Origin of the sequence: Rhodococcus sp. W8901, from assembly GCF_013348805.1 — a bacterium.
Classification (GTDB): domain Bacteria; phylum Actinomycetota; class Actinomycetes; order Mycobacteriales; family Mycobacteriaceae; genus Prescottella.
Genome location: NZ_CP054690.1, coordinates 2,340,987 through 2,396,185 on the forward strand (window position 1 = coordinate 2,340,987; position 55,199 = coordinate 2,396,185).

Sequence of the window (55,199 nt, forward strand, 5' to 3'; positions counted from 1 at the left end):
ATCGTCACGGCCATCTCGGTGAGCTGAGTAGGAGCCGAGTCGGTGATCCGACCGGCGGCTGGCAGAATCGGACCACGTGTCCAAGTCTCAAAAACCGTCCTCCGGCCTCGTCGGCGCCGGCCTGCTGATCGTCGACAAGGATGCGGGGATGACCAGCCACGACGTGGTCGCCCGGTGCCGGAAGCTGCTCAACACCCGCAAGGTGGGCCACGCCGGAACCCTCGACCCGATGGCGACCGGTGTGCTGATCCTCGGTGTGGAACGAGCGACCAAGCTGCTAGGACTGCTGGCATTGACCACCAAGTCGTACAGCGCGACGATCCGGCTGGGCCAGGCCACCACGACCGACGACGCGGAGGGGGAGGTCCTCTCGACCTCGGACGCGTCGGCCGTCACCGACGAGCAGATCGCGGCCGAGGTTGCCAAGCTCACCGGCGACATCCAGCAGGTGCCGGCGAGTGTGAGCGCCATCAAGGTCGACGGTCAGCGCGCTCACGCCCGGATCCGTGCGGGGGAGGAGGTCACGCTCGCGGCCCGTCCCGTGACGGTCTCCCGCTTCGAGGTGCTGGCGCGGCGCGACGTGCCGTCCGAGGACGGGGGATTCGTCGACCTCGACGTGGACGTCGACTGCTCGTCCGGCACTTACATCCGCGCACTCGCCCGGGATCTGGGTGCGACGCTCGGAGTCGGTGGCCATCTGACGGCGCTGCGACGCACCAGCGTCGGGCCGTTCACACTCGAGCATGCCCGCACCCTGGACCAGCTCGCGGACGATCCGGGCGTCAGCCTCGACATCGACCAGGCCGCACAGACGGCGTTCCCGCACCGGCAGATCACCGCCGAGGAGGCCGAATCGATCAGCCAGGGCCGGTGGCTCGAGCCGATCGGGTTGAAGGGCGTGTACGCGGCGATCGACCCGAACGGGCACACCATCGCCCTGCTGCAGGAGCGCGGCAAGCGGGCCAGTTCGGTGATGGTGGTGCGGCCGGCGACCCTCCAGTAGCGCAGGTGTTCAGCTGCCCGGAATGAACCCCGGGTAGACGAAATGCACCGGCCCGCCACCGGGCTCGTTCGACCCCATCGATCCGGGGTAGTCCATCGGCAGGTGGACCAGCTTGTGCGGATTTCCCTCGCGGTCGGCCTGCCAGCACTCGGACAGGACGCCGTGGAAGCCGGTGCACACGATGCGGGTGCTGGTGCCGAAGGGTGACGTCAGCCGGTTGCGGCTGACGAACGGATTCCAGTAGTCCGGGTCGGTGGGCGTCAGGAAGCCGTAGTACTCGGCGGGACCGGTGGCGCTGGGGTAGGGCGGGACCGGCGGCCATTCGTCCGCGGAGGCGATTCCGGCACCGGCGACGGCGACGGCACCGATGGCGGACACGGTCGCGGCCGATCGTGCGATCCGACGGACGACTGAGTTCATCACGGACCTCGTTCCGGTCGTGTGCCGCCCGACGTGGTGCGGTGAGCCGAGCCTAGACCAGCCAGATGGCCTGTGCGGCAGGGTTGCCGAGGTCGACGGTGTCCGGCCGCGCGTCGAGCCGGATCGACACGGTGCCGGCGAAGTCGCGACGTTCGACGACGGCGATCTCGGTGTCGAGTGCGATCCCGACCGAGTCGAAGTAGCGCAGCATCGCCGGATCGGCGTCGGAGATGCGGGCGACGCGCCCGGAATCGCCGTCCTGGAAGTCGCTGAGCTGGCGGGCCGGCGGCGTGGGCACCGAGCCGTCGGCGGCCGGAATGGGATCGCCGTGCGGATCGCGCTCGGGGAATCCGAGCTTGGCGTCCATCCGGTCGATCATGCGGTCCGAGACGGCGTGCTCGAGAACCTCCGCCTCGTCGTGCACCTCGTCCCAGCCGTACCCGAGTTCGTTGACGAGGAACGTCTCGATGAGCCGGTGCCGGCGCACCATCGACACGGCCGCGGACCGGCCGGCGTCGGTCAGCGCGATCGAACCGTACCGGGCATGGTCGACCAGACCCTGGTCGGACAGCTTGCGGATGGCCTCCGAGACGGTGGATGCCGAGACGCCGATCCGCTCGGCCAGCAGCTTGGTCGACACCCGCTCGCGCGACCATTCCTGGACCGTCCAGATCACCTTGAGGTAGTCCTGCGCCACCGACGACAAGGTCTCCGGGCGGGTCACCTCGCTCGGAGGGGTTACGTCTGACTTCTGCGTGGCCACGGTTACGAGCTTAGGCAACAGTCACCCGGGACACACATCAACATCCCGTCGGACACACCGCTGCCGTGCGCACAACGGACACCGGAGTCGCCGACCGGTTCGTTGATCGCGCAACATGATCAGCGGATTCGCACCGCAGAGTCGGTCCGAACGTGACCGGCGTCCGCAGTGGCCGTAGGCTGCCACCTGTGCAGAGATGGCGAGGTCTGGACGATGTGCCGGCGGACTGGGGGCGTTGTGTCCTGACGATCGGCGTTTTCGACGGCGTGCACCGTGGGCACGCGCAACTGATTTCCCGCGCGGTCGGCGCGGCTCGTGAGCGTGGAATTCCCAGTGTCCTCATGACATTCGATCCGCATCCGGCGGAGGTCGTGCGCCCGGGTAGTCACCCGGCGCAGCTGACGACGCTGCCGCGGCGGGCCGAGTTGGCCGAGGAGTTGGGAATCGACGTCTTCTGCGTCATGCCCTTCACGACGGAGTTCATGAAGCTCTCTCCCGAGCGGTACGTCCACGAGATCCTGGTCGAGCGTCTGCATGTCGCAGAGGTCGTCGTCGGCGAGAACTTCACGTTCGGTCGCAAGGCGGCCGGCAATGTCGACCTGCTCCGTGAGACGGGCGCGCGGTTCGGATTCGCCGTCGACGGTGTGAACCTGCTCGCCGAGCACGCCGTCACCTTCTCCTCGACCTACATCCGCTCGTGCGTCGACGCGGGAGACGTCGCGGCGGCCACGGAGGCGCTCGGACGCCCGCACCGCGTCGAAGGCGTCGTCGTGCACGGCGACGGTCGTGGGCGTGGGCTCGGCTTCCCGACCGCGAACATCGCACCGCCGATGTACTCGGCGATTCCCGCGGACGGCGTGTATGCGGCGTGGTTCACCGTCCTGGGCGCCGGCCCGGTCGAGGGCACGGTGGAGCCGGGACAGCGCTACCAGGCGGCTGTCTCGGTGGGTACCAACCCGACCTTCTCCGGCCGTACCCGCACCGTCGAGGCATTCGTGCTCGACCGGGAGGCCGACCTGTACGGCCAGCACGTCGCGGTCGACTTCGTCGAGCGCGTTCGAGGCATGGAGAAGTTCGACTCGGTGGACGCGCTGATCGAGGAGATGGGCCGCGACGCCGAGAAGGCCCGCAAGATCCTCACCGAGGCTGCCGAGCACTGACCGAGGCGCCGTACCTGGTAGGATTTCCCGCTGGTGTGTGCTGCGGTTCGCGGCGGCCGCACCCGTCGGGGGTCCGGTGCGAGCCGGAATCGCCGATTTCCATTCACGCGGACGTCAGTTACAGGAGTGCACCAAGTGGCATTGACCACCGAGCAGAAGAAGCAGATCCTCGGCGAGTACGGACTGCACGAGACCGACACCGGTTCGCCGGAGGCGCAGGTGGCCATGCTCACCAAGCGCATCGTCGATCTCACCGAGCACCTGAAGATGCACAAGCACGACCACCACTCCCGCCGCGGCCTGCTGCTGCTGGTCGGACGCCGTCGTCGTCTGCTCAAGTACGTCCAGAAGGTCGACATCGCCCGCTACCGTTCGCTCATCGAGCGTCTCGGCCTGCGCCGATAAGACGGTCACACGGCGAGTTGGCTCGCCGACCTCACCGATAGCCAGCGAGGCTTGCATGGTCGATGCTTAGACTGAGCCTCGTTGGCTATCGGTGTTTGCACCACCCCCGCCGCCCGCGCCTGCAGCCGTGGCGTCGGTCTTCGGTAGTGGCCCTCCGGATGCAATCCGGCAGGCTTCGATCGATGGCCGCCTCCGCACTGTGAGGGGTGCGCAGCCGCGACCAGGAGGGTCGCGGCGCCCATGCGGATACGGCAAAAGACGAGAGGGAAGAGAAGAAAAGAAATGACAGAGAATTCCGCGAATTCCGCAAATTCCGCAATCGAGGTCGAAGAGGGCGTGTTCGAGTCCTCCGCCGTCATCGACAACGGGAGCTACGGCACCCGCACCATTCGTTTCGAGACCGGTCGCCTTGCTCAGCAGGCCGCCGGCGCCGTCGTCGCCTACCTCGACGACGAGACCATGCTGCTGTCGGCCACCTCGGCCAGCAAGCAGCCCAAGGAGCACTTCGACTTCTTCCCCCTGACGGTGGACGTCGAGGAGCGCATGTACGCCGCGGGCCGCATCCCCGGCTCGTTCTTCCGTCGTGAGGGCCGTCCCTCCACCGACGCGATCCTGACCTGCCGTCTGATCGACCGGCCGCTGCGCCCGTCGTTCGTCGACGGCCTGCGCAACGAGATCCAGGTCGTCGTGACGGTCCTGAGCCTCGATCCCAAGGATCTGTACGACGTCGTCGCGATCAACGCCGCTTCCGCGTCCACTCAGATCGCCGGTCTGCCGTTCTCCGGTCCCGTCGGTGGCGTGCGTGTCGCGCTCATCACGTCTGAGGACAACAAGAAGGGCCAGTGGGTCGCGTTCCCGACGGTCGAGCAGCTCGAGACCGCCGTGTTCGACATGGTCGTCGCGGGCCGCGTCGTCTCCGGCTCCGGTGACGACGCCGACGTCGCGATCATGATGGTCGAGGCCGAGGCCACCGAGAACGTCATCGAGCTCATCGACGGCGGCGCGCAGGCGCCCACCGAGGCGATCGTGGCCGAGGGCCTCGAGGCCGCCAAGCCGTTCATCGCTCGCCTGTGCCAGGCCCAGCAGCAGCTGGCCGAGAAGGCTGCCAAGCCGACCGGTGAGTTCCCGCTGTTCCCGGCGTACCAGGACGACGTCTTCGCCGCCGTCGAGGCCGCCGCGACCGAGAAGCTCACGGCCGCGCTGTCCATCGCCGGCAAGCAGGAGCGCGACGACAAGACCGACGAGGTCAAGGTCGACGTGCTCGAGCAGGTCGCTCCGCAGTTCGAGGGCCGCGAGAAGGAGATCGGCGCTGCGTTCCGCTCGCTGACCAAGAAGCTTGTGCGCCAGCGCATCCTGCGCGACCAGTTCCGCATCGACGGCCGTGGCATCACCGACATCCGGTCGCTGTCCGCCGAGGTCGCCGTGATCCCGCGTGCGCACGGTTCCGCGCTGTTCGAGCGTGGCGAGACCCAGATCATGGGCGTCACCACCCTGGACATGGTCAAGATGGCTCAGCAGATCGACTCGCTGGGCCCCGAGACCAGCAAGCGCTACATGCACCACTACAACTTCCCGCCGTACTCCACCGGTGAGACGGGTCGCGTGGGCTCGCCGAAGCGTCGCGAGATCGGGCACGGCGCCCTCGCCGAGCGCGCGCTCATGCCGGTGCTGCCCAGCCAGGAAGAGTTCCCGTACGCCATCCGTCAGGTCTCGGAGGCACTGAGCTCCAACGGTTCCACCTCGATGGGCTCGGTCTGCGCCTCGACGCTGTCGCTGCTCAACGCCGGTGTGCCGCTGAAGGCTCCGGTCGCCGGTATCGCGATGGGCCTGGTCTCCGACGAGGTCGACGGCGAGACCCGCTACGTCGCGCTCACCGACATCCTCGGCGCCGAGGATGCCTTCGGCGACATGGACTTCAAGGTCGCGGGCACGAAGAACTTCGTCACCGCCCTGCAGCTCGACACGAAGCTCGACGGCATCCCCTCGAAGGTGCTGGCCGGCGCGCTGTCGCAGGCGCACGACGCCCGCACCACGATTCTCGAGGTCATGGCCGAGGCCATCGACACCCCGGACGAGATGAGCCCGTTCGCGCCGCGCATCACGACCATCAAGGTCCCCGTGGACAAGATCGGTGAGGTCATCGGCCCCAAGGGCAAGATGATCAACTCGATCACCGAGGAGACCGGCGCCAACATCTCGATCGAGGATGACGGCACGGTGTACGTCGGTGCCGCGGACGGCCCGTCCGCGCAGGCTGCGATCGACAAGATCAACGCCATCGCCAATCCGCAGCTGCCCAAGGTGGGCGAGCGTTTCCTCGGCACGGTCGTCAAGACCACCGCCTTCGGTGCGTTCGTCTCGCTGCTCCCAGGCCGCGACGGACTGGTGCACATCTCCAAGCTGGGCAACGGCAAGCGGATCGCCAAGGTCGAGGACGTCGTCAACGTGGGCTCCAAGCTCCGCGTCGAGATCGCCGACATCGACAACCGCGGCAAGATCTCGCTGATCCCCGTGGAGGATGCTGCGGACGACTCCGCTGCCCCCGCCGAGGGTGACGCCGCCGCCGAGTAGGTCGGCCACAGCAGTACCGGGTCCGGCCCCGCACGGTTCGTCCGTGCGGGGCCGGACCTTTACCCGGGTGTATCGTGGATCGACGTTCACCGCACCTTCCGAGGTTTTCGGGACATCGTCCGGACTTAAGGAAACACGAACCGCCACATGGCTCAATCCCTTCGCGCGAAGCCCCTGAAGGCCCGACCCGGCTCCGCTCTCGATCCGCATCCCCGCACCGGCGTGCAGCGCACGGAGCTGCCCGGTGGCCTCCGGGTGGTCACCGAACACGTCCCGGGTGTGCGTTCGGCGTCCATCGGCGTCTGGGTCGGCGTCGGATCACGCGACGAGCAGCCCACCGTGGCCGGCGCCGCGCACTTCCTCGAACACCTGCTGTTCAAGTCCACCCCCACCCGCTCGGCGCTCGACATCGCTCAGATGATGGACGGGGTCGGCGGCGAACTCAATGCGTTCACGTCCAAGGAGCACACCTGCTTCTACGCGCACGTCCTCGACGACGACCTGCCGCTCGCGGTGGATCTCGTGAGCGACGTCGTGCTGCGCGGACGGTGCCGGTCGGTCGACGTCGACGTCGAGCGTCAAGTGGTGCTCGAGGAGATCTCGATGCGCGACGACGACCCGGAGGATCTTCTCGGGGACGCGTTCCTGACCGCGCTGTTCGGTGACCACCCCGTGGGCCGGCCGGTGATCGGCAGCATCGAGTCGATCGAGTCGATGACCCGCACCCAGCTGCATTCGTTCCACGTCCGCCGCTACACGCCGGATCGCATGGTGGTCGCGGTCGCGGGCAACGTCGAACACGAGCACGTCGTGGAATTGGTGCGCCGGGCCTTCGCGGGGCACCTGGACCGGTCCGCATCACCCGCACCACGGCGCGAGGGTGCGATCCGGCTGCGGACCGCGCCGACGCTGAGCCTGACGAAACGCGACAGCGAGCAGGCACACCTGGCGCTGGGCGTGCGGGCGTTCGGTCGCCACGAGGGTCATCGCTGGCCCTTGTCGGTGCTCAACGCCGCCGTGGGCGGAGGTCTGAGTTCTCGCCTGTTCCAAGAGATCCGGGAGGAACGCGGGCTCGCCTACTCGGTGTACTCGGGGGTGGACACCTTCGCCGACACCGGCGCCTTCTCGGTGTACGCCGGCTGCCAGCCGGAGAACCTCGGCGAGGTGGCGACCCTGACCCGCGAGGTGCTCGCGAACGTCGCGTCCGACGGCATCACCGACGCCGAGTGCGCCCGCGCGAAGGGCTCGCTGCGGGGCTCGCTGGTGCTGGGGCTGGAGGATTCGGGTTCTCGGATGACCCGGATCGGCCGCAGCGAACTGAACTACGGCAACCACCAGTCGGTGTCGGAGACCCTCGCGCGCATCGACGAGGTCACCACCGACGAGGTGCGCGACGTCGCCCGGGTCCTGCTCCAGCGGCCGTTCGCGGCCGCGGTGGTGGGGCCGTACCGGCGCAAGCGGGACCTGCCCGCATCGGTTCGGGGGATCGTCCAGTAGTGGTCTGACATCCCGGTGACCGCCGGGGAAGGGGAGCGGAATGCGGATTCGTGGAGCGGTGCTCGAGGAGATCGCGCGGCCGCGGCCGTATGCCGTATCAGCCCCCATCGTGGTCACCGATCTCGACCTGGATCCGCCCGGACCGGGCGAGGTCCTGGTCCGCATCGAGGCCGCGGGACTGTGCCATTCCGACCTGTCCGTCGTCGACGGCAGTCGCGTGCGGCCCGTGCCGATGCTGCTCGGTCACGAGGCGGCCGGTCGGGTCGAGGCACTGGGCCGGGGCGTCGACGACCTGGTCGAAGGACAGCGGGTCGTCATGACCTTCCTGCCGCGGTGCGGCGAGTGCGCCGGATGTGCGACCGACGGCCGGATGCCGTGCACGGTGGGCGGTGCGGCGAACAACGCGGGCACGCTGCTCGGTGGTGAACGCCGCCTGCATCGCGGCGGCTCGATCGTGCACCATCACCTCGGCGTATCCGGGTTCGCCACCCATGCGGTGGTGAATCGCCACTCGGTGGTGCCCGTCGACGACGACGTCCCGCCGGAGATCGCCGCCGTCCTGGGCTGCGCGGTGCTCACCGGTGGCGGCGCGGTGCTCAACGCGGGACGTCCGCACGAAGGAGAGTCCGTCCTGGTGGTCGGCCTCGGGGGCGTCGGCATGGCCGCGATCCTCACGGCCGTCGCCTCCGGCGTCGGCGAGGTCATCGGGGTCGATGCGGTCGCGGAGAAGCTCTCTACCGCAGTCGAACTCGGTGCAACCCGGGTGCTCACCCCGCGAGAGCTGGCGGAGCAGGGGGTGGTTGCGGACGTCGTCGTCGAGGCTGCCGGCAACGCGCGGGCCTTCGAGGCCGCAGTGTCGGCGACGGCGCCCGGCGGCACGACGGTGACCGTGGGTCTGCCGGCGCCGGACGCGCGGGCGTCGATCTCGCCGCTGTCCCTCGTGGCGGGGGCACGCACGATCGTCGGCAGCTACCTCGGTTCGGCCGTGCCGGCCCGCGATATCCCCGTCTACGCCGATCTGTGGCGTCGGGGTCGTCTCCCGGTGGAGAGGCTCATCTCGTCGCGGATCGCCCTCGACGACATCAACGCGGGCATGGATGCGCTGGCCGACGGCACGGCGTTGCGTCAGGTGATCATGTTCGAGTGAGGCAGATCGTCGGGTTCGGCGCCCGGTCCGGCGCGTAGCATGGCGGCACGGGGGAACGATGTCGGCGGTGGTCGGGAATGGTTGTACTCGCCGGGATGGCGACCGCATTCGTGGTGGTGGGCCCGGGGCACCTGCCTGTTTACAGTCTTGTCGCGACCAGGGTCGGGTCGGCAATCCTGCTCCTGCTTCTGGTCGCAGTCGTGATCGGCGCGCTGGTGACGCGGTTCCGGAGGTGATGACCGCCGGTCTGGCCCGGGAGTAGCCTGGAGATCGAGTCGGTCCGGGCGGTCGGATTCATCCTGCCGTCGACGGCCGGCGGCATGGGCGGTGCCGGAAGGTGTTGCGCGGCAACCGTTCTTCCCGATTGTTCGCGGCCGCGATGAGGTGCCGTGGGGCCGGATGCGGCAGGCTTGCGACGATTCGGGCGGGAGGCCCCCCTCGCCCTCGATGCCGAGGTCGACGGCGATGGACGGGGCTGACGGAATATGAACGAACTGGCGGAATGGGACATCGTCACCGGCGTGGGGATCACGGCGCTCGGTGTCGCGGCGGGACGCGCGATGGAGACGCACCGCGAAGGCGGTCTGGTCTCGGACCCGTATGCGGAGGCGTTCGTGGAGGCGGCAGCGCCCCCGGTGCCGATGCCGACGCGACTGGATGCGGCCGAGGACCTCGGGATCCCGTGGGAATCGATGGCGAACTACATGGGTGTGCGATCGCGGTACTTCGACGAGTACTTCGCCGCCGCCGGTGAGGCCGGAATCGACCAGGTGGTGCTGCTGGCGGCCGGTCTCGACGTGCGGGCCTACCGCCTCGACTGGCGGCCGGGGACAGTTGTCTACGAGTTGGACGCGCCGAAGGTGCTCTCGTTCAAGGGTGAGGTTCTGACCGAGCAGGGCGCGACCCCGCGGTCCGATCGGCGGGTCGTCGCGGTGGATCTTCGGGAGCCATGGGTGGTTCCCTTGCGGGACAAGGGTTTCGATCGCACCCGACCGTCGGCGTGGCTCGCGGAGGGCCTGATGCCGTTCCTGCCGAATTTGGCGAAGGAGCAGTTGCTCGGATCGGTCACCGAGTTGTCGACGCCGGGTAGTCGGATCTGTATCGAGCACGTCGACGACGTCCGGGGCATGCTGCAGGAACCGCAGTTCCACGACATGAACAAGCGTTTCGGGATCGACATGGAGGCGCTGTGGCCGGACGAGCCGGACTTCGGCCCCGCCGAGTGGCTTTCGGGGCACGGGTGGGACGTCGAGGTGATCCGATCGGCCGACGTCGCGGAGCAGTGGGGCCGGACCCTGGAGAATCCCGACCAGGACCCCATGCGGTCCAGCCAGTTCATCACCGCTGTTCGCCGGTGACTGTTCCCGTCCCGGTGTCCGGCACCGGTCGGCGCACCGTAGGCTTTCCCCCAAGGAATCGACGGGATCGGACGGAGCGTGGAAGTGACTTCAGCAGCACCCATCAGGGTCGGTGTTCTCGGTGCGAAGGGCAAGGTGGGCCGCGCGATGTGCGAGGCCGTCGAGCAGGCCGACGACCTCGAACTGGTGGCCGGTGTCGATCAGGGGGAGCGGATCGAGCACCTCGTCGACGAGCGCGCACAGGTCGTCATCGACTTCACCCACCCCGACGTCGTCATGGACAACCTGCAGTTCCTGATCGCCAACGGCATTCACGCCGTGGTCGGCACCACCGGGTTCGACGACGCCCGCCTCGCGCAGGTGCGGTCATGGCTGGCCGAGAAGCCGGGCGTCGGTGTGCTGATCGCCCCGAACTTCGCGATCGGCGCGGTGCTGTCGATGCGGTTCGCGGCCGCCGCGGCACGCTTCTTCGACTCGGTCGAGGTCATCGAGCTGCACCACCCGAACAAGGCCGACGCGCCGTCGGGCACCGCGTACCGCACCGCCGCACTCATCGCCGAGGCGCGGGAGAAGGCCGGTCGCGGACCCAGCCCCGACGCCACCACCACCGAACTCGAGGGCGCCCGCGGTGCCGACGTGAACGGCGTGCGCGTCCACTCGGTACGCCTGGCCGGTCTGGTCGCGCACCAGGAGGTGCTGCTCGGCACGCAGGGCGAGACCCTGACGATCCGGCACGACTCGATCGACCGGAACTCGTTCGCCCCCGGCGTGCTGCTCGGCGTCCGCGAGATCGGGCAGCGTCCCGGCCTCACCGTCGGTATCGACCCCCTGCTCGACCTGTGAAGAACCAGTCCACCCGTGTGGTCGCCGCGATCGCGGCGATCGTCGTCGCCCTCGCGTTCTACTTCGTGCTGCTCGGGCAGCGTGGCATCGCGCTGATCCAGGACGGTCGTGCCGTCCCGGTCGTCCTCGGCATTGCCGTGCTCGTCCTGCCACTGCTCGGCGTGTGGATGGTCGTCGCGACCATCCGGTCCGGGCTCGCACACCAGCACCTGGCCCGTCGGATGCACGACGAGGGCCTCGAGCTCGACGTCGACGATCTGCCGCGCCGCCCGTCCGGCCGGATCGAACGTGACGCCGCCGACGCGTTGTTCGCACAGGTCAAGCAGGAGTGGGAAGCCGATCCCGACAACTGGCGCAACTCGTACCGCCTCGCGCGGGCCTACGACTACGCCGGCGACCGCGGCCGCGCGCGCGACACGATGCGACGCGCCGTGTCGCTCGAGAAGCTCGAGCGCGAGGGCTGACCGCGATGGCTGACGCGTCGCCGGGGCAGGCGGAGAAGACCCTACTGGTGGTGCACCACACGTCTTCCCCGGCGACGCGCGAGTTGCTCGAGGCGGTGCTCGCCGGTGCTCGCGACCCCGAGATCACCGGCGTCACGGTGCGCTCGGTGCCGGCGCTGCACGCGACCGCCGTCGACGTCCTCGGCGCCGACGGCTACGTGTTCGGGACGTCCGCGAACTTCGGTTACATGTCCGGGGCACTCAAGCACTTCTTCGACACCGTCTACTACCCGTGCCTCGATGCGGTGGCCGGGCGTCCGTACGGGCTGTGGGTGCACGGCAACAACGACACCGCCGGCGCGGTGAAGTCGGTGCAGAAGATCGTCACCGGGCTGGAACTGACGCAGGCCGCGCAGATCCTGGAGATCACGGGGCCGATCGACGCGCAGGTCCGCGAGCGCTGCTACGAGCTGGGCGCGACCGTCGCGGTCACCGTCGCCGGGGACCTCTGACGGCCTCAGTTCATCGGAACCGTGTCGGGCGACGACCGATCCGGCGGTCCGGCCTGGAACGGCGGAGGGTTGTCGACGTCGAACACGTCCGGCAGGGTTGAGCACGTCGCGCCCGGTTCCGGAAACGTGTTGCGGTTCAAGCGAAGTGCCTCGACGAAGTGATCGATCCGCGAGTCCGACGGGCCGTCGGCCACCAGTTGGTGGCCCCACGACTGCAACGAGATCGGGACCGACAGGCCCGGGTACGGCGACATCATCAGATACGGCTGCCCCTCGACGCGACCGACGAGCCGGGCGAGGTCCGTGCCGGTGACGAGTTTCGGGTCATACGTGATCCACACCGCGCCGTGCTCGAGTGAGTGGACCGCGTTCTCGCTGCGGATCGGTGTGTCGTAGACGGTTCCGGTGCAGTCCGCCCACACCGCGTCGTGCGGTCCGCCGAACGGGGGAGTCCGGTCGTACGCGACACGCTGCTGCGGCCGGACGTGGAGACCCACCGGGTACTCGATGACCGTGATCCCCTCGATCCCCAGTGAGGGGTCGGGGTTGTCGGTGGTCGGCGCGAACGGCTCGGCGACCGCGGTGCCGCGGACCGTGCTGCCGCAGCCGGCGGTCGCCGCGATCACGATCAGTGCAGTCGCCGCTGCCGCGACCCGGACGAAGGGGCCCACGTCGGTGCCCGGACTACTTGCCGTCGACGAACTTGGTGAGGCCCTTGCTGGCGGTGTCGAGCGCCATGTTCCGTGCCTTCTTCAGCATGAAGCCCGGCAGCGGGATCTTCGGGTCGACGGTGAGCTCGAACTTCACCAGCGTGCCGTCGCCCTTGGGGGTGAGGGTGTACGCGCCGTCCTGGCTGTTCTGCTGCGTGCTCTCGACCAGCGTCCAGGACATTCCGGTGTCGCCGTCCCACGAGTAGTCGACGACCTGTTCGTCGTTGATGCCCATGATCGACACGGTCATCCGCACGCGGTGCGCGCGGCCGTCCGGATGGGTGCTCTCGACGATGACCTTCTTGTGAGCGGACGACCATTCGGGAAGCCGGTCCACGGCCGCGATCGCTGCCATGACGTCGGCCGGTGCGGCCTTGACCTCGAACTCCTTGGCCCCGGAAACAGCCATGCTCTGCACTCCCTCTACCCCGTGAACGATGAGACGCAATTAGACCATTCTCGGGGCCGGGATCACCGCAGGTCGGCGCGCATGGAGGAGAAACGACTCAGGCGTCGTCGGGGCGACTGCGGCGCATCTGATCCCGGAGGGCGCCCTGAACCGCCTGGGAGACCCACGAATTGAGCGACATCCCGTCCTGCAGGGCGGCTTCCTCGGCCCGCGACTTGATCTGGTCGACCAATCGCAGTGTCACGCGGCTGATGTCGCCCGTGACATCTTCGATGGTGCGGTAGGTGTCGGAGGCGTCGCTCGGCGGTGTGTCGCCCGGTTCGGGGCGGCGCCGGGTCGCCGCGACCGCGACGTCCGTCCCGTCGAAACGAACGTGGAGGGTGCGGTCGCCGAGCTCGTCGGAAGCCTCGCGGGCGAGATCGGACAGCGCCGACACCAGCATCAGCTGTGCCGAGCGCTCCACCGCGCCTGCAAGGGCCTGGGCGATCCGCTGGGTGTCCTCGTCTCCGAGGGCCGCCGCCGCGGCGAGGTCGTCACGCAATCGGGCTGTGTACTCGGTGAGATCCATGAAGTCAGTGTGACGCCATTTTTGACGTCAGTCAATCGTCGAAATGGCGTCACACTGACGGTTGGTGATGTCAGGCGAGGAGTTTGGCCTTCAACGCCGCAATGTCGTTGTCGGTCAGGCCGAGACCCTGGCGCACGTAGTTGTCGAAGCTGCCGTACCTCTGCCCGGCGGTGGCGAACGCGGTGTCGAGCCACTCCTGCTTCACTCCGCCGCCGCCGAGCGAGGCGGTGATGCTCGAGCCGCTGTCGTCGACGTACTGGTTCGTCAGCATGTAGTCCGCGTTCACGGTTTCCCGGTCCACGCCGAGGATCGTCAGCAGCACTGCGGTGGTCCAGCCGGTCCGGTCCTTGCCGGCGCTGCAGTGGTACAGCACGGCGCCGTCGGTGTCGCGGATGTCGCGCAGCACTGCCGCGAACGCCTCGTCGGCGCCGGGGGCGTCGATGAATGCGACGTACGCCGACCCGAGGTCGACCATCGTCTCGATCGGCGCCTGGCCGAGCACGTCGTACCAGTTCGCCGTCGCGCCGGCGGGTAACCGGTCGGGCTGCAGAATCCGCTCGTACACCGTGCGCAGGTCGTCGACCACCTTGACGTCCAGGCCTTCGAGCGCGGCGAGGTCCGCCGGGGTCAGTTTGTCGAGCGCGTCCGTGCGGAACACCATGCCGGTCCGGACGGTCCTGCCGTCGACGGTGGTGTACCCGCCCACGTCGCGCGCGTTCGGCGCGCCTTCGAGGTGGAGCGAGTGGTCGATGTCGGCCGCGGCGACCGTCGTCGGTGCGGCCAGCGCGGCGCCGACCGGTCCGCCGACGAACAGTGCAGCACCGGCGGTGAGAGCGGCTGCCGCGCGAATCACGCGGACGCGGGTTGGGGTATGGACCACAGGACGCTCCTTCTCGAGATCGGATGCCGAGCCGCGACCGCGGCTGACACGGTGTGCACCCAGTTGATACACCGTCCAGGCACCTGCGGGGTGGCGTTTGAGCAGACTCACTCGACCCGCCGACGCGGCGGGGGCTAGGGTGCGGTTCTGTGGTTCCCGGTGGGGTCAGGACCGAGGAAGGGTGTGCGGTGCGGCAAGCGGTGTCCTTGAAGGTGCAGCTCATTGCGAAGACGGACTTCCTCCCGCCCGACGACATCCCCTGGGAGACCGACGCCGACGGCGGCGAGGCCCTCGCCGAGTTCGCCGGGCGAGCCTGCTACCAGAGTTGGTCCAAGCCCAACCCCCGCACCGCCACCAACGCCGGGTATTTGCGGCACCTGCTCGAGGTGGGCCACCTGTCGGTCCTCGAACACGGCAGCGTCAGCTTCTACATCACCGGGATCTCCCGGTCCTGCACGCACGAGTTGATCCGGCACCGGCACTTCTCCTACTCGCAACTGTCGCAGCGATTCGTGCGGGAGAACGACGCCAACGTGGTCGTCCCGCCCGCCATCGCCGGTGACGAGCGGCTCGAGGCGTTGTTCGCGAAGGCGACCGAGGCCAGCCGTGAGGCGTACACGGAACTGCTGGCGGCGCTCGAGGAGAAGCTCGCCGATGTGCCCAATGCGCCGGTACGCGGCAAGCAGGCGCGTCAGGCAGCGCGGTCGGTGTTGCCCAACGCCACCGAGACGCGCGTCGTGGTCACCGGGAACTACCGGGCGTGGCGACATTTCGTCGAGATGCGGGCCACCGAACACGCCGATGTCGAGATCCGCCGAGTCGCCGTCGAGTGTCTGCGTCAGCTCCGGAGTGCCGCGCCGAATGTGTTCGGAGACTTCGAAATCGTCACGCTGCCCGACGGTTCGGAGGTCGCGACGAGCGAGTTCGGTACGGTCGGCTGACGGACTCACCCCTCGAGGGTGCCGTGGTGTTCAAGTCTGTAACGCAGACCGGGTAGCCTTCTGACCATGACCTACGGTGATTCAGCTGCTTCCGTCGAGCGTCCGTTCGGCACCGTCCTCACGGCGATGGTGACCCCGTTCACCAAGGACGGCAAGCTGGACGTGGACGCCGGCGTACGGCTGGCCACCCACCTTGTCGACAACGGCTGCGACGGACTGGTACTGGCCGGAACCACCGGCGAATCGCCCACCACCACCGAGGACGAGAAGCTCGAGCTGCTGCGGGCCGTCATCGACGCCGTCGGCGACCGCGCCAAGATCGTCGCCGGTGCCGGCAGTAACGACACCGCGCACAGCGTCGAACTGGCTCGTGACGCCGCCCGCGCGGGCGCACACGGACTGCTCGTCGTCACGCCGTACTACTCGCGCCCGCCGCAGGCCGGCCTGTACGCCCACTTCACGGCCGTCGCCGATGCCACGGATCTGCCGGTGATGCTCTACGACATTCCACCCCGCTCCGTGGTGCCGATCGAGACGGAGACGATTCGCCGTCTCGCCGACCATCCGCGCATCCTCGCGGTGAAGGACGCCAAGGGTGATCTCAACGCCGGCGCCGAACTGATCGGCACCACCGACCTCGACTTCTTCTCGGGTGACGACCCGCTCAACCTGCCGTGGCTGTCCGTCGGCGCCGTCGGATTCGTGAGCGTCATCGGCCACCTGGTGCCCGAGCGCCTGCGCGCGCTGCACACCGCGTTCGGGGAGGGCGACATCGCCAAGGCCCAGGAGATCAATCTGAGCCTCGTCCCGGTGAACCGTTCCGTCGCGCGTCTCGGCGGCGTGAGCGCGTCGAAGGCGGGCCTGCGACTGATGGGTATCGACGTCGGCGAGCCGCGCCTGCCCCAGGTCGCGCCCACCACCGAGCAGATCGACATCCTGGCTGCCGACCTGCACGCTGCGGGGGTGCTCGCATGACCCGTCCCACACGTCGTCGTAGCGCCTCCCGTCAGGCCGGCCCGCCGACCCCGGCGGCCGAACAGACCGCCCCGGCTTCCGCGGCCGAGAAGCCCGCGCAGTCGGCGAAGTCGGTGAAGTCGGGGAGCGAGGCCGCCCCGAAGCGGTCCGCCCCCGAGCAGCCAGCTCCGAAGAAGGCTGCCGCCCGGAAGTCGCCGGCCAAGAAGGCTCAGCGGTCGAAGGCCCCCGCGCCCGTGGCGGCCGACCCGACCGATCGGCTCGGCCTCCCGCCGAAGGCGCCGAAGAACGGCCTGCGGGTCGTCGCCCTCGGTGGCATCGGCGAGATCGGTCGCAACATGACCGTCTTCGAGCACCAGGGCAAGCTGCTGATCGTGGACTGCGGCGTGCTGTTCCCCGAGGACCAGCAGCCCGGCGTCGACCTGATCCTCCCGGACTTCCGGTACATCGAGGACCGGATGGGTGACGTCGAGGCCGTCGTCCTCACGCACGGTCACGAGGACCACATCGGCGCGATTCCGTTCCTGCTGCGCCTGCGCCCCGACATCAAGATCGTCGGCTCCAAGTTCACCCTCGCGCTGGTGGCGGCCAAGTGCCGCGAGCACCGGCAGCGCCCCAACCTCATCGAGGTCACCGAGGGCGAGCGGACCACCCACGGCCCGTTCGAGTGCGAGTACTTCGCGGTCAACCACTCGATCCCGGACGCGATCGCGGTCGCGATCCGCACGTCGGCCGGTGTCGTGCTGCACACCGGTGACATCAAGCTCGATCAGTTGCCGCTCGACGGCCGCCTCACCGACCTGGCCGGTTTCTCCCGCCTCGGCGACGAGGGCGTCGACCTGTTCCTCGTCGACTCCACCAACGCCGAGGTGCCCGGCTTCGTCACGCCCGAACGCGAAATCGGCGGCGTGCTCGACAACGTCATCGGCAAGGCCACGCAGCGCGTGATCGTCGCGTCGTTCGCGAGTCACGTGCACCGCATCCAGCAGGTCGTCGACGTCGCCAAGCGGTACAACCGCCGCGTCGCGTTCGTCGGCCGCTCGATGGTCCGCAACATGCAGATCGCGCAGGACCTCGGCTACCTCTCGGTGCCGGACGGCCTGGTCGTCGACATCGACACCGCCGCGAACCTGCCCGACGACAAGCTCGTGCTCGTGTCCACGGGTTCGCAGGGCGAGCCGCTGTCGGCGCTGTCGCGGATGGCCCGCGGCGAGCACCGTCAGATCAACATCCGCGCCAACGACCTCGTCGTGCTCGCGTCGTCGCTGATCCCCGGCAACGAGAACTCGGTGTTCGCGGTCGTCAACGGCCTCGCCAAGCGCGGCGCGACCGTCGTGACGCAGCAGAGCGCCAAGGTGCACGTCTCGGGTCACGCGTCCGCCGGCGAGCTGCTGTACCTGTACAACGCGGTGCGCCCCACCAACGCCATGCCGGTGCACGGCGAGTGGCGCCACCTGCGCGCCAACGCCGCGCTGGCCAAGGCGACCGGTGTCCCGGAGGAGCGCATCGTGCTCGCCGAGGACGGCGTCGTGGTCGACATGGTCGACGGCCTCGCGGAGATCGTCGGACGAGTTCCCGTCGGTCACGTGTACGTCGACGGCAACTCGGTCGGCGACGTCGGTGACTCGACGCTGTCGGACCGACTGATCCTCGGCGAGGGCGGATTCATCTCCATCTCGCTCGCGGTGGACTCGGCGACGGGCCGCGCGGTCAGCACGCCCGAGGTGTCCGGTCGCGGTTTCTCCGACGATCCCGCGGCCCTCAAGGAAGCCGCCAAGCTGGTCGAGTCGGAGCTCGTGCGACTCGCGGGCGAGGGCATCACGGACACCCACCGGATCGCCCAGGCCGTGCGCCGGGTGGTGGGACGCTGGGTGGCGGACAAGTACCGCCGTCGTCCGATGATCGTGCCCACCGTCATCGGCGTGCCGTAGCCCGACGGCCGGGCTCGGCTGTACGCGACGAACGAGGAGGTTGTCGCGACCGTGACCGAGCGCAAGCCCCCGCGCACCACGTTCGAATCCTGGGTCGAGACGCAGATTCGGAACGCATACGAACGTGGCGACTTCGAGAACCTCGCGGGGGCGGGGAAACCCATTCCGTCGGGCGACGCCGACGACTGGGTTCGCGGATACCTTCGACGCCAAGGCCTTTCGGCGGACGACCTTCTGCCGGAGCCGTTGCGGCTACGCAAGGACATCGAGCGGTTGCCCGACACGGTGCGGGGCGCGCGCACCGAAAGCGAGGTGCGCGCCGAGGTCGCCCGACTCAACCGACGGATCGCGGAGTGGCTCCGCAACCCGTCCGGCCCGCAGGTGCCGATCCGGCGCGTCGACGTGGACGAGGTGCTCGCGCGGTGGCGGGCGGGACGCGGGGCGAGAACCGGCCCCGCCGGCGGGCCCGACCACGGGCGGCTCGACGAGGAGACGCGCCGGGCGCGGCGCGCCCTCGCGGCGGCCGCGCTCACCGAGGCCGGTTACGGCGAGATCCGACGCGCCGAGGTGCGCTTCGAACGCGCCCGGCGTCGCCGGTTCGGTCGCTTCTTCAGAAGGCTGCGCGCTGCGCGCTGACTCCCGTCACGACTCGAGCTTGCCGTAGTCGACGCTGAACCAGCGGTCCGGGCGCATCCGGATCAGGACCGCGCTGTCGTTGAACGATTCGCCGATGAACGCCTCCGCCTCCGCCTCCGGCAGGTACCGCTGCACGAGGGGCCGGACGTCGTCGGGGGTGACGGTGTCCTGGAAGGTGGCCGGGCCTTCCACACTGACGTAGCGGTACGGCGGCTGCTCGACCTGCGCGCACAGACTGAATCGTCCGCTGGCTCGGATCAGGCGCTCCTTGACGGTGCCGCGTTCGGTCCACACCATGACGTCTCCGCCGGGGGAGTAGTCGTACCAGATCGGTACCGCGAGCGGTGCCCGGCCGTCGCGTTCGGCCGCAATCACCCCGATATGCAGATCGGCGAGGAACTGCTCGCGTTCGTTCTCGGACATCGTGGTCTTCGACATGTGTCGCTCCTCTCGCACCGGGATCGGACACCTACCACGCTAGGGGTGCCCGCCGACGAGTTCGGGCGGTTCGGCAGATCTGCGGTTACCGTGTGGTGTGCCTTACGCCCGTGACGAACGCCACGCCCTGGTCGACACGATGCGCGCCGTCGGACCGGATGCGCCGACACTGTGCGGCGACTGGACCGCCCGCGACTTGGCCGCGCACCTGGTGCTGCGCGAACGCCGACTCGATGCCGCACCGGGCATCATGATCGGCCCACTGTCCGGCTACACCGAGCGCGTCCAGCACGGCATCGCCGGCCGCGACTGGAACACACTGCTCGACGACGTCCGGTCCGGGCCGCCGGTGTGGTCTCCGTTCCGCCTCGTCGACGAGAAGGCCAATCTCGGGGAGATGTTCGTCCACCACGAAGACGTCCGGCGTGCTCAGCCCGACTGGCAGCCGCGCACGTTGCCGTCCGGGTTGCGGGACAAGGTGTGGGCGCTCGCGACCCGGATCGGACGAGTCGGTTACCGCCGGTCTCCGGTGAGCGTGGTCCTCGAACGCCCCGACGGCGGCAGGGAGACCGTCCGCTCGGCAGGCGCGGCGACAGTCACCCTGCGTGCAGAGCCCGCCGAACTGCTGCTGCACGCGTTCGGGCGCAACGAGGTCCGCATCGAGTTCGACGGGACGCCCGGCGACGTCGCCGCTCTCGCGGCGCTGGATCGTAGTTTCTGAGTCGACCGGCGGCCGGCGTCCGCGGGTGGTGTGACGCATCTTCCCGCCTGGTGAACCGGTGTGGCGGGTGTTGCGGATGGTCCGGATGGGGCCGTAGCGACTAACCTGGCCGGTATGGCAGGGAAGACGAGCGCCCGCGGATCGAGTTCGACAGCGTCCACGACGCGGACGGGCGCGCGCTCATCGTCGTCCACCCGAGCCTCGTCCTCTCGAACCTCGTCCACGGGAACCCGCGCCTCCGGGCGCGCAACCGGTGCGTCGTCGTCGGCACGCAAGTCGTCCGCGCCTCGTAAGTCCGCGCCTCGCAAGTCGGCGCCGCGGAAGACCGCGGCCCCACGCGGTGGCGCGGGCACCCGTCGGCCCGCGGCGAAGTCGTCGGGCAGTGGCAGCGCTCTGTCCTCGGTCGGTCGCGGCATCGGTGCCGGCTGGTCAATGGTGGCCAAGGGCGTCGGAGCGACGACGCGCACGATGAGCAAGGCGACCGAGATCGAGCACGGCCACCGGCGTGACGGCATTGCGCTCGCGCTGATCGCGGTCAGCGTCGTGATCGCCGGTGGCATGTGGTTCTCCGCGGGCGGTCCGGTGGGGGAGTGGATCGAATCCGGCGTCCGAGCCGTGGTCGGCGCGGTCGCGGCGATTCTGCCGATCCTCGGTGTCGCGATCGCGGTCGTGCTCATGCGGACCGAACCCAAACCGGACATCCGGCCGCGACTGATCCTCGGATCGCTTCTCGTCGGGTTGCCGGCTGTGGGTCTGTGGCACATCGCTTCGGGTTCCCCGACCGCATCGGACGGTTGGTCGGCAGGCGCCGGCGTGGTCGGCTACATCGTCGCCGGACCGCTCACCAGTGGCGTGACCGCGTGGCTCTCCGTGCCGCTGCTCCTGCTGGCGATGTTCTTCGGTGTCCTGTTGCTCACCGGCACCACCGTCCGTGAGGTTCCGGAACGGTTCCGGGCGTACTTCGGCACGTCCTACCACGACGACTACGACGACGCCTACGACCACGCCGACGACCCTGATTTCCACGACGACTACGACGCCGGTTACGACGACGATGTGTCTCGTTTCGATGCTGACGGGTACCCCGTAGACGAGGCTGCCGACGCTGCCCGCGCCGCGGAAGCTGCGCGCCCGGCGCGCAGGACCCCGCGTCGTCGACCGACCACGCCGGAACAGAACTACCCGACCGACGAGGTCCACCCCGACGTGGAGACCGAGGTCCTCGGGCTGTGGGATCCGGGCGACCCGACGCCCGAGCCGCCGGCGCCCGAACCGGAGCCCGAGCCGACCGCAGCGCCGCCGCGCCCCAAGCCGCGCGCCAAGGTGACGCCCGCCCCCAAGCCGGAACCGGCGAAGGAGGAGATGGAGGCCCTCGTCCCGGATCGGGTCGTCGAGGGCGACTACGCGCTGCCGCCCACGTCCCTGCTGATCGAAGGCGATCCGCCCAAGCTCGGCAGCAAGGCCAACGATGCGATGATCGAGGCCATCACCGAGGTCCTCCAGCAGTTCAAGATCGATGCCGCGGTCACCGGCTACACGCGGGGGCCGACGGTCACCCGCTACGAGGTGGAACTCGGTCCGGGCGTCAAGGTCGAGAAGATCACCGCGCTCGCCCGCAACATCGCGTACGCGGTGGCTACCGACAACGTCCGACTGCTCGCGCCCATCCCCGGCAAGTCGGCCGTCGGCATCGAGGTGCCGAACTCGGACCGCGAGATGGTGCGCCTGGCCGACGTCCTGACCGCGCCGGCCACCCGCAAGGATCATCACCCGCTCGTCATCGGCCTCGGCAAGGACATCGAGGGCGACTTCGTGAGCGCGAACCTCGCGAAGATGCCGCACCTGCTGGTGGCGGGCTCCACCGGCTCCGGTAAGTCCAGCTTCGTCAACTCGATGCTGGTGTCGCTGCTCACCCGAGCCACCCCGGACGAGGTCCGGATGATCCTCATCGACCCCAAGATGGTGGAGCTGACGCCGTACGAGGGCATCCCGCACCTGATCACCCCGATCATCACCCAGCCGAAGAAGGCGGCGGCCGCGCTCGCGTGGCTGGTCGAGGAGATGGAGCAGCGCTACCAGGACATGCAGGCCAGCCGGGTGCGGCACATCGACGACTTCAACTCCAAGGTCAAGTCCGGTGAGATCACGGCGCCGCTGGGCAGCGAGCGGGTCTACCGCCCGTACCCGTACATCCTCGCGATCGTCGACGAGCTCGCCGACCTCATGATGACGGCGCCCCGCGACGTGGAGGAGGCGATCGTGCGCATCACGCAGAAGGCGCGCGCCGCCGGTATCCACCTGGTCCTCGCGACGCAGCGGCCGTCGGTCGACGTCGTGACCGGTCTGATCAAGACGAACGTGCCGTCCCGCCTGGCGTTCGCGACGTCGTCGCTCACCGACTCGCGGGTCATCCTCGACCAGCCGGGTGCCGAGAAGCTCATCGGCATGGGCGACGGGCTGTTCCTCCCGATGGGAGCGGGCAAGCCGATCCGCATGCAGGGCGCGTTCATCACCGACGAGGAGATCTCGGCGGTCGTCGACTTCGCCAAGAACCAGGCCGAACCCGAGTACACCGAGGGTGTCACCGCGGCAAAGGCAGGGGAGAAGAAGGACGTCGACCCCGACATCGGCGACGACATGGACGTGCTGCTGCAGGCCGTGGAGCTGGTCGTGTCGAGTCAGTTCGGTTCCACGTCGATGCTGCAGCGCAAGCTGCGCGTCGGGTTCGCGAAGGCCGGCCGCCTGATGGACCTGATGGAGACCCGTGGTGTCGTCGGCCCCAGCGAGGGGTCGAAGGCGCGTGAGGTGCTGATCAAGCCCGACGAACTGGAGGGGCTGCTGTGGTCGATCCGCGGCGGCGATCCGGAATCCTCGGACGACGGGAACTGACCGTTATGTCCGAGTTCGGCCGCGGCCGGGCCCGTGTGGTTCAATAGAAAGCACTTTGGAGGGGAGTATCCCCAATCCTGCGACAGACTCGTCAACACGATCGGCACCGTTGCCGGTCCGGTTCTGTCGGCGGATCCGCCCCGGTCGCCCGACCGGTGGGTTCGCGGGAGAGACCTCCGGTGGTGAAACGTACCTACCGGAGGGCTATCGCTGATGCACGTCTCCCCGCTCGTCTGGGTTATCACCTGCGTGGTGATCCTCGGACTCTTCGTCTTCGACTTCTTTGCGCACGTGCGCACCCCGCACGCCCCGAGTTTCCGCGAATCCGCGTTCTGGTCCGCGGTCTACATCGGCATCGCGATCATCTTCGGACTCGTCGTGATGTCGATATGGGGCACCACGTTCGGTGGCGAGTACTTCGCCGGCTACGTCACCGAGAAGGCGTTGTCCGTGGACAACCTCTTCGTGTTCGTGATCATCATGTCGACGTTCGCGGTGCCGCGGCAGTACCAGCAGAAGGTCCTGCTCATCGGCATCGTCATGGCGCTCGTGATGCGCGGCATCTTCATCGCCGTGGGTGCAGCGGCGATCAACACCTACAGCTGGGTGTTCTACCTGTTCGGCGCGTTCCTGATCTACACCGCGGCCAAACTCGTCAAGGATTCCGGTCACGAGGCCGAGTCCGAGCAGGAGCGGGAGAGCAAGGTCGTCTCCCTCGCGAAGCGGTTCCTGCCGACCACCGAGGAGTACGACGGCGACAAGCTCGTCACCAAGATCGACGGTAAGCGTGTCGCAACCCCGCTGCTGCTCGCGCTGGTCGTCATCGGCTTCACCGACGTCCTGTTCGCGCTCGACTCGATCCCCGCGATCTACGGCCTCACGCAGGAGCCGTATCTGGTGTTCACTGCCAACGCGTTCGCGCTGATGGGTCTACGTCAGCTGTTCTTCCTCATCGGCGGTCTGCTCGAGCGCCTGGTCTACCTGTCGTACGGCCTCTCGATCGTCCTCGCGTTCATCGGCGTCAAGCTGGTCCTGCACGCGCTGCACGAGAACACGCTGCCGTTCATCAACGGTGGTGAGCACGTGGCGGTGCCGGAGATCTCCACGGTGATGTCGCTGGGCGTCATCCTCGGTGTGCTCGCGGTGACCGCGGTGGCGAGCCTGATCAAGACCCGCAACCAGTCCGACGACACGCCGGTCCACAACTAGGCGGAACGCCGGCCGGGGAGACCCGGCCGGCACCGTCTCGGACTGCTCGACGGACTACTTGACGAAGACGCCGAAGACCGGGATCCATTCGCGTGCGACCCGTCGTTCCACCAGGTCGGCCTTCGCGAACGGATCCTGGTCGAAGAGGGACTCCACCTCGTCGGTGGACGACGCCTCGACCATCATCAGGGCGCCGCTGCCGTCCGCGAACGGGCCCGACGAGTGCACGATGCCGCGGCGGACCAGATCGGCCAGCCACGCCCGGTGATCGGTGCGGTGATCGTCGCGCTCCGCGGACTTCTCGTGCGCGTAGGTGTACTCGACGGCGAACAGTGGCATGATTCCTCGTTCCCGGGATCTGGAAGTGCGGGGTCCGGAGTGCTCAGAGCGTCAGCAGCATACGGGTATTACCCAGCGTATTCGGCTTGACGTAGCTCAGGTCCAGGAACTCCGCGACGCCGGTGTCGTACGACCGGCACATCTCCGCGTACACCTCCGCGGTAACCGGGGTGCCCTCGATCTCGGCGAACCCGTGCTTGGCGAAGAAGTTCACCTCGAACGTCAGCACGAACAGCCGCTCCAATTCGAGTTCGCGCGCCACCTCGATCAACTTCGCGACCACCAGATGGCCCGCGCCCCGGCCCTTCACCTGGGGGTCGACCGCGACAGTCCGGACCTCGCCCAGGTCGGACCACAGCACATGCATCGCACCGCACCCGACGACCGCGCCGGCCTGCTCGACGACCCAGAACTCCTGAACCGCCTCGAACAGCGTCACGAGATTCTTCTCGAGCAGGATCTTTCCTGCGTAGATGTCGATCAGCCTCTTGATCTCCGGTACGTCCGAGGTGCGCGCGCGGCGCACCAGCATCTCTTCAGCCTCGTTCGTTCCAGCCGTCGGAGTCCCAGATGTCATGTGGTGCACAGTAGTGGTAGCCGCAACAGATATTGTGAGCAGTGTGCCGCCCCGATCCATCGCCCCACACCACGTCCCGTTCGTCTCGGGTGTGCCTGGGCTGACCGTCGGATCGGCGCGGCCGTGAGTGCGCCGAAGAGCTCGCCGCGTCGAGACGTTGCCGCCGCCCCGGACGCGTTGCCCGCCGACGGCGTCGCCCCGCACGCCCCGGTTCCCCTGGTCAACATCGCCAATATCCTGACGGTGCTGCGTATCGTCCTGGTGCCGGTGTTCCTTGCCGCGCTGTTCGCCGACGGTGGTCATTCCACGGGTTGGCGAATCGCGGCGGCATCGATCTTCGCGGTGGCCGCCATCACGGATCGGATCGACGGGCAGTTGGCCCGCAAGCACGGTCTGGTCACCGATTTCGGCAAGATGGCCGACCCGATCGCCGACAAGGCTCTGATCGGCGCCGCGCTCGTCGGACTGTCGATGCTCGGGGACCTCTCGTGGTGGGTGACGGGCATCATCGCGGCACGCGAACTCGGGATCACGCTGATGCGCTTCGCGGTCCTGCGCCACGGCGTGATCCCCGCCGGGCGCGGCGGGAAACTGAAGACGCTGGTCCAAGCAGCGGCGATCGGCTTCTATCTCGTTCCTCTGCCGGACGGCTTCGCGCCGTTCAGCGCGGCGCTGATGGGCCTTGCAGTGGTGCTCACGGTCGCGACCGGCCTCGACTACGTGGTCCAGGCGGTGCGACTTCGCGCCGGCGCCGGGCGCGCATGACCGACCCGCTGACGGGTGCGGTGCCCGCCCGCGAACTGGTGGAGGCGCTGACCCGCCGCGGGCAGACCATCGCGACGGCGGAGTCGCTGACCGCGGGCCTGCTCGCGGCGACCCTGGCCGGTGTGCCGGGGGCGAGCAATGTGCTCCGGGGCGGGCTGATCGTGTACGCGACCGAGCTCAAGGGCGCGCTCGCCGGTGTCGACGCCGACGTCCTCAATCGTGACGGTCCGGTGGCACCGACCACCGCGGCGCAGCTCGCGGACGGCGCACGCGCGCGATGCGGCGCAGACTGGGGCGTCGGACTGACCGGGGTGGCCGGCCCGGACCCGCAGGACGGGCTCGGCCCGGGAACCGTCTTCCTCGCTGTGGCCGGACCCGACGGAACCGAGGTCACAGCCCTGGACCTGGACGGTGATCGGTGGGAAATTCGTCTCGGCAGCGTCCGCTCGGCGGTGTCGAGTTTGCTCGAACGTTTGTCGCGATAGGGTTTTGGGAACCAATCGCTTGCGCTCGTGCGTTTGTATTCACGAGTGGGGTGTCGGATGAAGGAGGAGCGAGATGGCGCTGCTATTGCGTGAGGCAATCGGTGACAGTCTTCGGCGCACACGCGTTTCGCAGAGCCGGACCCTGCGCGAGGTGTCGAACAGCGCTCGGGTCAGTCTCGGCTACCTGTCCGAGATCGAGCGGGGCCGGAAGGAGGCGTCGAGCGAGTTGCTCGCGGCCATCTGCGACGCCCTCGAGGTTCCACTCTCCGAGGTATTGGTCGACGTGAGCGAGACGCTTGCCGTCGCGCCGCGTGAGAACGTGGACCGCGGTGCCGTGGCGACCGACCCGCGGAAGGTCAGCGGTCGCATCGCACAGGACACGCGCGTCGTGATCCCGGCGCCCAGCGCGCGTGCGCTGGCGGCGGCGTAAGCGGTGCCGTCGAACCACGGAAACGGCTAGATTCACAAACAGAAGATCGAGGAATCACCGAGCGACTCCGGTCGGTGGCCTCCGATCGGACGAGCAGGTAGGGGCAGAGCCCGAGTTCGATGCGTGACGGTCGCGCATCGGGTCGCGCATCGCGCGGCGCAGCAGATGGAGGCAGGATCACACCCATGGCTAATCCTTTCGTCAAGGGATGGAAGTACCTGATGGCGCTCTTCAATTCCAAAATTGATGAGAAGGCCGACCCCAAGGTTCAGATTCAGCAGGCGATCGAGGACGCCCAGCGTCAGCACCAGGCACTGTCCCAGCAGGCTGCATCGGTGATCGGCAACCAGCGCCAGCTCGAGATGAAGCTCAGCCGCCAGCTCGACGAGGTGGAGAAGCTCAACGCCAACGCGCGTCAGGCCGTCACCCTCGCCGATCAGGCCGCCGCCGCCGGCGACATGGAGAAGGCCACGCAGTACACCAACGCTGCCGAGGCCTTCGCCGCCCAGTTGGTCACAGCGGAACAGGGCGTCGAGGACCTCAAGGCCCTGCACGACCAGTCGCTGCAGGCGGCCACCCAGGCCAAGAAGGCCGTCGAGCAGAACGCGATGACGCTGCAGGCGAAGGTCGCCGAGCGGACCAAGCTGCTCAGCCAGCTCGAACAGGCGAAGATGCAGGAGCGGGTCAGCGAGTCGCTGCGTTCGATGGACAGCACGCTGTCCGCCCCCGGCAACACCCCCAGCCTCGACGCTGTCCGGGACAAGATCGAGCGCCGCTACGCGGACGCCCTCGGCTCGGCCGAGCTGGCCCAGAACTCGGTGCAGGGTCGCATGATGGAGGTGCAGCAGGCCAGCGTGCAGATGGCCGGTCACAGCCGCCTCGAGCAGATCCGCGCATCGATGAAGGGCGACGCCCTGCCGTCCGGCGGCACCGCCGCCGCGCCGGCCAAGCCTGCCATCGCCCCCGAGCCGCCCACGGCATCCGCCAACGGCGAGACCCCCGCGCAGTAGAAGCCTGCGCGACGACAACGACATCGGTTCGATGAGCAACACACGAGGTGGCCGGTCCGGGCGCAAGTCCCGGCCGGCCACCTCTGCATTCGAAGAGAGCGCGGGTCTCGCGGCCAGTGCCGCCTCCGCCGTCACCAGTGCGGGGAGCGTGCTGCGCGAGGTCGGCGGAACCGTCGCCGACACGATGCGGCGTTGGTCGGACCCCAGGGAACGCATGCTGCGCAAGCGTCGACGTGCCCGCAAGCGGGCAACCAGGTTCGGAATCGCCTCGGGTGCGGGCGTCGTGGGTTCGGCATCGCTCGCCGCCGCGTCGGCCCCCGACTGGACGATCGTCGCGACCGGCGGCGCCGCAGCGCTGTTCGCCATTCCCGCAGTGGTCGCTGTCAGCACGTATCGGCACCTCACGTCGGTGCCGCTGCCACCCGCCACCGTCACGCGGCAACCGCTGCCACCCGTCGGATCGGCCGCCCGTGCCCCGATGGAACGACTCGCGAGCGCTGAGAGCGGCCTGCACCAACTGCTCGGCGTGCTGAGCCGATCTGCGATCGTCGACGCCGAGGAAATCGATCACACGGGAGAGACCGCGCGGTCGGCGTCGTCAGCGCTGCGGGCCGTCGCCGCGGATGTCGTCGCGATGGAGAGCGCCGGGCGCGGCACGGCCGCGGCCGCCGCACACCTCCAGCAGTCTGTCCGGGCCGCCGGAGAGCAACTCGACATCGGTGTCGCGCAGTACGAGGGGCTCGTCACCGCTGCCGCGAAGATGACCGCGCCCGCGCAGTCGCCGTCGTACACCTTGCTCGATCGGCAACGGGAAGAGCTGCTGTCGGCGTCGGATCGGCTCGAGGGCTGGGCCGAGGCCCTCGGCGAGGTCGACGAGATCGACCGCCGTTTCCGTCGCTGACCAGCCGACTGTCACATCAGTTGTCCACGACTGTCACATCAGTCGTCCACGACAATCACATCAGTCGTCCACTCCGCGCGCGGCGAGGGCATCGCCCATGGCCTCGGCGGTCATCAGCGCCGACACGACGGCCGGCACCGCCAGGGCGCGCAGCGAGAAGCCGAGCCCGCGGGCCTTCCGGGCGTCCGAGACCTGCTGCACGATGCCGGTGAGCAGCGGGATGCACCGCAGCGTCATCGCGAGCACCAGCCCGGCACGGTCGGGATTCACCCCGACCCGGCGCAGCGGCCGCAGGGCGCGGCTGACCGTCTCCAGCATGTCGGACACCCGCGTGGTCAGCGTGACCAGTGCCGCCAGCGCCACGGCCAGCACGATCGTTCCGCACACGACGACCGCGCGCTCCCAGCCGGTGAAGATCACCTGGAATGCGCCGATGAACAGCAGCGCCCACAGCAGCGGACGCAGCTGCGCGAGCGCGACCCGCAGCGGAACACGCGCCGCCGCGTACAGGGCCGCGACGACGGCGACCGCGGGGAGCAGGTGCCACGGCTGGCGCACCAGGACCGTCACGGCGACGATCAGGACCACCATCGCGATGAGTTTCGGACCGGGCGAGAGGCGGTGCAGCAGCGAGGTGCCGGGGGAGTAGAGGCCGAGCGTCGTCATCCGATCAGCTCGCGGTAGTGCGCGATGGCCTCTCCGGGTGTGCCGTCGGCTGCAACGCCGCCGCGGTCGATGACGATCACCCGGTCGAAGTCGTCGAGCAGGTCCAGATGGTGGGTCACGACGATCAACTGCTGGCGGAGACCCGCCAGCGTCGACCGCATCAGTCGCGCGTTGCGCAGGTCCAGCAGCGTCGTGGGTTCATCGGCGACCAGTACGTCGGGGTCGGTCACCATCACCGCCGCGAGCGCGAGCAGCTGTTTCTGCCCGCCCGACAACAGGTGCGTCGGATGGTCCGCGTGCCCGGACAGCCCGAAGTCGGCGAGGACCTGTGCCACCCGGTCGGCCCGCTCGGACTTGCTCAGCGAACTGCGGCGCAGCGAGAAGGCGATGTCCTCCGACACCGTCGGCATGATGATCTGATGGTCGGGGTCGGTGAAGACGAACCCCACCTTGCGGCGGACCTGACGCCCCTTGCGGGCGGTATCGAGCCCGTCGACGGACACCGTCCCGGATGCCGGCGACACCAGACCGTTGATCATCCGCGCCAGCGTGGACTTGCCGCTGCCGTTGGCGCCGATGATCCCGATCCGTGACTCGGTGAGCGCCAGATCGATTCCGTCGAGCACGGTGCGCTCACCGTAAGAGTGGTGAACGCCGTCGAATCGGATCTCGCTCATCGTGCAGCAGTCGATCTATGCGGCGTCGGCCCGCACCGGTGCTGCGGGGAAGGGGCGCGCGGCGAGCGCGGGGTACGCCCGGTGGACCTGCGCGGCGACGACCGCGGCGACGACCGCCTTGATCACGTCGCCCGGCAGGTAGGTGAGGTTCGCGGCGAACGCGCCGGAGACCGTGAGATCCGTCTTCAGGAGCATGCCGGGGATGCCGAATGCGTACAGCACCACGATGCCGCCGATCACGTTGACGGCGATGCCGCCGAAGACGTTGTACTTGGGCAGCATCTTGTAGCTGAGCCATCCGATGACGGCCGCCGCGGGCAGCCAGCCGATCAGGAAGCCCGCCGTGGGGCTGGCCAGGGAGACGAGCGTGGTCCGCCCACCGGCGAGGACCGGCAGCGCCAGACCGAGGACGATCACCGTGAGCACCGACAACGTGCCCTTGCGGGGGCCGAGGAGGGCGCCGGCGAGCATGACGCCGAGGGTTTGCAGTGTGATCGGTACCGCCGAGCCGCCGACGTTGATCGTGCCGGGCAGACCCAGCGCCACGATGAGGGCTGCGAAGACGGCGATCTGCGCCAGATCGCGGGCGGTGTTGCGGGGAGTGCCCGTGGGGGATGACGGCGACACGGCTATCGACTGCTCCTCGTGGTGTTCGCGAACGGGACGGATCGGGTCCAACCCGCCGAGCTTATGTCAACCCGCCGGTCACGACGTATCCCAGTCCGGTCGGCGGCCTCAGGGTGATCACCCATCTTTCCCTGAACTTGCCGCTGAGCTGCTGATTTCCGATTCGGCACGTGCAACCATCGAGGTGCCGCGCTCGTAGGATCGTAGGTAGAGAACCAAGCAGGAGGCACATCGTGTTCTGGAAGATTGTCGGCATCGTGGCGCTGGTGTGGATCGCGTTCATGTTGGTCGGTGCGCTGGTGAAGGGGCTGTTCTGGATCTTGGCGGTGAGCGCGATCGTGTTCGGGCTCTACATGCTGTTCAAGGCGATGTCGGGAACCTCCGGCAGCGATCGCAGCACCGACAAGACCCGGTTCTAGCGTCCGGCCAGGTGACGATCGACGAGGTCGGCGAATGCGCGGCCGGTCGGCGTCACCAGCGTCGGTTTCGAGATCATGTGCACCGTGCGGATCGGGGCGTCGGCGATCCGCAGCAGATGCAGTCCGGGGCGGGTGATCGCGTCGGACTCCGGTAGGAAGCCCACTCCGACGCCGGCCGCGGTGAGTGCGGCCACCAACGTCGCCGAACCGGCCTGCGCCACGACGGTGCGCGGCAGGCCCGCCATGGTGAACGCGTCGTCGCTCTGACGACGCGCCCCCGTTCCCTCCGGGAAGTCGATGGTCGGCACCCCGGCGAGGTCGAGCAGGGTGACCGCGGTGCGGGACGTCCACGGATGTTCCGGTCCGACGACGGCGACGAGCTGTTCGGTGCCGAGCACGCGGGCGGTCAGCCCGGCGCGGGGCCGGGTGTGCCACAGCCCGATGAATCCGAGGTCGAGGTCGCCGGCGTCGACCTGCTCGACGATCGATTCACTCATCGACGACACGACGTGCACGTCCACCCCGGGGTTCGCCTCCAGGAACGTTCGGACGAGTGCGGCGAGGTCGACCTGGGTGAGGGTCGTGATGGTGCCGATCCGAAGGGTGCCGCTGACGGTGCGTCCGGTGGCGGACACTTCGCCCCGGAGCCGTTCGGCCGCCGCGAGCACCTCCCGGGCGTGGAGCACGAAGGATTCACCGGCTTCGGTCAGTTCCACGCGGCGGCTCGTGCGGATGAAGAGCGGGGTCCCGAGTTCGTGCTCGAGCTGTTGCACCTGGTGGCTGAGGGCGGACTGGGCGACGTGGAGGCGCCCGGCGGCACGGGTGAAGTGCCTCTCCTCGGCGACCGCGATCGCGTATCGCAGCTGGCGCAGTTCCATCGCACTACCTCGATCTGGTTTGACGATCAATCCGATCTGATTCAGATGTTAGACAGATGATTGCTCGGGGTAAAGAATTGCTCGCGTGAGTGTCACCGAATCCCGAACCCCGACCCGTCCGGTGCTGTCGCCGGGACTGCTCCTCGTCATGGCCGTCGCCACCGGTCTGTGCGTGGGCGGCAACTACTTCAACCAGCCGCTGCTGGACTCGATCGCGTCGGCCCTGGACGTGGATCAGTCGACTGCCGCGGTGACCGTCACCGTGTCGCAGGTGTTCTACGGGCTCGGGCTGATGTTCCTGGTGCCGCTGGGGGACCTGTGGGACCGACGGGTGCTGAGCGTCGGGCTGATGCTGCTCGCCGCCGTCGGCCAGGCCGTCTGCGGGTTCGCGCCGTCGATCGGGTGGCTCATGGTGGGCACCGCGATGGCGGGCCTGTTCTCGGTGGCGGCGCAGGTGCTCGTGCCGTTTGCCGCCCAACTCGCCGAACCGGGGCGCTCCGCGACCGCGGTCGGCACCGTGATGAGCGGCCTCATGGTCGGGATCCTGCTGGCCCGCAGTGTCGCCGGACTGCTCACGCCCCTGGGGGGATGGCAGACCGTGTACCGCGTGAGTGCGGTCGCGATGCTGCTGATCGCCGCAGTGCTGTGGCGGGCGCTGCCGAGTTCGCGGGATCGGCACGGTCTGGGCTACGGCGCGATCCTCGCGTCCATGGGTGCGCTCCTGCGCGATCAGCCCCGCCTGCGCACGGCGACGGCCATGAGCGCGCTCAGCTTCGCGGCCGCGAGCACGGTCTTCGCGGCGATGGCGTTCGTGCTCGCGGCCGAACCGTTCGGCCTCGACGACGTCGCGATCGGACTCGTGGGGCTGGCCGGTGTCGCGGGTGCGGTGATGGCGAACGTGGCCGGACGTCTCGCTGATCGGGGGCTCGCGCAGGCGACCGCCGGCGTGGGGGCGGTGGTGCTGCTCGCGTCGTGGGTGCTGTTCGGACTCGGCGGCACCAGCCTGCTCGCGTTCGTACTCGCGGTCCTGATCTCGGATGTCGCGCTCAAGTGTGTGCACGTGAGCAATCAGGGTGTCATCTACGCGCTTGCGCCGCAGGCGCGCTCGCGCGTGACGGCGGTCTACATGACCGGGTACTTCGTAGGCGGCGCTGCCGGATCCGCGCTGGGGTCGCTGGTGTGGGCGACGCACGGGTGGGCCGGGGTGTGCTGGGCGGGCGCGGGCCTGTCGCTCGCCGTTCTCGCGGTGTGGTGGCTCGATCTGCGCGTTTCCGCGCGCGCGGTCGTCGCCGCGGAGGCATCCTGAGGACATGGAACCCATTCCCGAGGACTGGCAGCGCGGGTTGGTGATCGTCGCCCATCCCGACGACATCGAATACGGGGCCGCGGCGGCTGTCGCCCGATGGACGGACCAGGGCAAGGACATTCGGTACGTCCTGGTCACGAGTGGTGAGGCGGGGATCGCGGGCCTGCACCCCCAGCAGTCCGGGCCGCTGCGCGAGGACGAGGAGCGACGTTCGGCCGCGATCGTGGGTGTGTCGCAGGTGGAATTCCTCGGCTATCCCGATGGCCGGATCGAATACGGGCTGGATCTGCGCAGGGACCTGGCCCGGGTGATCCGGACGCACTGCCCCGAGATGGTCGTCACGATGAACCACCGCGAGACGTGGGGGCCGGGGTTCCTGAACAGCGCCGACCACCGGGCCGTCGGGCTCGGTGTCCTCGACGCCGTCGCCGACGCCGCGAACGAGTGGATCTTCCCCGAACTCACCGAACCGCCATGGGCGGGCGTGCGGTGGGCCGCCGTGAACACGATGGTCGGGACCACGCACGCGGTGGACGTCGCCGCGACGGTCGAGCGCGCCGTCGAATCGCTGTGCGAGCACCACGCGTACCTCGAGGCGCTCAGCGACGAACCGGTGTTGGACCAGGCGGCCCGGCAGATCGAGATGTCCACCGGGCCCAAGCCTGGATTCGACGCCGAACGGGCCGTCGGCTTCGAGTTGTACGTCTTCGGCGGCTGACCGCCTAGGAGAGCGGGGCGCCGACGATGACGCGTCCCGCACCCGGGACGGCCTCGACGTCGATCGGCAACTGCCCGACGAACTCGCCGTCGGCGTACGACGTGACGGGGATGCCGGTCTCCAGCCGCAGCTTTCGGGTCCGGAACGTCTGCACCTCGTCGAGGTCGACGTGCGTGCCCTTGTAGACGGTGGGGAACAGGCGCACCAGCTTGAACCGGCCACCCGATGCGACCACGGTGACGTCGAGGAGGCCGTCGTCGAGTTTCGCATTCGGTGTGATGAGCATGCCGCCGCCGTAGGAGGTGCCGTTGCCGACCGACACCATCGTCGCGTCGAGTTCGATGGTGCGGTCGTCGAGCACGATCCGGTAGGGGATCGGCTTCAGCCGCGCCAGTTCGACCACCATCGCGAGGTTGTAGCGCATCGGGCCCTTGGGCCACCGCATCCGGTTGGCGCGGTCGGTGACGAGGGCGTCGAATCCGCTCGACAGCACGGTGCCGAACCAGCGGTCGCCGGTCCGCGCCAGGTCGACGGTCGCGACGTCGCCCGCGGCGATGATGTCGGCGGCCGCCGCCGGGTCGTCGACCGGGATGTGGAACAGGCGCGCGTGGTCGTTGCCGGTGCCGCCGGGGACGATGCCCAGCGGAGTCCCGGTCTGCGCCAGCGCCTGCCACGCGATGCTGACCAGGCCGTCGCCGCCGGCGGCGACCAGTGCGTCGGTGCCGTCGGCGACGGCCTTGCGTGCCAGTTCCAATGCCTCGTCCGCGGACCGGCCCTCGATCTCGGTGACCGTGACGCCGCGTTCCCGCAGACGGGCCACGGCGGCGGCGGACGCCCACGGGGCGTGGCCGCTGCCCGCGGCCGGATTCGTCAGGACCGTGACCGATTTCGTCATGGGATGAGCTTGCCAGGGTTGAGGATTCCGGCGGGGTCGATTGCGTCCTTGACCGCCCGCAGGACGCGCGCACCCAGCGGACCGACCTCGGTCTCCATCCACGGCCGATGGTCGCGGCCCACCGCGTGGTGGTGGGTGATGGTGCCGCCCGCGGCCATGATCGCATCGCCCGCGGCGCGCTTGGCGGTGGCCCACTGCGACAGTGGATCGTCGGCCTGTGCGCACACCACGGTGAAGTACAGCGACGCACCGGTGGGGTAGGTGTGTGAGATGTGGCACATCACGAGGGCCGGCGTGCCCTGTGCCGCAAGCGATTCGGTGAGAGCAGTGGTGACTGCGGTGCGCAGGTTCGCGAGGTTGGACCAGCGCGTGGCGGTTTCGAGGGTCTCGGCGATCGCGCCGGCGTTCAGCAGCGCGTCACGCAGGTAGGGGGCGTCGAAGCGGCCGTGCTCCCACGACTGTGCGGGCCCCTCACCCAGCGCGGTGCCACCGGTCGCGGCGAGCAGTGCGGTCGCCTCGGCGTAGCGGGCCTCGACGTGGGCGTCGGTGCCCTCGAAGGTGGTGATGGCGAGGCAGCCCGCGGTGGGGCTGTCGCCGCCGATGTCGCCGGCCAGCGCCAGGTTGATGCCGGTCTCGGCCTCGTCGGACAGACGCATCACGGTGGGCGCGGACCCGGACTGGACGACGGCGCGCAGCGCGGCGGCGCCGGTCTCGAAGTCGGGGAACGACCAGGCCTGGTACCCGGTGCGTTCGGGGACCGGGTGCACGCGCAGGCCCACCTCGGTGATGATGCCGAGAGTGCCCTCGGAGCCGACGAACAACTCGCGCAGGTCGGGGCCGGCCGCCGAGGCGGGACCGCGTCCGAGGTCGAGGGTGCCGGACGGGGTGGCGACGCGCAGCCACTCGACCATGTCGTCGAAGCGGCCGTACCCGGCGGACGCCTGTCCCGACGACCGGGTCGCGGCGAACCCGCCGATCGTGGCGAACTGGAAGCTCTGCGGGAAGTGGCCGAGGGAGAACCCGTGCTCGCCGAGGACCTGCTCCGCCTGCGGGCCGGTCAGGCCGGCCTGCAGCGTCGCGACGCCGGACACCGGATCCAGATCGGTGAGCGCGTTCAGTCGCTGCAGGTCGAGGGCGACTACTGAGTGGAACCGGCCGCGGGCGGGGTCGACACCGCCGACGACGCTGGTGCCGCCGCCGAACGGGACCACCGCGACACCCTCGGCCGCGCAGAACCGCAGCAGTGCCAGCACCTCGTCGTGCGAGCCGGGCAGCAGGACCGCGTCAGGAGCGTCCTGCGGGTCGGTGGCCTTGCGGCGCAGCAGGTCCGGGGTGCTCTTGCCGCCGGAGTGCCGCAGGCGGGACGCGTCGTCGGTGCGGACGTGGTCGGCGCCGAGGAGTTCGCGGAGGGCGGCGATGAGGGCGTGGCCGAGGGTGCTCTCGCGCAGCGTCACGTCGGACTCGGTGGGCGGCGCTGCCTGTTCGACGGAGACCCCGAGTGCCTGCTGGAGCAGGGTCGTGATCTGCGGCGACAGGTGTCGGCGGGACTCGGCGACACCCCAGGCGTCCCACTCCATGGTGGGGGCCGTGGTGGCGGGGACTTCGGGCACGAAGGCATCGGACATGCGTTACAGTGTTACACACGATGTCTATCTGTAATGAAGCTTCCGGATCTGCCGGGGAGTCTCCGAGTGTCGACGACCAGATCCTCGACGCGGCACGCTCGTGCGTGCTCGACTTCGGGCTGCGTCGTACGACGCTCGCGGAGGTCGCCCGCCGCGCCGGCGTGAGTCGGCCCACCGTGTACCGGCGTTGGCCGGACACCCGGGCGGTCGTCGCCGACCTGCTGACCCGCGAGATCCGTACGGCGATCCCGGACATGATCGGCGACGCTCCCGCGCGGCTCCAGCTCGTGCAGGCCGTCGTCGACGTCGCGACGGAGATGCGCGATCACCCCCTGTTCGAGAAGATCCTGCGATCCGACCCGGACATGCTCATGACGTACGTCGTCGATCGACTCGGAACGAGTCAGCGGGCCATCGTCGAGGTGGTCGCGGCCGCCATCGCCGCCGGACAGCACGACGGCTCGATCCGCACCGCAGACCCGGTGCACATGGCGACGATGGTGCTGCTCACCGTCCAGTCGGCGGTCCAGTCGGCGCGGATGGTGGCCGAGCTGCTGCCGGCGGCCGCGCTCGTCGAGGAACTGCGTGTCGCCGTCGACTCCTATCTAGCGCCACGCTCGGTGCTCTGACCACCGACCACCACCGACCCACTTCCAGGAGGAACAGTGCAGGACAATGCGCAGTCCGTGCTCAACGCCCAGCGTCGCAGTCGGGAACTGTCCGATCTCGGGGACGGCGATGTCGTCGACGTCCTGGTGATCGGTGGCGGCATCACCGGCGTCGGAACGGCACTGGACGCCGCGTCGCGCGGCCTGCGCACGGTGCTGGTCGACAAGCACGACCTCGCCTTCGGGACCAGCCGGTGGAGTTCGAAGCTGGCGCACGGCGGACTGCGGTACCTGGCGTCCGGCAATGTCGGGATCGCGCGGGAGAGTGCCGTCGAGCGCGGAATCCTCATGACGCGGACGGCGCCGCACCTCGTGCGGGCACTGCCGCAGTTGGTGCCGCTGCTGCCGTCGGTCAGCTTCTTCGAGAAGTCCCTGGTCCGGACCGGATTCCTCGCAGGTGACGCGTTGCGGATCACCGCTCGGACGCCCGCGTCGGTGCTGCCGCGGTCCCGTCGGGTCGGGGCGGCGCGGGCCGCGCAGCTCGCGCCCGCCGTCCGCCGCGACGGCCTGCGTGGCGGTCTCCTGGCGTTCGACGGACAGCTGGTCGACGACGCCCGTCTCGTCGTGGCCCTCGCCCGGACCGCGGCCGCCCACAGTGCGACGATCCTGACCCGCGTCGGCGCGTACGACGTGACCGGCGAGTCGGCCCGCCTGCGGGACGAGATCACCGGCGAGGAGATGACGATCCGTGCCCGAGCCGTCGTCAATGCCGCGGGTGTCTGGGCCGGGCAGGTGGACCCGGACATCCGGCTCAAGCCCAGTCGCGGCACGCACCTGGTGCTGCCCGCGGAGTTGTTGGGGAACCCCACCGCGGCGCTCACCGTGCCCATCCCGGGCGAGACCAACCGTTTCGTGTTCGCGCTGCCGGCGCAGCTGGGGCGCGTGTACCTGGGCCTGACCGACGAGGCCGTCGACGGTCCGCTGCCCGACGTCCCCGCCGCATCCGACGGCGAGATCGATTTTCTGCTCGACACCGTCAACACGGCGCTGGCCACTCCGATCACGCGCGCCGACGTCGTCGGCACGTACGCGGGTCTGCGCCCGCTCCTCGACAGCGGCGAGGGGAAGACCGCGGATCTGTCCCGCAACCATGCGGTGCTGCGTTCGTCGAACGGTGTCGTCAGTGTGGTCGGCGGCAAGCTCACGACGTACCGGAAGATGGCGCAGGATGCGGTCGATGCGGCAGTCGCCGCAGGCGGTCTGACGGCGCGATCGTGCGTGACGACGGACCTGCCCGCAGTCGGGGCCACGCGCACCGCGCCTCGCAACCTGCCGCCGTCGCTGGTCGCGCGGTACGGCAGCGAGGCGGGCCTGGTGGCCGAGGCGGGGGCGCTCACGCCGATCGCCGAGGGTATCGACGTCACGCACGCCGAACTGGCGTTCGCGGTGAGCCACGAGGGCGCGCTCGACGTCGACGATCTGCTCGACCGCCGCACCCGGATCGGATTGGTCGCGGCCGATCGGGAGCGGGCGATGTCGGCCGCGGAGGACGCGTTGACCCGCGACTGATCGCGGCAGTGTCAGGGGCCGGTGATCGCGACAGCGTCACGGCCGAGTGAACCGCGAGTAGGAAGGGGCGCGCGAATACCGTTGCGGGCGTAGCGTCGAATGTCATGAGTATTCGACTCGGGTACCAGATTCCGAACTTCAGCTACTCGACTCCCGTCCGCGACCTGTTTCCGACTGTCATCGCCCAGGCTCGGGAGGCGGAGGCCGCCGGATTCGACGCCGTGTTCGTGATGGACCACTTCTACCAACTGCCGGGGATCGGCGAGCCCGACGAGCCGATGCTCGAGGCCTACACGGCACTGGCCGGAATCGCGACGGCCACCGACTCGATCCAGTTGTCCGCACTGGTCACCGGCAACACCTACCGGAACCCGGCGATGCTCGCCAAGACGGTGTCCACGCTCGACGTCGTCAGCGGCGGCCGGGCGGTCCTGGGCATCGGCGCCGGCTGGTTCGAGCTCGAACACCAGCAGTTGGGATTCGAGTTCGGCACGTTCACCGACCGGTTCGAGCGGCTCACGGAGGCGCTCGCGATCATCTCGCCGATGCTCCACGGCGACCGGCCGACGTTCGAGGGCAAGTGGTACCACGTCGAGAACGCGATCAACGAGCCGCGCATCCGCGACGACCTGCCGATCATGCTCGGCGGCGGCGGCGAGAAGAAGACGTTCGGGCTCGCGGCCCGCTACGCCGACCACCTCAACATCATCGCGAACGCGACCGAGCTGCCGCGCAAACTCGAGGCCCTCGCACAGCGCTGCGAGGAGGTCGACCGTGACCCGAAGACGCTCGAGACGAGCTTTCTCGCGTTCGTGATGCTCGACGAGGACGGGGACAGGGCCCGCGAGATGCAGCGCGAGTTCCTGCTGTCGCGTGGCGTGGACCTGTCGGCACTGTCGGTGGCCGAGCGGGCCGTCGCGACGGATCGGCAGTTCGTCGGCAGCCCGGACGAGGTGGCCGAGCAGATCAAGACCCGGGTACTCGACGTGGGCGTCGACGGCGTGATCGTCAATCTGGTGGCCAACGGACACCAGCCGGGCATCGTCGAACTGGTCGGTCGCACCCTCGGACCGCTCGTTCGTGGCTGACCGCAGGCGCGCGACCGAAACCCGCGCAGCGCGGAATCGCTGACCGCGCTGCAGCGGGCCGCCGGTGTGGCACCCTGAGCGGATGCGAGTAGCTGTTGTCGCCGGACCAGAGGCCGGTCATGCCGTCCCGGCCCTGGCGCTGTGTCGGAAATTCGTTGCCGCGGGCGACGATCCGGTGTTCTTCTCCGCGGGACGGTGGCTCGACGTCGCACGTGGCATCGGGATCGAGGCGCGCAAGCTCGGTGGTCTCGCGCCGCGCGAGTTCGACGACGACTCCGACTCCGGATCGAAGATCCACGGTCGGGCGGCGCACGTCTCGACGGCGCTGCTGCCCGACATGCGTGACGTCGCGCCCGATCTCGTGGTGTCCGACATCATCACCGTCGGCGGCGGCATGGCTGCCGAACGGCTCGGGGTGCCGTGGGTGGAGTTGTCGCCGCACCCGCTGTACCTGCCGTCGAAGGGCCTGCCGCCCATCGGGTCGGGTATGGCGCCCGGCACCGGTGTCGGCGGCCGCCTCCGGGACACGCTGCTGCGGGCCGCGACCGCGCCGTCGATCCGGAAGGGGCGGGTCCAGCGCAGCGAGGCGCGGGTGAGCGTCGGCCTGTCCGCCCGGGACCCGGGCCCGGCGGCGCGGCTGATCGCGACCCTGCCCGCGCTCGAGGTGCCGCGCCCGGACTGGCCGTCGAACGCGCATGTCGTCGGGCCGCTCGTGTGGGAGCCTGCCGACAACGTGCTCGACCCGCCGCCGGGGGACGGGCCGCTGGTGGTCCTGGCGCCGTCCACCGCGTCGACTGGGGCCGGCGGCATGCTCGACACGGCGATCCGGGCGCTCGACGGGCTGGGTGTGCGGATGCTCGTGACCCTGTTCGAGAAGCCCGAGATCGATCTGCCGGACTGGGTGCGTGCCGGGTACGGGCGGCAGGACGAGATGCTGCGGAATGCGTCGGCGCTGATCTGCGGCGCCGGCCACGGTGTGCTCGCGAAGGGACTCCTGGCAGGTGTGCCGGCGGTGACGGTCCCCGGTGGCGGGGACCAGTGGGAGGTCGCGAACCGGGTCGCCCGTGGCGGTCTGGGGGTGATGATCCGCCCGCTGGAGGTCGCGACGCTGCGGGACGCGGTGCGGAAGGTCCTCGACGACCCGGCCTACGCTGCCGCCGCGCGGCGGGCGGCCGACGGGATCGCGGACGTCGCCGACCCGGTCGCGGTGTGCCGGGCGGCGGCATGAGCGGCGTGGCGGTCCGGCCGATTCCGCTACGGTGGCACATGTGCGACTGACCGAATTCCATGATCTCGTCCGGGAAGAGTTCGGACAGGTACGCGGCGACTCCCTGCTGGTCGACCACGTCATCCTCAGTCTGGGCGGGAAGACCGCCGTCGACGCCATCGAGGACGGCGAGGATCCCCGCGCGGTGTGGCGCGCGCTGTGCGACGAGTTCGACGTTCCGCCGCAGCGTAGATAGCGCGGCGCCGGCGGTGCGGCACCCCCGCCGGTGATTGACTCGAACAGATGTTCGCTTATGCTGGGATCATCCGTTGTCGTCCACACGTTGCGGCTGAGTGCGGCGGTTCGGACCGTTCGAGCCGGCGAAGTTGTCGGTACCGGGCTCTAACCTGATCCCAGATCGCTGGACGAGACTTCGAAAAGGGGACCACGATGGCACCACAGGCACACGACCGCGACAAGGCGCTCGAGCTGGCTCTGGCACAGATCGACAAGAGCTTCGGCAAGGGCTCGGTGATGCGTCTGGGTGAGGAGGCTCATCAGCCCATCGCCGTGATCCCCACCGGATCGATCGCGCTGGACGTGGCGCTGGGTATCGGCGGTCTGCCCCGCGGACGCGTCGTCGAGATCTACGGTCCGGAGTCCTCGGGTAAGACGACGGTCGCGCTGCACGCGGTGGCGAACGCGCAGGCCGCCGGCGGCATCGCGGCGTTCATCGACGCCGAGCACGCGCTCGATCCGGAGTACGCCCGCAAGCTCGGTGTCGACACCGACGCCCTCCTGGTCTCGCAGCCCGACACCGGTGAGCAGGCGCTCGAGATCGCGGACATGCTGATCCGTTCCGGCGCCCTCGACATCATCGTCGTCGACTCGGTGGCCGCGCTGGTGCCGCGTGCCGAGATCGAGGGCGAGATGGGCGACAGCCACGTCGGTCTGCAGGCGCGACTGATGAGCCAGGCGCTGCGCAAGATGACCGGTGCCCTCAACAACTCGGGCACCACGGCGATCTTCATCAACCAGCTGCGCGAGAAGATCGGTGTGATGTTCGGCTCGCCCGAGACCACGACCGGTGGTAAGGCGCTCAAGTTCTACTCCTCGGTCCGCCTCGACGTCCGCCGCATCGAGACGCTCAAGGACGGCACCGACGCGGTCGGTAACCGCACCCGCGTCAAGGTCGTCAAGAACAAGGTGTCGCCGCCGTTCAAGCAGGCCGAGTTCGACATCCTCTACGGCCAGGGCATCAGCAAGGAGGGCTCGCTGATCGACATGGGCGTCGAGCACGGGTTCATCCGCAAGTCCGGATCCTGGTACACGTACGAGGGCGATCAGCTGGGCCAGGGCAAGGAGAATGCCCGCAAGTTCCTGCTCGAGAACACCGACATCCGCGACGAGATCGAGAAGAAGATCAAGGAGAAGCTCGGTATCGGTGCGGTCGTGACCGACGACAGTGCCGAGTCGGCCGACTTCTAGGCCGGTGAGTGTCGTACCCCGCCCGGCCGGCGATGCCGATCGGGCGGGGGAGAACCACCCAACGATGATTGACGACGAAACGGATCACGGCCCCGAACGGCGCACGAGCCGCTCGGGAAGGGGGCGTTCACGGGGTCGCCAGGTCGGCCCGGACGGGGAACCGTTCGAACTCCAGGGCTCCCCGGAGACGCTCGCGGCGCGGGCCAAGGACGTGTGTCTGCGGCTGCTCACCGATCGTGCGCGCAGCCGCGCGGAACTCGAGCAGAAGCTGGCGCAGAAGGGCTACCCGCAGGCCGTCGTGGAGCGAGTCCTCGACCGCCTCGCCGAGGTCGGCCTCGTCGACGATGCCGCGTTCGCGGAGCAGTGGGTCCACTCTCGGCACACCTACTCCGGTCGCGGCCGGCGGGCACTCGCAACGGAACTGCGCCGCAAGGGCATCGACCAGCAGACGTCCACCGAGGCGCTGTCGCAGATCAGTTCCGACGACGAACACGAGAAGGCCGCCGAACTGGTCCGCAAGAAGCTCGTACGTATCACCGCTGAGGACATCGCAGACCGCGACGACAGAGAAAAATTGATGCGCCGACTCGTCGGCATGCTCGCGCGCCGCGGCTACCCGGCATCCATGTCGTTCGCCGTCGTCAAGGCGGAACTGGACGACCTCGGCTCGGAAACGTAAAGGGCTCGCGGAGGATTGATTCCTCCGCGAGCCCTTCACGGTGCTCGTACCGTCAGAGTCGCGGCTGCGACTTCACGGTGTCGCTGAAATCGTCGATGCCGGGGGCGCCGTCGAGTTCGTTGGTGTCGATCGGCACGACGACCGGGCGGGTGCCCTTCTTGCCGCCGCTGCGGAGCCGCTTCTCGAGCCACGTCGCGAAGGACGTGAGCGCGAAGTTGATGATCACCATGATCACGCCGACCACGACCAGTGCAGCGAAGAAGTTGCGGTAGTACGACGCCGCCTGCTGGCCGCTGCGGATCAGCTCGATGTAGCCGATCTGGTAGCCGAGCGCCGAGTCCTTCAGCGCAACCACCATCTGAGACACCAGGGCCGGCAGCATCGTGGTGATCGCCTGCGGCAGCAGGATCAGCCGCATCATCTGGCCCTTGCGCATACCGAGCGCTGACGCGGCCTCGGTCTGACCCTTCGGCAGCGACAGGATGCCGGCCCGCAGGATCTCGGCGATGACCGAGCCGTTGTACAGGGTCAGGCCCACGACGACCGCGGCCAGCGCCAGCTGGTTCGACGGGAACACGCCGTACTGGGCGAACGCCTGGTAGGCGAAGATCATCAGGATCAGCACCGGAATCGCCCGGAAGAACTCCACGAACGCGCCGCAGATCCAGCGGACCCACCGGTGATCGGAGAGTCGACCGATGCCGAGGACCGCGCCGAGGATCAGCGCGAACACGATCGACAGGGACGCCGCGAGCAGCGTGCCCTTCAGGCCCGGCAGTAGGTAGGTGGTCCACGTGAAGTGGTCCAGGAACGGCGACCACTTGTCGGCCTCGAGCTGGCCGTTGTCGGCCAGCACGTTGAGCACGTACAGCGCGACCGCGACGAGGACGATGCCGAAGACGATCGCGATCAGCCGGTTCCGTACCCTGGCCCGGGGGCCGGGGATGTCGAAGAGAACGCTCGACTGCTGGGTCATCGCTTCACCGCCAGACGCTTGCCGAGGTAACCGAACAGGAAGCCGACCGGCAGCGTCAGGATCATGAATCCGATCGCGAAGATCGCGAAGACGAGGAACAGCTTGTCGGCCTCGTTCTCGATCATCGTCTTCATGAGCAGTGACGCCTCGGCCACACCGATGGCCGAAGCGATCGTGGTGTTCTTCGTCAACGCGATCAGCACGCTGCCCAGGGGCGCGATGACCGCGCGGAACGCCTGCGGCAGCACGATCATCCGGACACTCTGGGTGAACGTCAGGCCCAGCGAGCGGGCCGCCTCGGCCTGGCCGAGCGGAACGGTGTTGATGCCCGACCGCAGCGACTCGCACACGAAAGCGGCGGTGTAGACGACGAACCCGAGCACCGCGAGCCGGAAGTTGTTCTGATCGATGAACTTCGGGGAGTCCTCGGGGGCGAAGTACACGCCCAGGTTCTGGTAGAGGCCCACCGAGCAGAACACGATGATGAGCGTCAGCGGTGTGTTGCGGAAGATGTTGACGTACCAGGTCGCGAAGATCCGGAGGATCGGCACGGGGGAGACCCGCATCGCGGCGAGGAGCGTGCCCCAGATCAGGGCGCCGAGCGCCGACCAGAAGGTGAGCTGCACCGTTGTCCAGAACGCGCTGACCAGCTGATCACCGTAAGTATCAAGTAGTCCCATTTCACCTCCTCCGCATCAGTACCGGTCGACGGCCGGCGGCGCGGGAAGCGCATAGCCGGACTCGCCCATGGTGTCCTCGAGTGCCCGCTGCCAGGCCCCGGTCGCGATCATGTCCTCGATCGCATCGTTGATCTTCATCCGTGCTTCCGTATCGCCCTTCGGTAGACCGACTCCGTAGGGCTCGGTGGTGAACGGTTCACCGGCAAGCTTGAACTCACCGGGGTACTGGGCGGAGTATCCGGCCAGGATGATGTCGTCCGTGGTCAGGGCGTCGACCTTGCCGCGGTGCAGAGCCTCGACGCACGACGAGTAGCTGTCGAACTGCTGCAGCTGCACGCCGGGGTACGATTTCTTGATCTTCTGCGCCGGGGTGGAGCCCGACACCGAACACAGCTTCTTCCCACCTTGGAGGGACTCGGGTCCGGTGATCGTGTCGTCATCGGCGCGGACCAGAAGCGACTGCCCCGCGATGTAGTACGGGCCGGCGAAGTCGACGACCTTCTTGCGGTTGTCGGTGATCGAGTACGTGCCGACGACGAAGTCGACCTCGCCGTTCTTGATCAAGTTCTCGCGCTGCGCCGACGGGGCCTCGCGCCACGTGATGCCGCTCTCGGGAACACCCAGGTAGTTCGCGATGTACTTGGCGACCTCGACGTCGAAGCCGGTCATCGTCTTGTCCGGCTCGCGCAGCGCCAGTCCGGGCTGGTCGTACTTGGTGCCGATGGTGAGGTGCCCGTCGGCGGCGTCGGCGAGCACGTCCCGTGGCTCGCTGCTGCCGCACGCCGAGGCCGTCAGCACGACCGCGGTGAGGGCTGCGACGACGGACAGGATGCGGGGGGATCTGATTCGTCTCATGGTGTTTTCCTCCGCCCCGGTGTCAGTGGCCGAGGATCTTGCCGAGGAAGTCCTTGGCGCGATCGGACTCGGGTGCGGTGAAGAACGTGTCGGGGTCGGAGTCCTCGATGATCGAACCGTCGGCCATGAAGATGATCCGGTCGGCGGCCTTGCGCGCGAATCCCATCTCGTGGGTGACGACGATCATGGTCATGCCTTCCTTGGCGAGGTTGACCATGACGTCGAGGACCTCGTTGACCATCTCGGGGTCCAGCGCGGAGGTGGGCTCGTCGAAGAGCATCACCTTGGGATCCATCGCGAGCGACCGGGCGATCGCCACGCGCTGCTGCTGTCCGCCGGACAGCTGCGCGGGGTACTTGTCGGCCTGCGACTCGATGCCGACCCTCTCGAGGAGCGCCAGGGCGCGCTCCTTCGCCTCGGCCTTGTCGATCTTGCGGACCTTGACCGGCGCCAGCATCACGTTCTCGAGCACGGTCTTGTGGGCGAACAGGTTGAAGCTCTGGAACACCATCCCGACGTCCGAGCGCAGCCGCGCGAGGGCACGGCCCTCGGCGGGGACTGCGACGCCGTCGATCGTGATGGAGCCGTTGTCGATCGGCTCGAGTCGATTGATCGTGCGGCACAGCGTCGACTTGCCGGACCCCGAGGGGCCGAGCATCACGACGACCTGGCCGGCCGGAATCTCGAGTTCGATGTTCCGTAGAACGTGCAGGTCGCCGTAGTGCTTGTCGACACCCTTCATCAAGATCATCGACGGGGTCCCGGGAGCCGTTCCGGTTGTCTCAGGCTGCGTCATAACGCGTAACCCTATATGGACTTTTTGCGTACCCGCTGGTCTAGAGCCGATCGATCTTGAACGATACAGTCGCGGCGGTCGCCTTCGGTGGACCAATGTGGCCCCGACAGGCGGTTTTGTGCGGGGCCGTACCCTGGACGCGTGGAGACGATCGACCAGAACGCCGGGCGCAGTTACGAGGTCCGCACGTACGGCTGTCAGATGAACGTGCACGACTCCGAGCGGCTCTCGGGTCTACTCGAGGACGCCGGTTACACCAGGGCTGTGCCGGGGGAGCAGGCCGACCTCGTGGTCTTCAATACCTGTGCGGTGCGTGAGAACGCCGACAACAAGCTGTACGGGAATCTGAGCCATCTCGCTCCGGTCAAGGAGGAGCGCCCCGGGATGCAGATCGCCGTCGGCGGCTGTCTCGCGCAGAAGGACCGCGACACGGTGGTGAAGAAGGCCCCGTGGGTCGACGTCGTGTTCGGCACCCACAACATCGGTTCGCTGCCGGCGCTGCTCGAGCGGGCCCGTCACAATCAGAAGGCCGAGGTCGAGATCCTCGAATCGCTCGAGGCGTTCCCGTCGACACTGCCGGCCAAGCGCGAGTCCGCCTACGCCGGATGGGTGTCGATCTCCGTCGGCTGCAACAACACCTGCACGTTCTGCATCGTGCCCGCGCTGCGCGGCAAGGAGGTCGACCGGCGCCCCGGCGACATCCTCGCCGAGGTCCAGGCGCTCGTGAACGAGGGTGTCCTCGAGGTGACACTGCTCGGGCAGAACGTCAACTCGTACGGCGTCTCGTTCGCCGACCCCGAGATCCCGCGGGACCGCGGCGCCTTCGCGAAGCTGCTGAGTGCGTGCGGGCAGATCGAGGGGCTCGAGCGGGTGCGGTTCACGTCCCCGCATCCGGCGGAGTTCACCGACGACGTCATCGAGGCGATGGCGACCACCCCCAACGTGTGTCCGCAGCTGCACATGCCGCTGCAGTCCGGCTCGGATCGGGTCCTCAAGGCGATGCGCCGGTCGTACCGCAGCGCGAAGTTCCTCGGAATCATCGAGAAGGTTCGTGCCGCGATGCCGCATGCCGCGATCACGACCGACATCATCGTCGGCTTCCCGGGGGAGACCGAGGAGGATTTCCAGGCGACCCTCGACGTGGTGCGGCAGGCGCGGTTCACGAGCGCCTTCACGTTCCAGTACTCCAAGCGTCCGGGCACCCCGGCCGCCGAGATGGACGGCCAGCTGCCGAAAGCCGTTGTGCAGGAACGCTACGACCGGCTGATCGCGCTGCAGGAGGAGATCACCCTCGACGAGAATCGCAAGCTCGTCGGCACCGAGGTGGAACTGCTGGTGACCGCGGGCGACGGCCGCAAGAACGCCGAGACCGCGCGCATGAGCGGACGCGCACGAGACGGTCGCCTGGTGCACTTCCGTCCCGAGGGCAACCTCGACGGCGACCTGCGCCCCGGCGACGTGATCACCGTCGTCGTGACCGGTGCTGCCCCGCACCACCTGGTCGCGGACAATCTCGTCCTCACCCACCGGCGCACCCGCGCCGGCGACTCGTTCGAACGAGGGGTCACGCCGAAGACCCCGCCGATCGGTGTCGGGCTGGGGCTGCCGCAGGTCGGCGCCCCCGCACCGCTGCCAGCACAGATGGGATGCAACGCATGAGCACCTCGGACAGCGGCGACGCTTCCGGTAGCGAGAACCGGCCGGACCGAGACGGCCCGGGTGTCCCGGGCGTTCCGGATCCGATGGACGAGTACCAGAAGGACTTCGAGGCCGCCGAGAAGAAGGTCGCGGGGGAGATCGACCCCGGCATGCGCGCAGTCGTCGTGGCCGTGTGCGTGCTGGTGCTCCTGCTGTCGTTCACGCTGCCGCACACCGGATCCGTGAACGGCTGGGACGTACTCGTCGGCAATCAGGACGCGATCGACGAGAACATCAAGCTGCCGTCGCGCATCTTCGTGTGGATGGCACTCGTGTTCGGCGGAGTCTTCTCGATTCTCGCGCTCGTGACCCGGCGGTGGGTGCTGGCGTGGATCGCGTTGGCCGGTACCGCGGTGTCGGCGGTGTTCGGCATGCTCGCGATCTGGTCGCGGCAGACCCTCCCGGCGACTGAGGCCTCGAGTTCGGGTCCGGGATTCGGTCTCGTGCTGGGCTGGATCACGGTCATCGTCCTGACCTTCCACTGGATCAAGGTGGTGTGGAGCCGGACCGCGGTGCAGCTCGCTGCCGAGGAGGCGCGCCGCAACGCCGCGAGCGAGGACTCGGCGCGCGAGGACTGGCAGAACTGAGTTCCGGCGACCCAGGTCGCCCGAAACACGAGTGAGGGGTGCGACGCCGACCGGCGTCGCACACCCTCACTCGTTACCGATCAGAGCTCGTTGACGGCGCCCTCGGCGGCTTCGGCCCACTCACGCCACTGCTTGGCCTGGGCGAGGGCCTTCTCCGCGTCCTTGGTCTTGCCTGCCGCGGTGGCCTTGGCGGCCTGCTCCTCGAACTGGGCGACGCGCTCACGGAACTGGGCGGCCCGCGCCAGTGCCTCGGGATCGGTGCGGCGCCACTCCGAGTCGGCGGCCTCGCGCACGCGCTTCTCGATGGCGCGGAGCTTGCCTTCGAGATCGTGCATCCGCTCGCGCGGAACCTTGCCGATCGCGTCCCACTTCTCCTGCAGGTCGCGCAGCGCCGCGCGAGCCGCCTCGAGATCCTTGTCGGGATCGATGGCGCTCGCGGACTTCAGCAGCTCTTCCTTGGCGACGGCGTTCTGCGCGAACTCCGCGTCGCGTTCGGACGCCGCGGCGTTGCGGGCGGCGAAGAAGACGTCCTGCGCCTCCTTGAAACGGCGCCACAGGGCGTCGTCCGCTTCGCGGGGCGCCCGTCCGGCGGCCTTCCACTCGGCGAGCAGGTCCCGGAACTCGCCTGCCGTCGGACCCCAGTCAGTGGAGGTCGCCAACGCCTCGGCCTGGGTGACGAGCTCCTCCTTGCGGGACTTCGCGCCGGCGCGCTCCCGATCGAGTTCGGCGAAGTGTGTGCCTCGCCGGCGGTTGAAGGCCTCGCGGGCCTTCGAGTACCGCTTCCACAGGGCGTCGTCGGTCTTGCGATCGAGTCCCCGGATGGTCTTCCACTCGTCGAGGATCTCGCGCAGCCGGTCACCCGCGACCTTCCACTGGGTGGATTCGTTGCCGATCTGCTCGGCCTCGGCCGCGAGCGCCTCCTTGCGGGAGGTCTGCTCCTGCCGCGATTGCTCCTTGTCTTGCTTCTCCTGCTCCTCGGCCTGCGCGGAGCCCGCGATGATCGCCGTCAAACGAACGCTCAGTGTGTCGATGTCGCCGATGACCGCCGCGGTGGGGAGTGACTCGGCGAGCGCCGCGGCTGCGGCCCGGGTCTTCTTGGCATCGCCGGCACCGGAGGCCAGGCGCGTCTCGAGGAGCGTCACCTCGGTCGCCAGGTCGTCGTACCGTCGTCCGAAGTGCGCGAGGCCCTCGGCGGCGTCCCCTGCCTGCCACGAGCCGATCTGTCGTTCGCCGTCGGCCGTCTTGACCCACGCGGTGCCGTCGTCGTCGACCCGGCCGAACAGGCTGGGATCGCTGGTGGCCACGGCGGGCATGGCGTGGGTCGGAGCCGGACCGGGCTTGGGCGAGCTCGATGTCACGGCACCCGGCTTGGCGGCGCCGGGCTTGGGGACACCCGGCTTGGGGGTACCCGGCTTGGGTGCGTTGCTCTCGGTCATAGCTCCTCGTCTCTGCCGCGCGTCACGGCTGCCTGATCGCACTGTCGCCTCCCACCTGGGTCCGTCGGTCGATCGGAAATGGTGGGAGCCTGCAGCGACTGTTCAAGACTATTGAAACAGGTATGACCCTCCGAGGGCGTCACCTCGGGTCGACTACCGTGGCGCAGTGTGTTGACCGCCGCTGCTTTCGTGCCCTCGCCCCCGCTGCTGGTGCCCCAATTGGCCGGGGCCGCAGCGCCGGAAACCGACCGGTTGCGCCGAGCCGTGCTGGATGTGTCCGGCAGGCTGGGCGAGGCGTGCGGGCAGTGGACCGTGATCGGTGTCGCCGATCCCGGTGCGCCCGCCGCCGAGATCTCCCCCGAATCGTGCGGCACCTTCGCGGGATTCGGGGTCGACGTGCGAGTGTGCCTGGCGCCCGGCGAATCCGACCGCGGCGAGGTCGACCCGGCGATGCCGCTCGCGGCTCTCGTCGCCGGGTGGTTGCGCGGGCGCGCCGCACCGTCGGCCACGGTCCGGGTGCGAATCCTCGCGCCCGACACGCCGATCGCCGAGTGCGTGCGCCTGGGGGAGCAGTTGCGCCACGAACTCGACGCGTCGCCGTCGCCGCAGGGACTTCTGGTCGTGGCGGACGGCGCGAACACGCTGACGGACAAGGCTCCCGGGTCGCTCGACGAGCGGTCTGCAGATGTCGAGGCGGTGCTCGGTCGGGCCCTCGCGAGCGGTGACTGTGGGGCGCTCGGAGGTCTCGACGCCCGGTTGTGCGGCGAGATCGGGCTGTCCGGCCGTGCTGCGTGGCAGACACTTTCGGCCGCGTTCGGCGGCCCGGACGGCGGTCCGCGCAAGGCGGAGTCGCTGTATTCAGGGGCGCCTTTCGGGGTCGGCTACCACGTCGGGATGTGGCTGCCGTGACCGATCAGGGTCGTACTCCGATCGCCGTCGTGGGTCCCACTGCCACCGGGAAGTCGGATCTGGGCCTGGATCTCGCGGAACGGCTGGGCGGCGAGATCGTCAACATCGACGCGATGCAGCTCTACCGCGGGATGGATGTGGGCACCGCGAAGCTGAGCGTGCCGGAGCGGCGTGGAATCGTCCACCACCAGCTCGATGTGCTGGACGTCACCGAGACCGCGACGGTGGCGCGGTACCAGGAGTCGGCGCGCCGCGACATCGAGGACATCCGCGCGCGGGGCGCAGTGCCGATCATCGTGGGCGGTTCGATGATGTACGTGCAGTCGCTGCTCGACGAGTGGGCGTTCCCGGCGACCGATCCGCAGATCCGGGCGCACTGGGAGTCCGTGCTCGCCGAACGCGGCGTGGCCGCGGTGCACGCGGAGCTCGCGCGGGTGGATCCGGAGGCGGCGGCGTCGATCCTGCCGACGGACGGGCGGCGGATCGTGCGGGCGCTCGAGGTCGTGCAGCTCACCGGCAAGCCGTTCGCCGCGTCCGCGCCGAAGATCGGTGAACCGCGTTGGGGGACCGTCATCGTCGGTGTGGACCGCGAGACCGAGGCGCTCGACGCGCGGATCCGGTTGCGCACCGAGCTGATGTTCGATCGGGGCCTGGTCGACGAGGTGCGGGCGCTGGTCGAGGTGGGGCTCCGTGAGGGTGTGACCGCGCAGCGGGCCATCGGGTACGCGCAGGTGCTGGCCATGCTGGACGGCGAGTACGACCTCGCCGAGGCGGTGGAGCGCACGTTCATCGGTACCCGTCGGTACGTCCGCCGGCAGCGGTCGTGGTTCCGGCGGGATCCGCGAGTGCACTGGGTGGACGGGGCCGATCCGAACCTCGTCGAGGCCGCGCTGGAGCATGCGGACCGGTCGCTAGAGTGAGTCCCATGGAATTCAGCAAGGGCCACGGCACCGAGAACGACTTCGTGATCCTGCCGGATCCGGACGCCGATCTCGCGTTGCCCGCACACCGGATCGCCGCGCTGTGCGACCGCCGTCGCGGGCTCGGAGCCGACGGCCTGCTGCGGGTGGCCCGGGCCGGCGCGCTCGCGGCGGTGGGCGTGCTGGCCGAACTGCCCCAGGGCGTCGGTCCCGACGACTGGTTCATGGACTACCGCAACGGTGACGGCTCGATCGCCGAGATGTGCGGCAACGGTGTCCGGGTCTTCGCGCACTACCTGCGCGCGACCGGCCTCGAGCTGCACGACGAGTTCGTCGTGGGCAGCCGCGCCGGCGCCCGCCCCGTCCGGGTGCACGCGGCCGACCACGTGCACGGCGACGTGACCGTCGGCATGGGACAGGTGCGCGAGCTCGGGTCGTCGACCGCAACGGTCGGCGGGCGCCTGCTCGACGGCATCGGCATCGACGTCGGTAACCCCCACCTCGCGTGCGTCGACCCCACTCTCACGTCCGCGGCACTCGCGGCGCTGGATCTGACGGCGGCGCCCGGATTCGATCCCGGATTCTTCCCGCAGGGCGTCAACATCGAGATCCTCACCCCGCTCGCCGACGGTGCAGTGGAGATGCGCGTGCACGAGCGCGGCGTGGGCGAGACCCGGTCGTGCGGCACGGGCACCGTCGCGGCCGCCGCCGCGGCGCTGCGGGCATCCGGCGACACCGACGGCAAGGTCGAGGTGCGGGTGCCCGGCGGCCGTGTGGAGGTGTCGATCGACGGTGGTCGGGCGGCGCTACGGGGGCCGTCGGTGCTGGTCGCGTCCGGCACGGTCGACGACCGCTGGTGGACCGAGCTGGGTTGATGCCGGGCTCGCCCGGGTGCCGGGCGGCGGACGGAAATGCGCGTGCACGCCGGTCTCGCTTCGTGGGACCATGAACGTGTATGACGAAAACACATCGCACCCACGTCCCGTCCACCGCGGACGACCACGCAACCTCCGGCGAGGCTGAGTACTTCGACGATTCCGCGGCGCCGTCCGTCGGCGACATGCAGCTCGACGAGCGCGCCGCGCTGCGCCGAGTGCAGGGATTGTCGACCGAGCTCACCGACGTCACCGAGGTCGAGTACCGGCAGCTGCGCCTCGAGCGCGTGGTTCTCGTCGGTGTCTGGACGTCGGGCACCGCCGCGCAGGCCGACGCGAGCATGGCCGAGCTCGCCGCCCTCGCCGAAACCGCCGGCTCCGAGGTTCTCGAGGGCCTGGTCCAGCGCCGGGACAAGCCCGACGCCGCGACGTACATCGGGTCGGGCAAGGCCGACGAGCTGCGGCAGGTGGTCCTCGCGACCGGCGCCGACACCGTCATCTGTGACGGCGAGCTCACGCCCGCGCAGCTGACGGCGCTGGAGAAGGTCGTCAAGGTCAAGGTCATCGACCGGACCGCGCTGATCCTCGATATCTTCGCGCAGCACGCGACCTCCCGCGAGGGCAAGGCACAGGTCGCGCTTGCTCAGATGGAGTACATGCTGCCCCGGCTGCGCGGCTGGGGCGAGTCGATGTCCCGGCAGGCCGGTGGCCGTGCGGGCAGCAACGGCGGCGTCGGTCTGCGTGGTCCCGGTGAGACCAAGATCGAGACCGATCGTCGTCGTATCCGTGAGCGGATGGCGAAGCTGCGGCGCGAGATCAAGGCGATGAAGTCGTCGCGGGATACCAAGCGCAGCCACCGCCTGCGCAGTGAGATCCCGTCCGTCGCGATCGTCGGCTACACCAACGCCGGCAAGTCCAGCCTGCTCAACGCCCTCACCGGGTCCGGTGTGCTGGTACAGAACGCGCTGTTCGCGACGCTGGATCCGACCACGCGCCAGGCGTCGTTCGAGGACGGTCGCGAATACGTGCTCACCGACACCGTCGGTTTCGTGCGGCACCTTCCGACGCAGTTGGTCGAGGCGTTCCGGTCGACCCTCGAGGAGGTCACCGACGCCGATCTGCTGCTGCACGTCGTCGACGGATCCGATCCGCTGCCGACCGATCAGATCAAGGCCGTCCGTGAGGTGATCACCGAGGTCATCCGCGAGAACGATACGACCGCGCCGCCCGAGTTGATCGTGGTAAACAAGATCGACGCTGCGGACCCGGTGGTTCTCACCCAGCTGCGCGGGCTGCTGCCCGGTGCGGTGTTCGTGTCCGCCAGGACCGGGGAGGGCATCGATGAGCTTCGGACGCGACTGGGCGAGATCGTTCGGCGACCGGAGATCGAGGTCGACGTGCTCGTGCCCTATTCACGCGGCGACCTCGTCGCCCGGATTCACTCGGACGGCCAGATCCTCGACACCTCACACGAGGAGGGCGGCACCCGGATGCGCGTGCGCGTGCCCGAGTCGCTCGCCTCGGCCCTCGTCGAGTTCGCGGGGCGTGGGTAGTCCTCGCGGCGCGGCCCGGCTGTCACTCGCCGGAGCGGCACTCGTCCTGGTCCCGTCGATGCTGCTGGCCGCGCCCGCGGCCGCGCAGAGTTCCGGTTCCGGAGTGTTGGTGACCGGCGCACAGTTCGAGCAGGTCTGCACGCCGGGGGATCCGGCCCTCGCGGAGCTGTCGGGGCTGGCGGTGGCGGGCGGGAAGACCTACGGGATCGGCGACAGCGGCACCGACGACGCCGTCGTGGTGATGGACGGCGACTGTGCGGTGACCGGCACGCTGTCGGTGCCGGTGGACCCGTACGACATCGAGGACATGGGTGTCGGGCCGGACGGCCGGCTGTGGCTGTCGGACGCCGGCGACAACGAGCGCGTCCGCTCCACCGTCGCGCTCATCGACCTCGACCCGGCCACCGGCGCGGGGCAGCTGCACCGGCTGACGTACCCGGACGGCCCGCACGACGCCGAGGCGCTGCTGATCCAGCGCGACGGCGTTCCGCTGATCGTCACCAAGGAAGTCCTCGCCACCAACGGCATCTA

60 protein-coding genes (2 of these 60 cut by a window edge) are annotated in these 55,199 nt (G+C 69.0%); 40 read left to right on the plus strand and 20 right to left on the minus strand.

Annotated features, from left to right (window positions below):
• Both npt and truB read left to right on the plus strand, forming a co-directional pair.
• Positions 1-27 carry the final stretch of a 4'-phosphopantetheinyl transferase Npt gene (npt, locus tag HUN07_RS11080; protein ID WP_114719746.1) on the plus strand. 648 nt of this gene lie to the left of the window's left edge, so the window shows 27 of its 675 coding nt (coding positions 649-675); its start codon lies off the left edge, out of view; the stop codon is at positions 25-27.
• 49 nt (positions 28-76) lie between these two features.
• Complete coding sequence (gene truB / locus HUN07_RS11085) at positions 77-1,003, plus strand: tRNA pseudouridine(55) synthase TruB (RefSeq protein WP_114719748.1); 927 nt, start codon at positions 77-79, stop codon at positions 1,001-1,003.
• Positions 1,004-1,012: 9 nt separating this feature from the next.
• On the opposite strand, the gene HUN07_RS11090 is transcribed toward truB, so the two are convergent.
• Both HUN07_RS11090 and HUN07_RS11095 read right to left on the minus strand, forming a co-directional pair.
• Complete coding sequence (locus tag HUN07_RS11090) at positions 1,013-1,423, minus strand: hypothetical protein (protein WP_114719750.1); 411 nt, start codon at positions 1,421-1,423, stop codon at positions 1,013-1,015.
• 52 nt (positions 1,424-1,475) lie between these two features.
• Positions 1,476-2,147, minus strand: coding sequence for a metal-dependent transcriptional regulator (locus tag HUN07_RS11095; RefSeq protein ID WP_147283479.1), 672 nt, complete (start codon positions 2,145-2,147; stop codon positions 1,476-1,478).
• A gap of 227 nt (positions 2,148-2,374) precedes the next feature.
• Here HUN07_RS11095 and HUN07_RS11100 point away from each other — a divergent pair, with 227 nt between their 5' ends.
• From HUN07_RS11100 to HUN07_RS11140, 9 genes are all read left to right on the plus strand, one after another.
• Complete coding sequence (locus HUN07_RS11100; protein ID WP_174909699.1) at positions 2,375-3,346, plus strand: bifunctional riboflavin kinase/FAD synthetase; 972 nt, start codon at positions 2,375-2,377, stop codon at positions 3,344-3,346.
• Positions 3,347-3,481: 135 nt separating this feature from the next.
• A complete protein-coding gene (rpsO, locus tag HUN07_RS11105) occupies positions 3,482-3,751 on the plus strand; it encodes a 30S ribosomal protein S15 (RefSeq protein WP_031939812.1) in 270 nt (89 codons plus the stop codon).
• A 282-nt stretch (positions 3,752-4,033) separates the two neighbouring features.
• Entirely contained in the window at positions 4,034-6,322 is a 2,289-nt protein-coding gene (locus HUN07_RS11110; protein WP_174909701.1) for a polyribonucleotide nucleotidyltransferase, read from the plus strand.
• 147 nt (positions 6,323-6,469) lie between these two features.
• On the plus strand, positions 6,470-7,819 hold the full coding sequence (locus HUN07_RS11115; RefSeq protein WP_174909703.1) for a M16 family metallopeptidase: 1,350 nt from the start codon (positions 6,470-6,472) through the stop codon (positions 7,817-7,819).
• Positions 7,820-7,859: 40 nt separating this feature from the next.
• On the plus strand, positions 7,860-8,966 hold the full coding sequence (locus tag HUN07_RS11120; protein WP_114719760.1) for an alcohol dehydrogenase catalytic domain-containing protein: 1,107 nt from the start codon (positions 7,860-7,862) through the stop codon (positions 8,964-8,966).
• Positions 8,967-9,451: 485 nt separating this feature from the next.
• Positions 9,452-10,324, plus strand: a complete 873-nt coding sequence (locus tag HUN07_RS11125; RefSeq protein WP_114719764.1) for a class I SAM-dependent methyltransferase — start codon at positions 9,452-9,454, stop codon at positions 10,322-10,324.
• Positions 10,325-10,408: 84 nt separating this feature from the next.
• Positions 10,409-11,167, plus strand: a complete 759-nt coding sequence (dapB, locus tag HUN07_RS11130) for a 4-hydroxy-tetrahydrodipicolinate reductase (protein WP_114719766.1) — start codon at positions 10,409-10,411, stop codon at positions 11,165-11,167.
• Positions 11,164-11,631 carry a hypothetical protein gene (locus tag HUN07_RS11135; protein WP_114719768.1) on the plus strand — a complete coding sequence of 156 codons (468 nt, stop codon included), beginning with the start codon at positions 11,164-11,166 and terminating at the stop codon, positions 11,629-11,631. The genes dapB and HUN07_RS11135 overlap by 4 nt, the downstream gene beginning before the upstream one ends.
• A gap of 5 nt (positions 11,632-11,636) precedes the next feature.
• A complete protein-coding gene (locus tag HUN07_RS11140; RefSeq protein WP_174909705.1) occupies positions 11,637-12,122 on the plus strand; it encodes a flavodoxin family protein in 486 nt (161 codons plus the stop codon).
• Between the two features lie 5 nt (positions 12,123-12,127).
• Here HUN07_RS11140 and HUN07_RS11145 read toward each other — a convergent pair whose 3' ends face one another.
• The 4 genes from HUN07_RS11145 to HUN07_RS11160 all read right to left on the minus strand — a co-directional run bounded on the left by HUN07_RS11145 (position 12,128) and on the right by HUN07_RS11160 (position 14,689).
• On the minus strand, positions 12,128-12,793 hold the full coding sequence (locus HUN07_RS11145; protein WP_174909707.1) for a DUF3105 domain-containing protein: 666 nt from the start codon (positions 12,791-12,793) through the stop codon (positions 12,128-12,130).
• 13 nt (positions 12,794-12,806) lie between these two features.
• Entirely contained in the window at positions 12,807-13,241 is a 435-nt protein-coding gene (locus tag HUN07_RS11150) for an SRPBCC family protein (RefSeq protein ID WP_114719774.1), read from the minus strand.
• Positions 13,242-13,338: 97 nt separating this feature from the next.
• The gene (locus tag HUN07_RS11155; protein ID WP_114719776.1) at positions 13,339-13,809 is read right to left on the minus strand and encodes a hypothetical protein; all 471 of its coding nucleotides are present in this window, start codon (positions 13,807-13,809) and stop codon (positions 13,339-13,341) included.
• Positions 13,810-13,879: 70 nt separating this feature from the next.
• A complete protein-coding gene (locus HUN07_RS11160; protein ID WP_174909709.1) occupies positions 13,880-14,689 on the minus strand; it encodes a tyrosine-protein phosphatase in 810 nt (269 codons plus the stop codon).
• A 188-nt stretch (positions 14,690-14,877) separates the two neighbouring features.
• Here HUN07_RS11160 and thyX point away from each other — a divergent pair, with 188 nt between their 5' ends.
• The 4 genes from thyX to HUN07_RS11180 all read left to right on the plus strand — a co-directional run bounded on the left by thyX (position 14,878) and on the right by HUN07_RS11180 (position 19,169).
• Positions 14,878-15,630: an FAD-dependent thymidylate synthase gene (gene thyX / locus HUN07_RS11165; protein WP_114719780.1), complete on the plus strand. Its 753-nt coding sequence runs from the start codon at positions 14,878-14,880 to the stop codon at positions 15,628-15,630.
• Between the two features lie 66 nt (positions 15,631-15,696).
• Complete coding sequence (dapA, locus tag HUN07_RS11170) at positions 15,697-16,605, plus strand: 4-hydroxy-tetrahydrodipicolinate synthase (protein WP_114719782.1); 909 nt, start codon at positions 15,697-15,699, stop codon at positions 16,603-16,605.
• Positions 16,602-18,533, plus strand: a complete 1,932-nt coding sequence (locus tag HUN07_RS11175) for a ribonuclease J (RefSeq protein ID WP_254622897.1) — start codon at positions 16,602-16,604, stop codon at positions 18,531-18,533. The genes dapA and HUN07_RS11175 overlap by 4 nt, the downstream gene beginning before the upstream one ends.
• A gap of 51 nt (positions 18,534-18,584) precedes the next feature.
• Entirely contained in the window at positions 18,585-19,169 is a 585-nt protein-coding gene (locus HUN07_RS11180) for a J-domain-containing protein (RefSeq protein ID WP_174909711.1), read from the plus strand.
• Positions 19,170-19,175: 6 nt separating this feature from the next.
• On the opposite strand, the gene HUN07_RS11185 is transcribed toward HUN07_RS11180, so the two are convergent.
• The gene (locus tag HUN07_RS11185; RefSeq protein WP_114719788.1) at positions 19,176-19,607 is read right to left on the minus strand and encodes a pyridoxamine 5'-phosphate oxidase family protein; all 432 of its coding nucleotides are present in this window, start codon (positions 19,605-19,607) and stop codon (positions 19,176-19,178) included.
• A gap of 97 nt (positions 19,608-19,704) precedes the next feature.
• Here HUN07_RS11185 and HUN07_RS11190 point away from each other — a divergent pair, with 97 nt between their 5' ends.
• The 3 genes from HUN07_RS11190 to HUN07_RS11200 all read left to right on the plus strand — a co-directional run bounded on the left by HUN07_RS11190 (position 19,705) and on the right by HUN07_RS11200 (position 24,426).
• On the plus strand, positions 19,705-20,328 hold the full coding sequence (locus HUN07_RS11190; protein ID WP_174909713.1) for a TIGR03085 family metal-binding protein: 624 nt from the start codon (positions 19,705-19,707) through the stop codon (positions 20,326-20,328).
• Positions 20,329-20,442: 114 nt separating this feature from the next.
• Positions 20,443-23,217, plus strand: a complete 2,775-nt coding sequence (locus tag HUN07_RS11195) for an FtsK/SpoIIIE family DNA translocase (RefSeq protein ID WP_174909715.1) — start codon at positions 20,443-20,445, stop codon at positions 23,215-23,217.
• A gap of 213 nt (positions 23,218-23,430) precedes the next feature.
• Entirely contained in the window at positions 23,431-24,426 is a 996-nt protein-coding gene (locus HUN07_RS11200) for a TerC family protein (RefSeq protein ID WP_174909717.1), read from the plus strand.
• Positions 24,427-24,480: 54 nt separating this feature from the next.
• On the opposite strand, the gene HUN07_RS11205 is transcribed toward HUN07_RS11200, so the two are convergent.
• Both HUN07_RS11205 and HUN07_RS11210 read right to left on the minus strand, forming a co-directional pair.
• Positions 24,481-24,765 (minus strand): YciI family protein, encoded by a 285-nt coding sequence (locus tag HUN07_RS11205; protein ID WP_174909719.1) that lies wholly within the window; start codon positions 24,763-24,765, stop codon positions 24,481-24,483.
• A 43-nt stretch (positions 24,766-24,808) separates the two neighbouring features.
• Positions 24,809-25,297, minus strand: a complete 489-nt coding sequence (locus HUN07_RS11210; protein ID WP_114719798.1) for an amino-acid N-acetyltransferase — start codon at positions 25,295-25,297, stop codon at positions 24,809-24,811.
• Between the two features lie 168 nt (positions 25,298-25,465).
• Here HUN07_RS11210 and pgsA point away from each other — a divergent pair, with 168 nt between their 5' ends.
• The 5 genes from pgsA to pspM all read left to right on the plus strand — a co-directional run bounded on the left by pgsA (position 25,466) and on the right by pspM (position 28,933).
• Positions 25,466-26,107: a CDP-diacylglycerol--glycerol-3-phosphate 3-phosphatidyltransferase gene (gene pgsA / locus HUN07_RS11215; protein WP_114719800.1), complete on the plus strand. Its 642-nt coding sequence runs from the start codon at positions 25,466-25,468 to the stop codon at positions 26,105-26,107.
• Positions 26,104-26,592 (plus strand): CinA family protein, encoded by a 489-nt coding sequence (locus HUN07_RS11220; protein WP_174909721.1) that lies wholly within the window; start codon positions 26,104-26,106, stop codon positions 26,590-26,592. The genes pgsA and HUN07_RS11220 overlap by 4 nt, the downstream gene beginning before the upstream one ends.
• Positions 26,593-26,665: 73 nt before the next feature.
• The gene (locus tag HUN07_RS11225) at positions 26,666-27,022 is read left to right on the plus strand and encodes a helix-turn-helix domain-containing protein (protein ID WP_114719804.1); all 357 of its coding nucleotides are present in this window, start codon (positions 26,666-26,668) and stop codon (positions 27,020-27,022) included.
• A gap of 185 nt (positions 27,023-27,207) precedes the next feature.
• Positions 27,208-28,032, plus strand: coding sequence for a phage shock protein PspA (gene pspA / locus HUN07_RS11230; RefSeq protein ID WP_114719806.1), 825 nt, complete (start codon positions 27,208-27,210; stop codon positions 28,030-28,032).
• A 31-nt stretch (positions 28,033-28,063) separates the two neighbouring features.
• Complete coding sequence (gene pspM / locus HUN07_RS11235) at positions 28,064-28,933, plus strand: phage shock envelope stress response protein PspM (protein WP_441346811.1); 870 nt, start codon at positions 28,064-28,066, stop codon at positions 28,931-28,933.
• A 60-nt stretch (positions 28,934-28,993) separates the two neighbouring features.
• On the opposite strand, the gene HUN07_RS11240 is transcribed toward pspM, so the two are convergent.
• Genes HUN07_RS11240 through HUN07_RS11250 form a run of 3 tightly spaced genes read right to left on the minus strand, consistent with a single transcriptional unit; the run spans position 28,994 to position 30,903 of the window.
• Positions 28,994-29,599 (minus strand): energy-coupling factor transporter transmembrane component T family protein, encoded by a 606-nt coding sequence (locus HUN07_RS11240; protein ID WP_114719808.1) that lies wholly within the window; start codon positions 29,597-29,599, stop codon positions 28,994-28,996.
• A complete protein-coding gene (locus HUN07_RS11245; RefSeq protein ID WP_174909723.1) occupies positions 29,596-30,276 on the minus strand; it encodes an energy-coupling factor ABC transporter ATP-binding protein in 681 nt (226 codons plus the stop codon). Before HUN07_RS11245 ends, HUN07_RS11240 begins: the two co-directional genes overlap by 4 nt.
• A gap of 15 nt (positions 30,277-30,291) precedes the next feature.
• Positions 30,292-30,903 carry a biotin transporter BioY gene (locus tag HUN07_RS11250; protein ID WP_114720030.1) on the minus strand — a complete coding sequence of 204 codons (612 nt, stop codon included), beginning with the start codon at positions 30,901-30,903 and terminating at the stop codon, positions 30,292-30,294.
• Between the two features lie 233 nt (positions 30,904-31,136).
• On the opposite strand from HUN07_RS11250, the gene HUN07_RS11255 reads away from it, so the two are divergent.
• On the plus strand, positions 31,137-31,322 hold the full coding sequence (locus HUN07_RS11255) for a hypothetical protein (protein WP_114719812.1): 186 nt from the start codon (positions 31,137-31,139) through the stop codon (positions 31,320-31,322).
• On the opposite strand, the gene HUN07_RS11260 is transcribed toward HUN07_RS11255, so the two are convergent.
• The gene (locus HUN07_RS11260; protein WP_174909725.1) at positions 31,319-32,200 is read right to left on the minus strand and encodes a LysR family transcriptional regulator; all 882 of its coding nucleotides are present in this window, start codon (positions 32,198-32,200) and stop codon (positions 31,319-31,321) included. The genes HUN07_RS11255 and HUN07_RS11260 overlap by 4 nt on opposite strands.
• A gap of 85 nt (positions 32,201-32,285) precedes the next feature.
• Here HUN07_RS11260 and HUN07_RS11265 point away from each other — a divergent pair, with 85 nt between their 5' ends.
• Together HUN07_RS11265 and HUN07_RS11270 are read left to right on the plus strand one after the other, a co-directional pair.
• A complete protein-coding gene (locus HUN07_RS11265) occupies positions 32,286-33,506 on the plus strand; it encodes an MFS transporter (protein WP_174909727.1) in 1,221 nt (406 codons plus the stop codon).
• A gap of 4 nt (positions 33,507-33,510) precedes the next feature.
• Complete coding sequence (locus tag HUN07_RS11270; protein WP_174909729.1) at positions 33,511-34,224, plus strand: PIG-L deacetylase family protein; 714 nt, start codon at positions 33,511-33,513, stop codon at positions 34,222-34,224.
• Between the two features lie 4 nt (positions 34,225-34,228).
• Here HUN07_RS11270 and HUN07_RS11275 read toward each other — a convergent pair whose 3' ends face one another.
• Together HUN07_RS11275 and HUN07_RS11280 are read right to left on the minus strand one after the other, a co-directional pair.
• On the minus strand, positions 34,229-35,119 hold the full coding sequence (locus tag HUN07_RS11275) for a diacylglycerol kinase (RefSeq protein WP_174909731.1): 891 nt from the start codon (positions 35,117-35,119) through the stop codon (positions 34,229-34,231).
• A complete protein-coding gene (locus HUN07_RS11280) occupies positions 35,116-36,744 on the minus strand; it encodes an FAD-binding oxidoreductase (protein WP_174909733.1) in 1,629 nt (542 codons plus the stop codon). The genes HUN07_RS11275 and HUN07_RS11280 overlap by 4 nt, the downstream gene beginning before the upstream one ends.
• A 20-nt stretch (positions 36,745-36,764) precedes the next feature.
• Between HUN07_RS11280 and HUN07_RS11285 the strand changes: the two genes are divergently transcribed.
• From HUN07_RS11285 to recX, 7 genes are all read left to right on the plus strand, one after another.
• Complete coding sequence (locus HUN07_RS11285) at positions 36,765-37,373, plus strand: TetR/AcrR family transcriptional regulator (RefSeq protein ID WP_174909735.1); 609 nt, start codon at positions 36,765-36,767, stop codon at positions 37,371-37,373.
• Between the two features lie 36 nt (positions 37,374-37,409).
• Positions 37,410-38,921, plus strand: a complete 1,512-nt coding sequence (locus HUN07_RS11290) for a glycerol-3-phosphate dehydrogenase/oxidase (RefSeq protein WP_174909737.1) — start codon at positions 37,410-37,412, stop codon at positions 38,919-38,921.
• Between the two features lie 104 nt (positions 38,922-39,025).
• Positions 39,026-40,009 (plus strand): LLM class F420-dependent oxidoreductase, encoded by a 984-nt coding sequence (locus HUN07_RS11295; RefSeq protein ID WP_114719827.1) that lies wholly within the window; start codon positions 39,026-39,028, stop codon positions 40,007-40,009.
• A gap of 82 nt (positions 40,010-40,091) precedes the next feature.
• Positions 40,092-41,237, plus strand: coding sequence for a glycosyltransferase (locus HUN07_RS11300; protein WP_174909738.1), 1,146 nt, complete (start codon positions 40,092-40,094; stop codon positions 41,235-41,237).
• 40 nt (positions 41,238-41,277) lie between these two features.
• Positions 41,278-41,472, plus strand: a complete 195-nt coding sequence (locus tag HUN07_RS11305; RefSeq protein ID WP_114719831.1) for a DUF3046 domain-containing protein — start codon at positions 41,278-41,280, stop codon at positions 41,470-41,472.
• Between the two features lie 194 nt (positions 41,473-41,666).
• Complete coding sequence (gene recA / locus HUN07_RS11310; RefSeq protein ID WP_114719833.1) at positions 41,667-42,704, plus strand: recombinase RecA; 1,038 nt, start codon at positions 41,667-41,669, stop codon at positions 42,702-42,704.
• Between the two features lie 64 nt (positions 42,705-42,768).
• Positions 42,769-43,383 carry a recombination regulator RecX gene (recX, locus tag HUN07_RS11315; protein WP_174909740.1) on the plus strand — a complete coding sequence of 205 codons (615 nt, stop codon included), beginning with the start codon at positions 42,769-42,771 and terminating at the stop codon, positions 43,381-43,383.
• Between the two features lie 52 nt (positions 43,384-43,435).
• On the opposite strand, the gene HUN07_RS11320 is transcribed toward recX, so the two are convergent.
• The 4 genes from HUN07_RS11320 to HUN07_RS11335 are packed head-to-tail and all read right to left on the minus strand — an operon-like array spanning position 43,436 to position 46,645.
• Positions 43,436-44,359 carry an amino acid ABC transporter permease gene (locus tag HUN07_RS11320; protein WP_174909742.1) on the minus strand — a complete coding sequence of 308 codons (924 nt, stop codon included), beginning with the start codon at positions 44,357-44,359 and terminating at the stop codon, positions 43,436-43,438.
• A complete protein-coding gene (locus tag HUN07_RS11325) occupies positions 44,356-45,039 on the minus strand; it encodes an amino acid ABC transporter permease (protein WP_114719839.1) in 684 nt (227 codons plus the stop codon). Before HUN07_RS11325 ends, HUN07_RS11320 begins: the two co-directional genes overlap by 4 nt.
• A 15-nt stretch (positions 45,040-45,054) precedes the next feature.
• Complete coding sequence (locus tag HUN07_RS11330; RefSeq protein WP_114719841.1) at positions 45,055-45,894, minus strand: glutamate ABC transporter substrate-binding protein; 840 nt, start codon at positions 45,892-45,894, stop codon at positions 45,055-45,057.
• Between the two features lie 22 nt (positions 45,895-45,916).
• Positions 45,917-46,645 (minus strand): amino acid ABC transporter ATP-binding protein, encoded by a 729-nt coding sequence (locus HUN07_RS11335; RefSeq protein ID WP_174909744.1) that lies wholly within the window; start codon positions 46,643-46,645, stop codon positions 45,917-45,919.
• Between the two features lie 186 nt (positions 46,646-46,831).
• On the opposite strand from HUN07_RS11335, the gene miaB reads away from it, so the two are divergent.
• Together miaB and HUN07_RS11345 are read left to right on the plus strand one after the other, a co-directional pair.
• A complete protein-coding gene (miaB, locus tag HUN07_RS11340; protein WP_114719845.1) occupies positions 46,832-48,349 on the plus strand; it encodes a tRNA (N6-isopentenyl adenosine(37)-C2)-methylthiotransferase MiaB in 1,518 nt (505 codons plus the stop codon).
• A complete protein-coding gene (locus tag HUN07_RS11345; RefSeq protein ID WP_114719847.1) occupies positions 48,337-48,975 on the plus strand; it encodes an Rv2732c family membrane protein in 639 nt (212 codons plus the stop codon). Before miaB ends, HUN07_RS11345 begins: the two co-directional genes overlap by 13 nt.
• 80 nt (positions 48,976-49,055) lie before the next feature.
• On the opposite strand, the gene HUN07_RS11350 is transcribed toward HUN07_RS11345, so the two are convergent.
• The gene (locus tag HUN07_RS11350; RefSeq protein WP_114719849.1) at positions 49,056-50,411 is read right to left on the minus strand and encodes a DUF349 domain-containing protein; all 1,356 of its coding nucleotides are present in this window, start codon (positions 50,409-50,411) and stop codon (positions 49,056-49,058) included.
• Between the two features lie 168 nt (positions 50,412-50,579).
• On the opposite strand from HUN07_RS11350, the gene HUN07_RS11355 reads away from it, so the two are divergent.
• From HUN07_RS11355 to HUN07_RS11375, 5 genes are all read left to right on the plus strand, one after another.
• Positions 50,580-51,320 (plus strand): hypothetical protein, encoded by a 741-nt coding sequence (locus tag HUN07_RS11355; RefSeq protein ID WP_174909746.1) that lies wholly within the window; start codon positions 50,580-50,582, stop codon positions 51,318-51,320.
• Complete coding sequence (miaA, locus tag HUN07_RS11360; protein WP_174909748.1) at positions 51,308-52,240, plus strand: tRNA (adenosine(37)-N6)-dimethylallyltransferase MiaA; 933 nt, start codon at positions 51,308-51,310, stop codon at positions 52,238-52,240. The genes HUN07_RS11355 and miaA overlap by 13 nt, the downstream gene beginning before the upstream one ends.
• A gap of 5 nt (positions 52,241-52,245) precedes the next feature.
• The gene (gene dapF, locus HUN07_RS11365) at positions 52,246-53,115 is read left to right on the plus strand and encodes a diaminopimelate epimerase (protein WP_174909750.1); all 870 of its coding nucleotides are present in this window, start codon (positions 52,246-52,248) and stop codon (positions 53,113-53,115) included.
• Between the two features lie 80 nt (positions 53,116-53,195).
• Positions 53,196-54,668 (plus strand): GTPase HflX, encoded by a 1,473-nt coding sequence (hflX, locus tag HUN07_RS11370; protein WP_174909752.1) that lies wholly within the window; start codon positions 53,196-53,198, stop codon positions 54,666-54,668.
• A 58-nt stretch (positions 54,669-54,726) separates the two neighbouring features.
• On the plus strand, positions 54,727-55,199 hold the 5' end (the start) of the coding sequence (locus HUN07_RS11375) for a hypothetical protein (RefSeq protein ID WP_174914639.1). The gene runs 586 nt beyond the window's last position; the window shows 473 of its 1,059 coding nt (coding positions 1-473); the start codon lies at positions 54,727-54,729; its stop codon lies beyond the right edge, outside the window.

What these genes read in the sequence shown, in the direction of transcription:
- HUN07_RS11090 (WP_114719750.1), bottom strand. Translation starts at nt 1,423, where the DNA reads ATGAACTCAGTCGTCCGTCGGATCGCACGATCGGCCGCGACCGTGTCC.
- HUN07_RS11110 (WP_174909701.1), top strand. Translation starts at nt 4,034, where the DNA reads ATGACAGAGAATTCCGCGAATTCCGCAAATTCCGCAATCGAGGTCGAA.
- HUN07_RS11115 (WP_174909703.1), top strand. Translation starts at nt 6,470, where the DNA reads ATGGCTCAATCCCTTCGCGCGAAGCCCCTGAAGGCCCGACCCGGCTCC.
- HUN07_RS11120 (WP_114719760.1), top strand. Translation starts at nt 7,860, where the DNA reads ATGCGGATTCGTGGAGCGGTGCTCGAGGAGATCGCGCGGCCGCGGCCG.
- HUN07_RS11125 (WP_114719764.1), top strand. Translation starts at nt 9,452, where the DNA reads ATGAACGAACTGGCGGAATGGGACATCGTCACCGGCGTGGGGATCACG.
- HUN07_RS11140 (WP_174909705.1), top strand. Translation starts at nt 11,637, where the DNA reads ATGGCTGACGCGTCGCCGGGGCAGGCGGAGAAGACCCTACTGGTGGTG.
- HUN07_RS11150 (WP_114719774.1), bottom strand. Translation starts at nt 13,241, where the DNA reads ATGGCTGTTTCCGGGGCCAAGGAGTTCGAGGTCAAGGCCGCACCGGCC.
- HUN07_RS11155 (WP_114719776.1), bottom strand. Translation starts at nt 13,809, where the DNA reads ATGGATCTCACCGAGTACACAGCCCGATTGCGTGACGACCTCGCCGCG.
- dapA (WP_114719782.1), top strand. Translation starts at nt 15,697, where the DNA reads ATGACCTACGGTGATTCAGCTGCTTCCGTCGAGCGTCCGTTCGGCACC.
- HUN07_RS11175 (WP_254622897.1), top strand. Translation starts at nt 16,602, where the DNA reads ATGACCCGTCCCACACGTCGTCGTAGCGCCTCCCGTCAGGCCGGCCCG.
- HUN07_RS11185 (WP_114719788.1), bottom strand. Translation starts at nt 19,607, where the DNA reads ATGTCGAAGACCACGATGTCCGAGAACGAACGCGAGCAGTTCCTCGCC.
- HUN07_RS11195 (WP_174909715.1), top strand. Translation starts at nt 20,443, where the DNA reads ATGGCAGGGAAGACGAGCGCCCGCGGATCGAGTTCGACAGCGTCCACG.
- HUN07_RS11200 (WP_174909717.1), top strand. Translation starts at nt 23,431, where the DNA reads ATGCACGTCTCCCCGCTCGTCTGGGTTATCACCTGCGTGGTGATCCTC.
- HUN07_RS11205 (WP_174909719.1), bottom strand. Translation starts at nt 24,765, where the DNA reads ATGCCACTGTTCGCCGTCGAGTACACCTACGCGCACGAGAAGTCCGCG.
- HUN07_RS11210 (WP_114719798.1), bottom strand. Translation starts at nt 25,297, where the DNA reads ATGCTGGTGCGCCGCGCGCGCACCTCGGACGTACCGGAGATCAAGAGG.
- HUN07_RS11220 (WP_174909721.1), top strand. Translation starts at nt 26,104, where the DNA reads ATGACCGACCCGCTGACGGGTGCGGTGCCCGCCCGCGAACTGGTGGAG.
- HUN07_RS11225 (WP_114719804.1), top strand. Translation starts at nt 26,666, where the DNA reads ATGGCGCTGCTATTGCGTGAGGCAATCGGTGACAGTCTTCGGCGCACA.
- pspA (WP_114719806.1), top strand. Translation starts at nt 27,208, where the DNA reads ATGGCTAATCCTTTCGTCAAGGGATGGAAGTACCTGATGGCGCTCTTC.
- pspM (WP_441346811.1), top strand. Translation starts at nt 28,064, where the DNA reads ATGAGCAACACACGAGGTGGCCGGTCCGGGCGCAAGTCCCGGCCGGCC.
- HUN07_RS11240 (WP_114719808.1), bottom strand. Translation starts at nt 29,599, where the DNA reads ATGACGACGCTCGGCCTCTACTCCCCCGGCACCTCGCTGCTGCACCGC.
- HUN07_RS11245 (WP_174909723.1), bottom strand. Translation starts at nt 30,276, where the DNA reads ATGAGCGAGATCCGATTCGACGGCGTTCACCACTCTTACGGTGAGCGC.
- HUN07_RS11260 (WP_174909725.1), bottom strand. Translation starts at nt 32,200, where the DNA reads ATGGAACTGCGCCAGCTGCGATACGCGATCGCGGTCGCCGAGGAGAGG.
- HUN07_RS11270 (WP_174909729.1), top strand. Translation starts at nt 33,511, where the DNA reads ATGGAACCCATTCCCGAGGACTGGCAGCGCGGGTTGGTGATCGTCGCC.
- HUN07_RS11275 (WP_174909731.1), bottom strand. Translation starts at nt 35,119, where the DNA reads ATGACGAAATCGGTCACGGTCCTGACGAATCCGGCCGCGGGCAGCGGC.
- HUN07_RS11280 (WP_174909733.1), bottom strand. Translation starts at nt 36,744, where the DNA reads ATGTCCGATGCCTTCGTGCCCGAAGTCCCCGCCACCACGGCCCCCACC.
- HUN07_RS11285 (WP_174909735.1), top strand. Translation starts at nt 36,765, where the DNA reads ATGTCTATCTGTAATGAAGCTTCCGGATCTGCCGGGGAGTCTCCGAGT.
- HUN07_RS11295 (WP_114719827.1), top strand. Translation starts at nt 39,026, where the DNA reads ATGAGTATTCGACTCGGGTACCAGATTCCGAACTTCAGCTACTCGACT.
- HUN07_RS11300 (WP_174909738.1), top strand. Translation starts at nt 40,092, where the DNA reads ATGCGAGTAGCTGTTGTCGCCGGACCAGAGGCCGGTCATGCCGTCCCG.
- recA (WP_114719833.1), top strand. Translation starts at nt 41,667, where the DNA reads ATGGCACCACAGGCACACGACCGCGACAAGGCGCTCGAGCTGGCTCTG.
- recX (WP_174909740.1), top strand. Translation starts at nt 42,769, where the DNA reads ATGATTGACGACGAAACGGATCACGGCCCCGAACGGCGCACGAGCCGC.
- HUN07_RS11320 (WP_174909742.1), bottom strand. Translation starts at nt 44,359, where the DNA reads ATGACCCAGCAGTCGAGCGTTCTCTTCGACATCCCCGGCCCCCGGGCC.
- HUN07_RS11325 (WP_114719839.1), bottom strand. Translation starts at nt 45,039, where the DNA reads ATGGGACTACTTGATACTTACGGTGATCAGCTGGTCAGCGCGTTCTGG.
- HUN07_RS11330 (WP_114719841.1), bottom strand. Translation starts at nt 45,894, where the DNA reads ATGAGACGAATCAGATCCCCCCGCATCCTGTCCGTCGTCGCAGCCCTC.
- HUN07_RS11335 (WP_174909744.1), bottom strand. Translation starts at nt 46,645, where the DNA reads ATGATCTTGATGAAGGGTGTCGACAAGCACTACGGCGACCTGCACGTT.
- HUN07_RS11345 (WP_114719847.1), top strand. Translation starts at nt 48,337, where the DNA reads ATGCAACGCATGAGCACCTCGGACAGCGGCGACGCTTCCGGTAGCGAG.
- HUN07_RS11350 (WP_114719849.1), bottom strand. Translation starts at nt 50,411, where the DNA reads ATGACCGAGAGCAACGCACCCAAGCCGGGTACCCCCAAGCCGGGTGTC.
- dapF (WP_174909750.1), top strand. Translation starts at nt 52,246, where the DNA reads ATGGAATTCAGCAAGGGCCACGGCACCGAGAACGACTTCGTGATCCTG.
- hflX (WP_174909752.1), top strand. Translation starts at nt 53,196, where the DNA reads ATGACGAAAACACATCGCACCCACGTCCCGTCCACCGCGGACGACCAC.